This is a genomic window from Allobosea sp. RAF48, assembly GCF_052114025.1.
Taxonomy (GTDB): domain Bacteria; phylum Pseudomonadota; class Alphaproteobacteria; order Rhizobiales; family Beijerinckiaceae; genus Allobosea.
Map to the genome: position 1 here is coordinate 1 of NZ_JBFRDZ010000013.1, position 55,183 is coordinate 55,183.

Consider the following 55,183-nt stretch of genomic DNA (forward strand, 5'->3'; position numbering starts at 1 on the left):
AGGTCGAGCCGCGCCGTCAAAGCGCCGAGTTCGGACAGGACGGCAGGCGGTTGCGGCCCGGCTTCACCCATCGGGATGCCCTGAAAGGCGCGCTGGACCCAGACCATGCGCTGCTGGCCCTCAGCATCCGCCACGTTCTGCCAGAAGCGGTTGCCTTCGGTGGGAAGCAGGCGGGGCAGCGGCAGGGTCGGATCGGCGGCGAGCGCATGGCTGATCGCAGCGCATTGCTGCTCGACCAGGGCGGGCTCGCCCTGCGGGCGCATCGCCTTGACGATGACGTCGCCATCGCCCGTCCGGCCACGGAAGTTGAGGTCGTATTCGCCGCCGAGCTGCCGCAGCCCGCCATCGATGCCGAACTGTTCGGCGACCCCACGCAACCAGACGTGTTCCATCTTGTCTCCCCCGCCGCGGAGCCTGCGCCGTGCTCCGCGCTCATTCTTTCAGGCACGGTCGAATCGGCCGGCACCATCATCCATAGCCACAAAGCCGGCCGCTTTGGTCCTGCAAAGTTTGCGCGGCTGAGCCCGCCGGGATGCGTGGCGCGCCGATCTCATGGGGAATCACGCCGTCATCCCGGGCTTGACCCGGAATCCATGCCGGAGCCCATCTGATCAAGGCTCAGGCATGGATCCCGGATCTTCGCTTCGCTTCGTCCGGGATGACGCGCGTTTTCGTGTAGAGCACTCCGATTGGCGCGAAGATGCGCGTCAGACCTCCGCCGCCATGGTGCCGGCCAGCCAGCGCTGCTTCGCCCGCTCGATCGCCTCGCGCACCGTATCGGGCGCGGTACCGCCATAGCTGCGGCGGCTGCGGACGGAATGCTCCGGCGCCAGAACTTCGAAGACCGCGGCGTTGATGCGGGGATCGACCGAGCGCATGGCGTCGAGATCGAGCGCCTGCAAGGTGCAGCCCTTGGCCTCGGCGAGCGCGACGATGCGGGCGGTGATGTGGTGGGCGTCGCGGAATGGCACGCCGGCTTCGCGCACCAACCAGTCTGCGAGGTCGGTCGCGGTCGGAAAGCCGCGGTCGAGGAAGGCGCACATGTTCTCGGGCCGCACGGTCAGGTCGCGGACCATGCCGGTGGTGGCGGCGACGCAGAGCTCGACGGTCTCCAGCGCGTCGAACATCGGCTCCTTATCCTCCTGCATGTCCTTCATGAAGGTCATCGGCAGGCCCTTCACCATCACCAGCATGGCGGTGAGCGAGCCGACGACACGGCCGGTCTTGCCGCGCACCAGCTCGGCAGCGTCGGGATTGCGCTTCTGCGGCATGATGGAGGAACCGGTGGTGAAGGCGTCGGACAGCGCGATGAAGCGGAAGCCGTCGCTGCACCAGAGCGTGATCTCTTCGTTCAGGCGCGAGAGATGCACGGCCAGCATCGAGCAGCAGAACAGGAGCTCGCAGATATGGTCGCGCGCGCCGACCGAATCCATCGAGTTCTCGGTCGGCCGGGCGAAGCCGAGCTCGGCCGCGGTGAACTGCCGGTCGATCGGGAAGGCGGTACCGGCGAGCGCCGCGGCGCCGAGCGGCGAGACATTGGTGCGCTGGCGCGCGCCGGCCAGCCGCTCGCGGTCGCGTCCGAACATCTCGACATAGGCCATCAGGTGGTGGCCGAAAGTCACGGGCTGGGCGACCTGGAGATGGGTAAAGCCGGGCATGATCGTTCCGGCGTGCTCGCTGGCACGCTCGATCAGTGCGCGCTGTAGTTCCTGGATCACGCCGTCGAGGCCGTCGATGGCGTCGCGCATCCAGAGGCGGACGTCGGTGACGGCCTGGTCGTTGCGGCTGCGGGCGGTGTGCAGGCGACCCGCCGGCTCGCCGATGATCTCCTTGAGGCGTGCTTCCACATTCATGTGGATGTCCTCGAGGTCGATGCTGAACGTGAGTTCGCCGCGGTCGATCTCGCCGCGGATCTGGTCGAGCCCGGCCTGAATGCGCTCATTGTCGGCGGCGGCGATGATGCCCTGGCGGGCGAGCATGGCGGCATGGGTCTTGGAGGCCGCGATGTCCTGACGGTAGAGCCGGTAGTCGAAGCCGATCGAGGGATTGATCTTGCGCATCACATCGGCCGGAGCCGTCGTGAAGCGCCCGCCCCACATCTTGTTGGCACCGGGGTTCTGGTCGGACATGATGGGCTCTCCGGGAGCGGCTGCGACGTCGTCGCCAACGGATAGCAATCGCGATTTGGACTGTAAATTCCAAAATCGACCTTGACGTCTAAATCATGCTCATCATACTCGCAGCAGGTGCGGCGGAACGGCCGCTGCGGGATGGGCAGCATGAAGATCGAAGAATTCACCCTGGAACGGATCCAGTCGCTCTATGAGAACACCGTCGAGTTCAATCTCTCCGACAGCGGCGTCCATCCCTATTCGCTGAACGAGCTGCTCAGCGCCGAGCAGCGCGCCAAGCTGATGGAGGTCGAGCTTGGCTATGGCTGGACCAATGGCGCGGTCGAGCTGCGCGAGGACATCGCCAAACTCTATCGCAACCGAACCTTGGACGAGGTGATCGTCACCAACGGCTCGGCCGAGGCCAATTTCCTGATGGTGATGTCGCTGATCGAGCCGGGCGACGAGATTGTCGTCTTCGTGCCGAACTACCTGCAGATCTGGGGCTGGGCGCGGGCAATCGGCGCCACCGTCAAGGAAGTGAAGCTGCGCGAGGAGCTGGGCTGGACGCCCGATCTCGACGAGGTCCGCAGGGCGATCACGCCGCGTACCAAGCTGATGACCATCTGCAATCCGAACAATCCGACGGGCAGCCTGCTCTCGCGGGAGACGATGGACGAGCTTGTCGCGATCGCACGCGAGCAGGGCTGCTATCTCCACGCCGATGAGGTCTACAAGGGCGCGGAACTCGAAGTCGACGAGCCGCCGAGCTTCGCCGATCTCTATGAGAAGGCGATCATCACCAGCGGCCTTTCCAAGGCGATGGCGCTGCCGGGCCTGCGGATCGGCTGGCTCGTCGGCCCTGCCGCCGACATCTACACCGCCTGGCAGAACAAGGACTACACCTCGATCACGACGAGCGCGCTGAGCGAGCAGATCGCCCGTATCGTCGTCCAGCCGGCGAAGCGCGCCGAGATCCTGCAGCGCAGCAAGACCATCCTGCGGGAGAACCTCGCGCTGCTCACGAACTGGGTGAAGGCGAATGAGGAATTCTTCTCCTTCGTGCCGCCCAAGGCCGGCGGCATGGCCTTCATCAAGTACAGCCACTCGATGAACTCGACGGAGCTCGTGCACCGGCTCCGCGAGGAGCGCGGCATCATGCTGCTGCCGGGCGATGTCTACGGGCTCGACGGCTATATCCGCATCGGCATCGGTGCGCCGGGCGAGCATCTCTCGGCCGGGCTGGAGCGACTGAGCGACTATCTGAAGTCGCAGCCACGCTGACGCCTGCCTGGGGGAAGCATGACGCCGGAACTCGCTCCTTACCTGCCGATCTGCGACGCGGTCGCGCTGCTGTTCCGGCCGCATGCCGAGGTCGTGCTGCACGATTTGGGGTCGCAGAGCGTCGTGCATATCGCCGGCAATTTCTCGCAGCGCGTGCTCGGCGAGCCCTCGCTGCTCGACGAGATCGGCTTCGACCCCGACGAGACGATCATCGGTCCCTATGAGAAGGTGAACTGGGACGGGCGGCGGCTGAAATCGATCAGCATCGTGCTTTCGGCGGGGGGGAAGCCGGTCGGCGTGCTCTGCATCAATGTCGACGTGTCGCATTTCCACGCGCTGATGCAGACGCTCCAGGCCTTCGCCACCGTCCCGGCCGGCGCGGAAAAGCCGCAGGCTCTGTTCAAGGAGGACTGGCACGAGCGGATCAACGAGTTCGTGCAGCAATGGACTCAAAGTCGTGGTCTCGCCGTGACCAGCCTCAGCCGGGCCGAGAAGCGCGAGCTGGTGGCCGACCTTGCCGCGAATGGGGCGTTCGGCGGGCGCAATGCCGCCGCCTATATCTCGCGCATCCTCGGGCTCGCCCGCGCGACCGTCTACAACTACCTCAACCAGGCCAACGAGACCCCGGATGCTTGATCTGACGCGGGCGGAGATCGAGGCCGCCGTCGATCTCGACCGGGCCTTCATCGCGCTGGAGGAGGGGTTCAAGGCGGCTGCGGCCGGCCAGGTGCAGATGCCGCCGGTCGGCTATCTCGGCTTCCCCGCGCATAACGGCGACTGCCATATCAAGTTCGGCCATATCGCCGGTGATGCCATCTTCGTCGTGAAGATCGCGACGGGGTTCTACGACAATCCGGCCAAGGGCCTGCCGACGACGAGCGGCATGATGATCGCGCTCTCGGCCGAGACCGGCGCGGTCGTCGCGATCCTGCGCGACGAGGGCTGGCTCACCGATTTGAGGACGGCGCTGGCCGGCGCCATCGCGACGCGGGCCGGGATGCGGGCGGATGCACGCAGGATCGGGATCGTGGGCGCCGGCACGCAGGCGCGCTTCCAGATCCGCGCCGCCGCGCATCTGCTGCGCGAGCGCGAGCCGCGCTTCGCATGCTGGGCGCGCTCGCCGGAGAAGCTGGAGGCGCTACAGCGCGATCTGGAACGGGAGGGCATCGCCATCGAGCCGGTGGCCGAGCTGGAGGCGCTGTGTGCGCGCTCGGATGCGCTGATCACGGTGACGCCGGCTGCCGCGCCGATCATCCGAGACGACTGGATCAAGCCGGGAACGCATATCACTGCGCTCGGTGCCGATGCGCCGGGCAAGCAGGAGTTGGACTCCGCGCTGGTGGCGCTCGCTGACACAAGGATCGCGGATTCGCTGGAGCAGAGCCTCGACCATGGCGAGTTCGCCGCTGCCGCAGCCGTGGGGCTGATCGATGCGGGCGATTGCGTCGAGCTGGGGGCCGTTCTGGCCGGGGACGTGCCGGCGCGCCGCGCGGACGACGACATCACCATCGCCGACCTGACCGGTATCGCGGTGCAGGACGTCGCGATTGCGCGGGTGGTGCTGGACGGGATCGGGCGTCGATAGCGCCAGCCTTCGACGGGAAGGGCGTCCTTCTCGGGCTTGCCCCGAGAATCTTTGGAAAGCGAGGTGTCGGAGCCTCCTTCGGCACGAGATGCTCGGGTCAAGCCCGAGCATGACGGCGAGTGGAAGGCACTTCAGCCCTTGCACCGCGCGAGAAACCGATCCATCCGCGCCAGCCCGTCGCGCAGCACCTCGGTCGGCACGCCGATGCCGATGCGGATGTGGTTCTCGATGCCGAACCAGCTTCCGGCGACGACGAAGACGCTCTCCTCCTCGCGCAGCTTCTGCGAGAAGACTTCGGAGGGCATGTCGAGCGGATAGCGCAGGAAGGCCATGCCGCCGGCCTGCGGGCGCCGCCAGGACCATTCGTTATGCTGCGCCATCCATTGCGCAACGAGATCGGCATTGCTGCGCAGCAAATCGCGGCCGCGTGCAAGCAGGCGCCCGCGTGTTTCCGGACGCATGACCTCTTCCGCAAGGATCTGGCTGAGGATGCCGCTGCCGATCGTGGTGTAGTCCTGTCGCTCGGCCGCAGCCGCTACGACCTCCGCGGGAGCGACGATCCAGCCCAGACGCAGGCCCGGGCAGGCGAAGGACTTAGACAGGCTCGAGGTGACGAGCACCTTGGGGTAGCTGCCCCAGAGCGTCTGCGTCTCCGCGCCGTCGATCTCGCCGCCGCGGTAGATCTCGTCGACGATGAGCCAGGCGTCGTTACGCTCGGCGGCCTTGATGAGAACGGCGCGGCTCGCAGCAGAAAGCACGCTGCCGGTCGGGTTGGCCGGGTTGGTCACGGCGATGGCCTTGGCGCCGGCAGCGACGGCGGCGAGCTGCTCTGCGTCGATCTGCCAGTCGCTCTCGCCGGAAAGCTCCAGCCGGCGGATGTCGAAGCCGAGCGCGCGGCCGAGGCCGTCGATCTGCATGAAGTTAGGCAGGGCGAAGACCAGCGCGTCGGCGGGTTCGAACAGCGCCATCAACGCGATCATCGTCGCCTCGGAGGAGCCGTTGGTCACCAGCACATTGGCGGCGGTGGCGCCCGGATACCAGGAGGCGATGTTGCTGCGCAGGTCCGGCCGGCCGTCGGTCCAGCCATAGCCGAGGGGCTGCTTGAGCAGGTCGCGCGCTGCCTGTTCGCCCAGAATATCCTCGATCGCCCAGGGATGGACGCCGCTTTCGGTCAGATTGATCTCGACGTCGTTCTCGAAGAGCGTCTGGTTCCGCTCCATCTGGAAAATGTCGAACTTCACGGGAGCCTCCGGCAATGCCGCATCGAACCCTGCCATCGCAGGGCAGTGCGTTTGCTCGATCTGTGAGGCCGGGCGGCCGAGGGGTCAAGTCAAATTTAGACAATCAGTCCAATTTGGACTTGTTGTTTATTCAATCCGTGTTGCGGCGTCGGTTGCGTCGAAGCCGGGTTCGATACCCTAGCCTGTGCGCAGCTCGTTGTTTTTGTGGGTGATGCCGTTCTTGCGGCGGGTGTTCAGGGCATGGCCGCAATTCCGCCTGCCTTGCGGGGAACCTCGCCGCCCCCATATCCGTTGCGCCGCCATGCTCGAATCGATGATGCCCGCCCAGAACTTCCGCTTTCCCGGTGTCCTGAACTCTCAGGAGCTTCTCGTCGCAGAAGCCGTGCTCGCCAGAGCCTGGGCTGCGCTGGACTATGACGCGCGCACGGACGCGGAGCTTGAAGCGGAAGCGCGGGATCGCCTCGGGCGCATCATCCTGCAAGCGATGTCGCGCGGGTCGGATTCGATTTCTGATCTCTCGGCTGCGGCGGTCGCCGAGTTCAAGGCGACCAAGCCGGCGATGCGCGTCGAGATCGCCGGCCGGCAGGACGGCTGAGGCTCGCGCAGAAGGAACTGCGCGATCGCCGCATCGGACGATCGCGCAGGACGAGGCGCTTCAGCGCACCGTGACGTCGAAGCCGAAATACTTCTCGCCCAGTGCCTTGATCGTGCCGTCGGCATTGGCCTCGGCGATCGCCTTGTCGAACTTCGCCTTCAGCTCGGTGTCGCTCTTGCGCAGGCCGATGGCGCTGCCCTTGCCGACGATGCCGCCCTGGAAGCGCGGGCCGACCACGACCATGTCCTCGTTGCCGGCCTTCTTGGCGGCGGTGGAGAGATAGGCCATCGAAGCCATGATCAGGTCGACGCGGCCGGCGGCCAGGTCGAGGTCGTGCTGCTCGGTGGTCTTGTACTCGCGAATCTCGACGAGGCCCTTCAGGTACTTTTCGAGGAAGGCGCCGTTGATGGTCGAGGTCTGCACGCCGATGATCTTGCCCTTGAGCAGGGGCTTCAGCTTCTCGATCTCGGCAAGGGCACCGGGCTCGTCGGTGGTCAGGTGGAAGATCTTGCCGGTGTCCGGCAGATCGGCGAGCGGGCTGCCCTTGATGACGGCGAAGGTCTGGCCGGTCGAGCCGTAGGGGTTCGAGAAGAGGATCGCCTCCTCGCGCTTCGGGGTGACCGACATGCCGGCCATGATCGCGTCGAACTTGCCGGCGTTGAGGGCGGGGATCATGCCGTCGAAGGCCTGGGCCTCGATCGAGCAGTCGAGATTGGCCCGCTTGCACAGGTCCTTGTACAGGTCGATCTCGAAGCCGGCGAGGGTGCCGTTGGCCTCGGTCCAGTTCCACGGGCGGAAGGCGCCTTCGGTGGCAATGCGCACCTTCTGCGGCGCCTGGGCGAGGACGGGGGCGGCGAATGCGGCAGCGCCGAGCGCGGCGAGCGCAAAGAGCTTGGTGATGGTCTTCATGGTCTCTTCCCTGATGATGCGGCCGCGAGCGGCGCGCGGTTAATATCAGCCCGCCAGGAACTGGCGGAAGCGTTCGGAACGGCTGGCGGTGAAGACCTGCTGCGGCGGGCCCTCCTCCTCGATGACGCCCTTGTGCAGGAACACGACCTTGCTGGAAACGTCGCGGGCGAAGCCCATCTCATGCGTCACGACCAGCATGGTGCGGCCCTCTTCCGCAAGAGAGCGCATCACGCGCAGCACTTCGCCGACGAGCTCGGGGTCGAGCGCCGAAGTCGGCTCGTCGAAGAGCATGACCTTGGGGCGCTGGGCGAGCGCGCGGGCGATCGCGGCGCGCTGCTGCTGGCCGCCGGAGAGATGCGCCGGATAGTGGTTGCGCTTGTCGGCGATGCCGACGCGGGCGAGCAGCGCCTCGGCCTCGGCGATGCATTCGGCGCGCGGGCGCCCCTGCACATGGATGGGCGCCTCGATGACGTTCTCCAGAATGGTCATATGCGACCAGAGATTGAAATTCTGGAAGACCATGCCGAGCTCGCTGCGGATCCGGTCGACCTGGCGCGGATCGGCAGGCTTGGTGCCGTTCGGCGTCTGCTGCAAGCGGATAGTCTCGCCGGCGACCGTGATGTCGCCTGAGTCCGGTATCTCCAGCATGTTGATGCAGCGGAGCATGGTCGATTTGCCCGAGCCCGAGGAGCCCAGGATCGAGACGACGTCGCCCTCGCGGGCTTCGAGGGAGATGCCCTTGAGCACTTCGAGCGAGCCGAAGGTCTTGCGCAGATTGGTCAGCGAGACCGCGACGGGGCGTTCTGGGACGGCGCTCATGCGGAAGCTCCGGATTTCAGGGTCGCGGGTGCGCCGGGGGCGGGGCGCAGATGTGGCGTCAGCCGATATTCGGCGTATTGGACGAGCCGCGTCACGACGAAGTTGATGACGAGGTAGATCGCGCCGGCGACGATGAAGACCTCGATGGCGCGGTAGGTTTCCGAGATCAGCTTGGCGGCGAGCCCGGTGATCTCCATCAGCGTGATGATCGAGGCGAGCGAGGTCGCCTTGATCATCAGGATGAGTTCGTTGCCGTAGCCCGGCAGGGCCTGGCGGATGGCGAGCGGCAGCACGATGCGGCGGAACATCAGAAGGCGCGTCATGCCGGCGGCGCGGGCGGCTTCGATCTGCCCGGCCGGCACGGCTTGGAGCCCGCCGCGGAAGATCTCGCTGGCATAGGCGGCGGTGTTGAGCGAGAGCGCCAGCAGCGCGCACCAATAGGGGTCGCGCAGCAAGGGCCAGGCGAAGCTCATGCGGACTTCGCGGAACTGGCTTAGCCCGTAATAGATGATGAAGATCTGCACGAGCAGCGGCGTCGAGCGGAAGATGAAGACGTAGAAGCGCGCGAACCACTCCAGCGGCGCGATGCCGGACATGCGCAGCAGCGCGAGCAGCAGCGCCAGCACCGAGCCGCAGGCGACCGAGGAGAGCGCGAGCTTCAGCGTCAGCGGGATGCCTGCGACCAGCGTCAGCAGCGTCTCATACATGAAGGCGAAATCCATCACGCCCTCCTGAGGCCGCGCGTGAAGCGCGTTTCCGCCGCGCGCAGGCCCCAGCCCGACACCGAGGAGATGACGAGATAGAGGATCGCGGCGATGAAGAAAAAGGTGAAGGGCTGGCGGGTCGAGCCGGCGCCGATCTGGGCCTGGCGCAGGATCTCGACCAGGCCGGTGACCGAGATCAGCGCGGTTTCCTTCAGCACGAGCTGCCAGACATTGCCGAGGCCGGGCAGGGCATAGCGCAGCACGAGCGGGGCGATGACGCGCCTGAGTCTCAAAAACGGGCTCATGCCGCAGGCGATGGCAGCCTCGATCTCGCCGCGCGAGACGGCGCGATAGGCGCCGCGGAAGACCTCTGTGTGATAGGCGCCGGAGACGAAGCCGATGGCGAGCGCGCCGGCAAGGAAGCCGGGCAGGCTGATGAAGCCGGTCGCTCCGAAGAGCCGGCCGAGCGGGGTGAGCACCGCGCTCGAGCCGAAATAGAAGAGGTAGATGACCAGAAGGTCGGGGATGCCGCGCAGCACGGTGGTGTAGCCATCGGCAAGCCGGCGCGTGATCGGGCCGCCGGAGAGCTTGGCCCAGGCGCCCAGCGCCCCGATGACGGCGCCGAGCGCAAAGCCGCAGATCGCGACGGCGATCGTCATGCCTGTTGCCGCCAGCAGGGCGGGGCCCCAGCCATTGGCGCCGAAGCCGATGATCTCGAAGAAGCCAGGCTGGTTCATCGGCCCCTGCTTTCGACAAAAAGAAATCCGCCGGATGGGAGGGGCGGGAAGCCCCGCCCATCCGAGCGGTGTGACGATGCGCTTGATTCCCGCAGCGGAGCGAATACGCAAGTCATCGAGCGGCTTTGCTCACATGCATCGCGCGCTTCCGCCGGGAAGAGCGTCAATGTGCCGCCATGTCGAGCGGGGGTTCGACATCGTCGGTGATCGGGTTGGCGAAGGGGTTCTTGGCGCGGAACGCCGCGAAATCGTCCTTCGCCGCCTTGAGCAGGGCGGGATCGTTCAGCACGTCGGCGGCGACGCCGGCCATCGCCTTGGCCGCCAGCGCCAGGCCCTTGTGCGCCGCAGGGGCCAGGCCCTGGGCGACGAGCTGCCAGGAATGGCCGGGCGTGCCGATGGCGTAGCAGGCGGTGCGGCATTGCACGGTCGGGACGACCCAGCTCACCGTGCCGACATCGGTTGAGCCGACCGAGGTGTCGTTGCCGGCGCCGAGCGGATAGATGTCGTCGCTCAGCGCCTCGCCTTCCTTCGGCTTGAGGTCGAAGCGGCCATAGGCCGCGGCGATGTCCTCGGCGCTCAGGGTCTTCTGGAACTTGGCGGCGAAAGCCTGGTCGGCGGCGTCGAAGCCCGGGCCGCCGAGCGCCTCGAGATTGGCCTGCATCGCCTCTTCGAGCGGGCGGTTGCCGATCAGGTTGGCGTCGCCGGAGAGCTGCTTGACGGAGACGGTGGTCTCGCTCATCAGCGCGGCGCCCTCGGCGATCTTCTTCACGCGGGCGACGAGATCCCACATCTCACTGAGGGTGGCGGCGCGGATCAGCTGGCGCGTCGTCGCGGTGGCCTGGACGACGTTGGGGGCGATGCCGCCAGCGTTGATGATGGCGTAGTGGACGCGTGCCGTCGAAGGCATATGCTCGCGCATGTAGTTGACGCCGATATGCATCAGCTCGACGGCATCGAGCGCCGAGCGGCCGAGATGGGGCGCGGCGGCGGCGTGCGAGGCGCGGCCGCTGAAGGTGAACTCGATCTCGACGCAGGCGAGCGAGAAGGGCCGGTTGACGCCGTTGAACGAGGCCGGGTGCCAGCACAGTGCGATATCGACGTCGTCGAAGGCGCCGGCGCGGACCATGAAGCCCTTGGCCGAGCCGCCTTCCTCCGCCGGGCAGCCATAATAGCGCACCCGGCCCTTGATGCCGTTGGCGGCGAGGTAGTCCTTCACCGCGGTGGCGGCGAGGAGGGAGGCCGAACCCAGCATGTTGTGGCCGCAGCCATGGCCGTTGCCGCCCTTCTCGACCGGCGTCTCGCTCGCGACGCCGGCTTCCTGGCTCAGGCCCGGCAGCGCGTCGAATTCACCCAGGATCGCGATGACCGGGCCGTCTTCGCCGGCCTCGCCGACCACGGCGGTGGGCAGGCCGGCGACGCCGGTGGTGACGCGGAAGCCCTCGCGCTCCAGCATGGCCTGATGCTCGGCCGCAGAGCGGACTTCCTGATAGTTCAGCTCGGGCATGTGCCAGATGCGGTCGGAGAGCTCGAAATAGGCCGGGGCCTTGTCGTCGATCAGACGCCAGACGTCCTTGCTGTTGCTCATGGAAGGCTTCCTCCTGCGCGGGCTCTATTGCCCAAATTCGCGCCAGCTTCTGGCATGGCGCATGGGCGGCTCACAAGCGGCCCGGTGACGGGGTTTCCCTGCGTTTTCGGTAGGGCAGGCGGCTTTTAGCGCCGCCGCCGTTCGATGCTCGCCCGGCGCGTTGGCCGAAAATTCCTATAAAATCTTTATATCCGCGCCTCCGTCCTTCTCTCGAACGGCTATGGCCTCGGCGCGATATTGGCCCCGAACGGCCGGTCCCCCCAATGGAACCGGTGCTCGCTGCCGGACGGATGGTCCGGCAGCCACGACCATCGGGGTTATTCGATGATGGACACCATCGTACTCGCCATCGGGCTCGTCTTCTTCGGGCTCTGCTTCGCCTATGTCGCTGCCTGCGACGCGCTCTAGGGGAGGCCGGAATGCTTCTGGATTACGTCCTGGGCGGAGCGGTGACGCTGTTCCTGCTCGCCTACCTCACCTACGCGCTGATCCGCCCCGAGCGGTTCTGACGGCGGCGGCCCCTCAGATTCGGAACCTCGTCCATGACCCTCAACGGATGGATCCAGATCCTGCTCTTCTGCGGGATCATCATTGCTCTGGCCAGGCCGCTTGGCGGCTACATGACGCGCGTCTTCGCCGGCGAGCGCACATTGCTTTCGCCGGTCCTGCACCCGGTCGAGCGGCTGCTCTACGGCGCCGCCGGCACGCATGAGAAGGAGGAGCAGCACTGGACGAGCTATGTCACCGCGATGCTGCTGTTCAACCTCGCCGGCTTCCTCGTGCTCTACGCGATGCAGCGGCTGCAGGGCGCGCTGCCCTTCAACCCGGCGGAGATGGGCGCGGTGCCGGCCGATCTCGCCTTCAACACGGCTGCGAGCTTCGTCTCGAATACTAATTGGCAGAACTATGCCGGCGAAAGCACGATGTCCTACTTCACCCAGATGGCGGGGCTGGCCGTGCAGAACTTCGTCTCGGCGGCGACGGGCATCGCCATCGCCGTCGCGGTGATCCGCGCCTTCGCGCGCCGTTCGGCCCGCACGCTCGGCAATTTCTGGGCCGATCTCGTTCGCGCGACGCTTTATGTCCTGCTGCCGATCTGCGTGATCGGGACGCTCGTCCTCGTCTGGCAGGGCGTGCCACAGAACCTCAACCCCTACACCGTCGCGACGACGCTCGAAGGCGCACAGCAGACGATCGCGCAGGGGCCGGTCGCCTCGCAGATGATGATCAAGCATCTCGGCACCAATGGCGGCGGCTTCTTCAATGCCAATGCGGCGCACCCCTTCGAGAACCCGACCGCCTTCACCAACCTGATCCACTTGGTCGCGATCTTCGCGATCGGCGCGGCTCTGACTAATGTCTTCGGCCGCATGGTCGGCAACGAGAAGCAGGGCTGGGCGATCTTTACCGTGATGGGCCTCCTGTTCGTGGCCGGCGTCATCGTCTGCTACTGGGCCGAGGCCGCCGGCAACCCGCTCGTCCAGGCGCTCGGCCTCGATGGCGGCAACATGGAAGGCAAGGAGACGCGCTTCGGCATCGTGCTCTCGGCGCTGTTCGCGGTCGTCACCACGGCTGCATCCTGCGGCGCCGTCAACGCGATGCATGACAGCCTGATGCCGCTGGGCGGGCTGATCCCGCTGATCAACATGATGCTCGGCGAGATCATCATCGGCGGCGTCGGGGCCGGCTTCTACGGCATCATCCTCTTCGTCGTCATCGCCGTCTTCGTCGCCGGGCTGATGGTCGGGCGCACGCCGGAATATCTCGGCAAGAAGATCGAAGCGAAGGAGGTCAAGATGGCGATGCTCGCCGTGCTCTGCCTGCCGCTCGCCATGCTCGGCTTCACCGCCGTCGCCGTCGTGCTGCCGGATGCCGTCGCCTCGATCGCCAATGCCGGCCCGCACGGCTTCTCCGAGGTGCTCTATGCCTATACCTCGGCGGCGGCGAACAACGGCTCGGCCTTCGGCGGGCTCTCCGGCAACACGGTCTGGTACAATCTGACCATCGGCGTCGCCATGCTGATGGGGCGCTTCCTCGTCATCATCCCGGCGCTGGCGCTGGCAGGCTCCGTCGCGGCCAAGAAGACCGTGCCGGAATCGGCGGGCACCTTCCCGACGCATGGGCCGCTCTTCATCGGCCTGCTCATCGGCGTGATCGTCATCGTCGGCGGCCTGACCTTCTTCCCGGCGCTCGCGCTCGGCCCGATCGTCGAGCACCTGGCGATGCTCGCCGGCCAGAGCTTCTGAGGAACTGGTCATGCGCACCGAAACGGGACCTCGCCCTTCGACCCTCATCTGCGGAGCGACGATCGCGGTCCTGTTGATCGCCATCGTCCTCCACGCCCTTTCTTTCCTGCTTGCCGCGGTCTGACCCGAAAAGGGTCCCGCTCGCAGGCCACGACGGAGCTTTCGTCATGAGTCATCCAAGGTCCGGCAGCATCCTCGATGCCCGCATTCTCGTCCCGGCGCTCGGCGGCGCCCTCCGCAAACTCGATCCGCGCAGCCTTGCCAAGAACCCGGTGATGTTCGTCGTCGCCGTCGTCTCGGCGCTGACCACGATCCTGCTGCTGCGCGACTGGATCACCGGGGCGACCCATCTGGGCTTCTCCTTCCAGATCGTGCTCTGGCTCTGGTTCACCGTGCTGTTCGCCAATTTCGCCGAGGCCGTCGCCGAAGGGCGTGGCAAGGCGCAGGCGGATTCGCTGCGCCGGACGCGCGCGGAGACGCAGGCCAAGCTGCTCAGCGGTACCGATCGCAGCAAATACACGCTGGTCCCCGGGCCGAGCCTGAAGCTCAACGACGTCGTGCTGGTCGAGGCCGGCGACATCATCCCCTCAGACGGCGAGGTGATCGAAGGCATCGCCTCGGTCAACGAGGCCGCGATCACCGGTGAATCGGCGCCGGTCATCCGCGAATCCGGCGGCGACCGCTCGGCCGTCACCGGCGGCACGCAGGTGCTGTCGGACTGGATCCGCGTGCGCATCACCGCGACGGCGGGCTCGACCTTCATCGATCGCATGATCGCGCTGGTCGAAGGCGCCGAGCGGCAGAAGACGCCGAACGAGATCGCGCTCAACATCCTGCTCGCCGGCATGACGCTGATCTTCGTGCTGGCGACCGCGACGATCCCGAGCTTCGCCAGCTATGCCGGCGGCGCGATCCCTGTGATCGTCCTCGTCGCGCTGTTCGTGACGCTGATCCCGACCACCATCGGCGCGCTGCTCTCGGCCATCGGCATCGCCGGCATGGACCGGCTGGTGCGCTTCAACGTGCTCGCCATGTCCGGCCGCGCCGTCGAGGCGGCGGGTGACGTCGACACGCTGCTTCTCGACAAGACCGGCACGATCACGCTCGGCAACCGCCAGGCGACGGCCTTCAAGCCGGTCCGTGGCGTCAGCGAGCATGATCTTGCGGACTCCGCGCAACTCGCCTCGCTTGCCGACGAGACGCCGGAAGGCCGCTCCATCGTCGTGCTCGCCAAGGAGCAGCACGGCATCCGGGCGCGCGATCTCGTCGGGCTCAACGCCCATTTCGTGCCCTTCACCGCGCAGAGCCGGATGAGCGGCGTCGACCATGACGGCTCCAGCATCCGCAAGGGCGCCGTCGATGCGGTGCTCGCCCATGTCCGCGCGACCGGTGGCGAGGCCGAGGCGGCGCGCGAGGTGCAGTCCATCGCGGAGGAGATCGCCAAGACGGGCGGCACGCCGCTCGCCGTGGCGCGCGACGGCAAGCTGCTCGGGGTCATCCAGCTCAAGGACATCGTCAAGGGCGGCATCCGCGAGCGCTTCGCGGAGCTGCGGCGCATGGGCATCCGCACCGTGATGATCACCGGCGACAACCCGATGACCGCCGCCGCCATCGCGGCCGAGGCCGGCGTAGACGACTTCCTCGCCCAGGCGACCCCTGAAAACAAGCTCGCGCTGATCCGCGAGGAGCAGGGCAAGGGCAAGCTCGTCGCGATGTGCGGCGACGGCACCAACGACGCGCCGGCTCTGGCGCAGGCCGATGTCGGCGTCGCCATGAACACCGGCACGGTGGCGGCGCGCGAGGCCGGCAACATGGTCGATCTCGACAGCGACCCGACCAAGCTCATCGAGATCGTCGAGATCGGCAAGCAGCTCTTGATGACGCGCGGCGCGCTGACGACCTTCTCGATCGCCAACGACATCGCGAAATACTTCGCCATCATCCCGGCGATGTTCATCGCCTTCTATCCGCAGCTCGGCGCGCTGAACTTCATGCAGCTGGCCACGCCGCAGAGCGCGATCCTCTCCGCGATCATCTTCAACGCGCTGATCATCGTCGCGCTGATCCCGCTCGCGCTGCGCGGCGTGAAGTACCGCGCGGTCGGCGCGGGGGCGCTGCTCTCGCGCAACCTGTTGGTCTACGGCCTGGGCGGCATCATCGTCCCGTTCATCGGCATCAAGGCAATCGACATGGCCGTCACGGCCGTCGGCCTGATCTGAAGGAATTCAGCCATGCTTCGTCATATCCGCCCCGCGATCGTGATGATCGTCGCGCTTACCGCCATCACCGGTCTCGCCTATCCGCTGGCGATGACCGGGCTCGCCCAGGCGCTGTTCCCGCGCCAGGCGAATGGCAGCCTGATCGAGAAGGGCGGCAAGGTGATCGGCTCCGAGCTGATCGGCCAGTCCTTCACCGGTGAGCGCTATTTCCATGGCCGGCCGTCGGCGACGGTCGGCGCCGACCCGACCGACAGCAGCAAGACCGTTGATGCGCCCTACAATGCAGCCGGCTCCGGCGGCTCCAATCTCGGCCCGACCAATCCCAAGCTGATCGAGCGCATCAAGGGCGATGTCGCCACGCTGAAGCAGGAGAACCCGCAGGCCGCGGTTCCGATGGAGCTCGTGACGACCTCGGCCAGCGGGCTCGATCCGCATGTCTCGCCGGAAGCGGCCTATTTCCAGGTGCCGCGCATCGCCAAGGCGCGCGGCCTGAGCGAGGCCGATCTGCGCAGCCTGGTCGCGGACCATGTCGAGGGACGCCAGCTCGGCATCCTCGGCGCGCCCGTGGTCAACGTGCTGAAACTCAATCTGGCGCTCGATGCGGCGACCGTGAAATGACGCAGGAGCACGCTGTGTTCCCGATGGAAGAGCGCTGTCGTTCCGGACAAGCGGCGTAAGCCGCGCCGATCCGGAATCCATCGAAGGGCGCTGCGCTCTCCGATGGCTTCCGGGTCTCCCTTCGGTCGCCCGGAACGACGGCGCGTTTCCCTCGAAAAACAACGTGCTCTAAGAATGCGGCGAGCGGAACGGGTCTGCCGCCACAACGTTCAAGGACCAAATTCCAGCCATGCCGGACGAGCTTCGTACCGAGCCGCCAAGACCGTCGCCGGACGCGCTGCTGGAGCAGGTCCGCGGCGAAACGCGCGGGAGGCTGAAGATCTTCCTCGGCGCCGCCCCCGGTGTCGGCAAGACCTACGAAATGCTGCTCGCGGGCCGGGCGCGCCGCGCGGAGGGCGTCGATGTCGTCATCGGTGTTGTCGAGACGCACGGCCGGCGCGAGACCGAGGCGCTGATCGAAGGCTACGAGACGATACCGCGGGCGCAGGTCGCCTATCGCGGCCAGAGCGTCGATGAGATGGACCTCGACGCAGTGCTGGCGCGGCGGCCAGAGCTTGTCCTCGTTGACGAGCTCGCCCACACCAATGCGCCGGGGAGCCGCCATCCGAAGCGCTATCTCGACGTACTCGAGCTGATCGAGCGTGGCATCGACGTCTACACCACGCTCAACATCCAGCATGTCGAGAGCCTCAACGACGTCGTCGCGCAGATCACCCGCATTCGCGTGCGCGAAACGGTGCCCGATTCCATCATCGACCGGGCCGATGCGATCGAGATCATCGACCTCACGCCCGAGGACCTGATCAAGCGGCTGAACGAAGGCAAGGTCTATCTGCCGGAGACCGCCAGGCGAGCTGTCTCCAACTACTTCTCGCCCGGCAACCTGACGGCGCTGCGGGAGCTTGCGCTGCGGCGCACGGCGCAGCGGGTCGACGAGCAACTGCTCAGCCATATGCAGGCCCATGCGATCCCGGGGCCCTGGGCGGCCAGCGACCGGCTGATCGTCTGCATCGACGGCAGCCCGCGCGCCGCCTCGCTGGTGCGCCATGCCCGGCGTCTCGCCGAGAAGCTGAAGGCGTCATGGACGGCGTTGCATATCGAGGCGCCCGGGCGCGCGCGGCCCTCTGAGGCAGAGAAGGACCGGCTTTCCGCCGCCATGCGGCTCGCGGAGCAGCTCGGCGGCGAGGCGGTGATCCTGCCGGGCGAGACCGTGCCTGACGAGGTGCTGCGCTATGCCGCCTCGAAGAATGTCAGCCATATCGTCATCGGCTCGTCGAGCGCTCCGCGCTGGCGCGAGCTCCTCTTCGGATCGGTGGCGCAGGCGCTGATCCGCGAGGCCGGAGACATCAATATCCATGTGATTCCCGGGCAGGAAGCCGGGGCTGGTGAGGTTCGTGCTGCCGGCTCCACCGGCGAGCACCGCTTCGAGCCCGGTGCCTATCTGGCGGGCATGGCCTTCGTGGCCGTGGCCGTAGGGCTCGGCATGTTGCTGCATCTCGTGCTCGACGTGCGCAACATCGCGCTCGTCTTCCTGATGGCCGTGCTCACCTCGGCAGTGACGGCCGGACTCTGGCCGGCGCTGTTCACCTCCGTGATCGGCGCGCTGGCGTTCAACTTCTTTTTCCTGCCGCCGCTTTACACGCTCGTGATCGGCGATCCCGAAAGCGTGCTCGCCTTCTTTTTCTTCCTTCTGGTCGCGCTGATCGCCAGCAATCTCACGGCCCGCGTCCAGCGCCAGGCCGCGGCGGCGCGCCAGCGGGCGCGTGCCACCGAGGACCTCTATCTGTTTTCGCGCAAGCTCGCCGGGACGGGCACGCTCGACGACGTGCTCTGGGCGAGCGCCTACCAGATCGCGGCGATGCTGCGCGTGCGCGTCGTGATCCTGTTGCCGGAAGAAGCCAGCATCGCCGTTCGGGCCGGTTACCCACCCGACGATACGCTCGACGATGCCGATATCGCGGCGGCGCACTGGGCCTGGGAGCACGACCGCCCGGCGGGACGCGGCGCCGACACGCTGCCGGGTGCGAAGCGGCTCTATTTGCCGCTGCGGACCGGGCGCGGCGCCATCGGCGTGATCGGGCTCGATTCCGACCGGCCGGGCGCGCTGCTGACGCCCGAGCAGCAGCGTCTCTTCGATGCGCTGGCCGATCAGGCCGCGATCGCGATCGAGCGCGTCCAGCTTGCGGCGGATGTCGACAAGGCGAAGCTCGCGGCGGAGGCGGACCGGCTGCGCTCGGCGCTGCTGACCTCGATCTCGCATGATCTCAAGACGCCGCTCGCCGGCATCATGGGCGCGGCCGGCACTCTGCGCGACTACGGCAAGGCGATCCCCGAGGCGGATCGCTCCGAGCTTCTGGCGACTGTCGTCGAGGAGTCGGAACGGCTCAACCGCTTCATTGCCAATCTGCTGGACATGACGCGGATCGAGGCCGGCGCGATGGAGCCGAACTATGCTCTGCTGGACGTCGGCGACGTCGTCGGCGCAGCGCTGCGGCGCGCGGAAAGCATCACGCGCGGCCATGCGATCGACCTGTCGCTCGCCCCCCATCTGCCGATGCTGCGGCTCGACCCTGTGCTGTTCGACCAGGTGCTGTTCAACCTCATCGACAACGCCGCGAAATATGCGCCGACGGGCACCACGATCGGCGTCCATGCCCGTGGGGATGGCGATGCAGTGGTTCTGGACATTCTTGACGAAGGGCCGGGCCTGCCGCCTGCCGATCTCGAACGGATCTTCGACAGCTTCTACCGGGTCGGGAAGGGCGATCAGGTCCGCGCCGGCACCGGGCTTGGCCTTGCGATCTGCCGCGGCTTCGTCGAGGCGATGGGCGGCACGATCACCGCCGCCAACCGCAGCGATCGGCAGGGCGCGGTGTTCGCGATCCGCATGCCGATCCCGCCCGAGGCACACCAGATGAAGGTATTGCCATGACAACGATGGCCGTCCGGGTGCTCGTCGTCGACGACGAGCCGCCGATCCGCAAACTGCTGCGCGTCGGGCTTGGCACCGAGGGATACACGATCAGCGAGGCCGGCAACGCCAAGGACGCCATTGCCCGGATCGACGCCGAGGAGCCCGACCTGGTGCTGCTCGATCTCGGCCTGCCGGACATGACCGGGCAGGAGCTGCTGCGGCTCTGGCGCAGCGAGGGGCGCACGCTGCCCATCGTCATCCTGTCGAGCCGCACCGACGAGGCCGGCATCGTCCAGGCGCTTGAGGCGGGGGCGGATGACTATGTCACCAAGCCGTTCGGGATGCGCGAGCTCGCGGCGCGGCTGCGCGTTGCGCTGCGTCACAAGCTGCACCAGCAGGGCGAGAGGCCGGTCTTCCGTACCGGGGAGCTCTCGGTCGATCTCGTTCGCCGCATCGTCCAGGTCGGCGGCACCGAGGTGAAGCTGTCGCCGAAGGAATACGACATCCTGCGCGCGCTGGTGCAGCATGCCGGCAAGGTGCTGACGCATCGCCATCTGCTGAAGGAGGTCTGGGGCGGCAACGAGGATGTGCAGTATCTGCGCGTCTATATCCGGCAGCTGCGCCAGAAGATCGAGCCGGTGCCCGAGCAGCCCCACTACATCACGACCGAGCCCGGCGTCGGCTATCGGCTGCGCGAGAGCGACTGACGGCCATGGATATTTCCGAACTGATCGCCCCCGGCTCCGTGCTGACCGGGCTCAAGGTCGCGTCGAAGGAGCAATGCCTCGATCTGCTCGCCCGGCATGCGGCCGGGGCGGCGGGCGTGGCGGATGACGTCATTGCTGCCGCGCTAAAGCGCCGGGAAGCGTTGGGCTCGACCGGCATCGGCGGCGGTATCGCCATGCCGCATGCGCCGATCGCTGGCCTTTCCGTGCCTTTCGGTCTGCTCGCCTGCCTGGCCAAGCCGATCGATTTCGAGTCGGTCGATGGCGAGCCGGTCGATATCGTCTGCCTGATCCTGACGCCGGAGTCGGGGCAGGGCCAGCATCTCAACGCGCTCGCTTGCGTCGCCCGGCGCCTGCAGCGGCAGGACATTCGCGAAGCGATCCGCCGGGGGCGCCGTCCGGAGGATGTTCATGCCGCGCTGGGGAATGGCTGAGGTGCTGGGCAGTCGAGGTGACCGAGCGTGACTGCGAACGCTGTTCAGATTGAACCGATTCTATTCTATAAATTTGTTTGAATGAGTGAATTCTGCGTCGCTTTATCGATGATTGTGAGCGATTTCGCGCTTTCTCTCGTAATGAATTTCTGCAATAGCTCTGGCGATATATTCACCAGATCATAGCGCCATGCCCTGTCATATCTCCCGAAACGTCTCTCTCGCCGCCCTGGCCTTCGTGGTCGGTTCCTTTATCGCTGCGCCTTCGCTCATGGCGCAGGGAGAGTCGCCGCCTCAGCGCCCCGCCGCCCGGCCTCCGGCGAAACCCGCCCAGCCGGTCGCGCAGAACCAGGCTGCTGCGAGCGTCAGCCAACCCGCAGCGCAGACCGCGACGCTGCCGAACGGCGCGAGCGCGATCAACGAGACCTATGGTGACTGGTCGGTCGACTGCCGCATCGCCAATGGCCAGCGGCTCTGCGTGCTGCTGCAGTCGCAGGGCAACAGCCAGACCGGACAGCGCGTCTTCGCCATCGAGCTGCGCACGCCTAAGGACGGGCGCGCCGAGGGCACGATCCTGTTTCCGTTCGGCATGAAGCTGGAGAACGGAGCCGTCCTGCGCCTCGACGACAGGGATCTGGGCCAAGGACTGCGCTTCTCGACCTGCATGGCGCAGGGCTGCCTGCTGCCGATCTCCTTCCCGACGGTTGCGACCGACGCGATGAGGGCGGGCAAGACGCTGACGGTGGCGGCACTGAACCTGTCGAACAGCGAGCCGATTTCCTTCAACGTATCCCTGACCGGCTTCGCCGCCGCCTTCGACCGCATCGCGCAGGTCGACAGGTAGCCGGCAAGAAGGGCCGCGGCGCTGCCACGTCATTTGGCGATTTCAAGCGTCTCTGTGCTCTGCAATAGTCGAAGCCGCCAAAGTGGGTCGACAGAACACAGAAATTTGGCTCGTTCTGCCAGTGCTTCCGTGCATGATCGGCAGCACAGGGAGTTCGGGCCAAAACCATGACAACAGATGCGCGCCTGCCGTTTCTCGCCGAGCTTGAAAAGAAGATCCTCTGGTTGGCGTCGTGGACGATCCACAACGCCAACCATATCCGGCCGAATGAGGACGGCATGAAGGTCGGCGGGCATCAGGCTTCCTCCGCCTCGCTCGCCACGATCATGACGGCGCTCTACATGGCGGCGCTGAAGCCGCAGGACCGGGTGGCGGTGAAGCCGCATGCCTCGCCGATCTTCCACGCCATCAACTATCTGATGGGGCTGCAGACCCGCGAGAAGCTCGAGAATTTCCGCGGCTACAAGGGCGCGCAGAGCTATCCCTCCCGCACCAAGGACATCGACGATGTCGATTTCTCGACCGGCTCGGTCGGCCTGGGCGTCGCGCAGACGCTCTTTTCCTCGCTGACGCAGGATTACGTGAAGGCGCATGGCTGGGCCAAGGATCGTTCGGAAGGCCGTATGGTCTCGCTGATCGGCGATGCCGAGCTCGACGAGGGCAACATCTTCGAAGCCCTGATGGAGGGGTGGAAGCACGGCGTCCGCAATACCTGGTGGATCATCGACTACAACCGTCAGTCGCTCGACGCGGTGATCCGTGAAGGGCTCTACGACCGCTTCGAGACCATGTTCCGCAATTTCGGCTGGGACGTGGTCACGTTGAAATATGGCTCGCTGCAGCAGGCCGCCTTCAGGGAGAAGGGCGGCGAGCGGCTGAAGGCCTGGATCGATTCCTGCCCGAACCAGCTCTATTCGGCGCTGACCTTCCAGGGCGGCGCAGCCTGGCGCAAGCGGCTGATGGACGATCTCGGCGATCAGGGGCCGGTGACCAAGCTGATCGAGAAGCGATCCGATGCGGAACTCTCGAAGCTGATGTGCAATCTCGGCGGCCATGACCTGCCGTCGATCCTCGAAGCCTTCGAGTCGATCGACCATGACCGGCCGGTCTGCTTCCTCGCCTATACGGTGAAGGGTTTCGGTCTGCCGATCGCCGGGCACAAGGACAATCATGCCGGCTTGATGACCAAGGAGCAGCTCGACGGCTTCCGCAAGGCCAACAATATCCGCCCCGGCCATGAATGGGATCTGTTCGAGGGGCTCGGCCTGGCCGAGAACGAGATCAAGGGCTTCCTCGACAAGGTTCCGTTCTTCTCGGAGGGACGCCGGCGCTTCTCCGCCGCCAAACTGCCGGTTCCGGAAAGACTGGAGGCCGGCATCCAGCCGTCCATGTCGACCCAGATGGGCTTCGGCAAGGTGCTGGACGAACTGGCGAAAGCAGGCGGCCCGCTCGCCGACCGCATCGTCACGACCGCGCCGGACGTCACCGTCTCGACCAATCTCGGCCCCTGGGTGAACCGGCGCGGGCTTTTCGCCAGGGCGTCGATGGCCGACACCTTCAAGGACGAGCGCATCCCCTCGATGCAGAAATGGGAGTTCTCGCCCAAGGGCCAGCATATCGAGCTGGGCATCGCCGAGATGAATCTGTTCATCAACCTCTCGGCGCTCGGCCTCTCGCATTCGATCTTCGGCGAGCGGCTGATCCCGATCGGCACGCTCTACGACCCCTTCATCTCGCGCGGCCTCGATGCGCTGAATTATGCCTGCTACCAGGACGCCCGCTTCATGGTCGTGGCGACGCCGTCGGGCGTGACGCTGGCGCCGGAGGGCGGCGCGCACCAGTCGATCGCAACACCGCTGATCGGCATGAGCCAGGACGGGCTCTGCGCCTTCGAGCCGGCCTTCGTCGACGAGCTGGCGGTGATGATGCGCTGGTCGTTCGACTACATGCAGCGCGACGGCGAGGGCGATCCCGACGAGCGGACCTGGCTGCGCGACGAGACCGGCGGTTCGGTCTATCTGCGCCTGTCGACCCGGCAGGTCGAGCAGCCGAGCCGGGCCATGACGCCGGAACTTGAGCGCGACATCATCGACGGCGCTTACTGGCTCAGGAAACCGGGGCCGAACGCCTCGGTCGTCATCGCCTATACGGGCGCTGTCGCGCCGGAGGCGATCGAGGCCGTCGGGCTGCTGGGCGAGGACAGGCGCGACGTCGGGCTGCTCGCCATCACCTCGGCCGACCGGCTCAATGCCGGCTGGCAAGCGGCCGAACGGGCACGCCAGCGCGGCAACCACGCTGCGACAAGCCATATCGAGCGACTGCTCGGCGATCTGTCACGCGATTGCGGTATCGTGTCGGTGCTGGATGGTCATCCGGCGACGCTGGCCTGGCTCGGCAGCGTCCATGGCCACCGGCAGAAGGCGCTCGGCGTCGAGCATTTCGGCCAGACCGGTACGGTCGCCGATCTCTACCGGCATTTCGGCATCGATGCGAATGCGATCGTCCACGCCGCGAATGCCGCGTCGCCCGGGCGTCCGGTGCGCTATCTCAAGGCTTTGCCTTAAGCCGGTCCGTCATGGCCGGGCCTGACCCGACCATGACGCGTTTCGTCAGTAACCCGGCGTTGAGAAGGTATTGGCGAAGGGGTTGACGCCCGCGCCGATGCGGGGCGGCAGTGTGGCTTCGCCATAAAGCTCGCCGACGTTGGCATAGACCGGCGAGGTATAGGGAGCCTGGTTGGCGTAGCGGTTCAGCGAGCCGACCGGAACGACGTTTCCGGCATCGAAGTAGCTGCGCTTCTGGACCGTGACGCGCAGCGGCCCGCGGCGGTTCTGCGCCTCTGCGATCGTTGCGAGGACGGTCGATGCCGCCAGGGTGATGGCGAGAACGGTGGCAACACGCTTGAACGGCATCATGGCGGCAATCTCCGGGAGTGGATGCACCCACTCCATGTAAGCATCAGAAATCCGACGCAAAGAGTAGCACGCTGTCGTTAACAATTTTGTTAGAACGGCGGCGTTTTGCGAGAGCGTCAGGGCTGGTGGCGATTCGGCTTGGCGCGACGCTTGCCGGGCTCGGCAACGGCACGCGGGGGCTCTGCGCTGGCGGTCTTCATCCGCAGAGACGGCAAGCTGCCGTCGACATCGAGCCAGGATGCCTTGCGGCCGCTCGCGGAGAGGCGCGGAGGAGCGCAGGCCGGTTCGCGGTTGAGTTCGCTGCGGGCGAAGACCCTGCGCAATTCCGGGTCGACCGGGCCGGCGAGATCGAGCCGGTCGATGAGGCAAGCCAGCTGCCGGCGGTCGCTCGGCTTCGAACCGGCGCACCACCACCCGCTCATGGCGAAGCCAGCTTCGCCGGGAGGCGAGCGAAATGCGATGCAGGCGCGGCTTTGCGTGCCCTCGCCGAGCACGACGTCTGCCGTTTCCAGCGGACCGAAACGGGTCTCTGTCGGAGCGGGCGTGCTGCTGCGTTCGACGGCGAACCCTCGCTGGGCGGCGTCGTGCACCAAGGCAACCATGAAGGAGCGCGTTCCGGCGGCGGCGTCATCGCCCGTCGCCAGGCGCAGGACGAGATGCGGTTTCGGCTCGGCGAAGCCACCGAAGCTCAAAAGATCCTCGCGACGGCCGCCGTCCTGGCTGCGCCGCGCTTCCAGGGCGGGCGTTTCCCGGCCGAGTTCGGATGCCTCCAGGCTGAACATCGTGCTGGGACGGGGGATCGCGACCCAGTCTTCCGCAGCAGCCGGGGCGCGCTGCCGGCGCGGAGATGCCCCGGTCTGGGCCGATGGGCCTGTCGCCGGCAGGGCCAGACTGGCCAGCTGGGTCGGGGCCTCGTCCTTCGCGGAAAGGCCGGTGATCAGGGCTGCCGTCAGCCCGATGCCGCTCAGAGCCGCTGCGCTGCGCCAGGCGAGCGCTCCGGTCAGCCCGAGGCCGCGGCGCGGCAGAAGCTGGCGGGCGACACGCGTGCTCCAGCGGAAGCCGCCCTCGATGCGGTCGGCGCAGCCGATGAGGAAAGGGACGATGTCGATGCCGGCAAGACGCGCGGCGATGCTGCGAGAAAAAGCGACGCCTTGCAGGAGCATCGGCCTGAGCTGGTGGAGCCCCGCCTGCAACCTCGAAACCGCATCGCCCGAACGCAACCGCAATCCATCGCTCCCGCGCCGCGCAGGGGCGGCATCCTCCTTCAACTGCAGGTAAGCTCGCCTGCGAAGCGTCGCCGGCAGGTTACCGGCCGGCGCCGATCGCTCGGCAGCGTGAATCGCCGGTCAACGAGCAGGGTTAATGGCGCAGATTCAGGTTGGTCCTCGGGGGGAATTGACTTTTTCGCGCCGTGGGTGTTCTGACAGAGCTGCGGTGCAGCAATGCGCCGCTTGCGAAGTTTGCAGCCCTTCGGGATTGGCTCTGTGACTGTCCGTCTGACGACGACGAAACTCACGACCAAAACGACGACCGGGAAAGCCGGTACGTCGCGCTGACGCTTCGCCTCGGTTCCGGGTCCCATCTCCCCCCGGCGGGGGCAGATCGCCGAACCCGCCCGAAAGGGCGGGGCGGCCCCCAAAGGGAGATCCGAACCGCCCCCATCCGCAAAGGATCACATCATGAGCTTCAAGGTCGCAGTGGTCGGTGCAACCGGCAATGTAGGCCGCGAGATGCTGGACATTCTCGCCGAGCGCGCTTTCCCCGTCGGCGAGGTCGTGGCGCTGGCCTCGTCCCGCTCGATCGGCACCGAGGTTTCCTTCGGCGACCGGACGCTGAAGGTGAAGGCGCTCGAGCATTACGACTTCTCCGACACCGATATCTGCCTGATGTCGGCGGGCGGCGAGATTTCGAAGGTCTGGTCGCCGAAGATCGGCGCACAGGGCGCCGTCGTCATCGACAATTCTTCGGCCTGGCGCATGCATCCCGACGTGCCACTGATCGTGCCGGAGGTGAATGCCGCCGCCGCTGCCGGCTTCTCCAAGATGAACATCATCGCCAACCCGAACTGCTCGACCGCGCAGCTCGTCGTGGCTTTGAAGCCGCTGCATGACCGCTTCGGCATCAAGCGCGTCGTCGTGTCGACCTATCAGTCGGTGTCCGGCGCCGGCAAGGAGGGCATGGACGAGCTCTTCAACCAGACCCGCGCCGTGTTCTCGGCCGGTGAGGTCACCACCAAGAAGTTCCCAAAGCGCATCTCCTTCAACCTCATTCCGCAGATCGACGTCTTCATGGAGGACGGCTTCACCAAGGAAGAGTGGAAGATGATGGTCGAGACCAAGAAGATCCTCGACAAGAACATCAAGCTGACCGCGACCTGCGTGCGCGTGCCGGTCTTCATCGGCCACTCCGAGGCGGTCAACATCGAGTGTGAAAAGCCGATCACCGCCGACGAGGCGCGCGAGGTGCTGCGCACGGCGCCGGGCATCCTCGTGATCGATAAGCACGAGCCCGGCGGCTACATCACCCCGCATGAAGCGGCCGGCGAGGACGCGACCTACATCTCGCGCATCCGCGAGGACGCGACGGTCGAGAACGGCCTCGCCTTCTGGTGCGTCTCCGACAATCTGCGCAAGGGCGCGGCGCTCAACGCGATCCAGATCGCCGAGGTTCTGGTCAACCGCAAGCTGATCCAGCCGCGCAAGCAGGCCGCCTAAAGCAAACTGCGCAGCCGACCCTGTCCGAAAACCGGGCAGGGTCACACGCAATGTCCACGCGCATGGGCGGGCGACCGTCTTTGCGTGTGGATATGCAGGGCAAAAGGGCTAAGGCTTGAGCATTCCTTGCGCGCGAACCGAGCCCTTGCCCAACGCTCCCCTCCAGAAAACGCCGGCCGTCCCTCCACAGGAAGGCAGGCCGCTACGCATCGACAATTCCGCGCGTGGCATCGCGCTCGTGCTGCTCTCATCCATTTTCATGTGCAGCGGCGACATCGCCTCCAAATATCTCGCGACCACCTTGCCAGCGCTCCAAATCACCTGGATGCGCTATGGCACCTTTGCCGCGATCATGCTTGTGACCGTCTGCTTCACCGGTGGCTTCCGCAGGATGAGAACCCGCCGGCCTGGCCTGCAGGTGCTGCGGGCTTTGGGAGTGACGATCTCCTCGATCCTGTTCGTGGCCGGGCTGCACGATCTGCCGATGGCGGACGCGACCGCCACCTCCTTCGTTTCGCCGCTCTTCGTGACGGCGCTTTCGATTCCAATCCTGGCCGAAACCGTCGGCTGGCGGCGTTGGCTCGCCACGATCGTGGGACTGTTGGGCGTGATGGTCGTGGTGCGTCCCGGTGGCGCCGGCTTTCATGGCGCGTCGTTCTTCGTTCTCGGCTCGTCGTTCTTCTGGGCGTTTTCGCTGATCATGACTCGGATGATGAGCCGCACCGAGATCCCTGTGGTGACGCTGGCCTATTCCGCCACGATCGGCTTCATGCTGCTTTCGCTGGCCGTGCCGTTCAGTTGGCAGGCGCTCGATCTCAAGACGATCCTGATCGGCGCCTTCATCGGCGGCATCTCGACGATCGGGCATATCTTCCTGATTCAGGCCTTCCGCTATGCGGACGCTTCGCTGCTGGCGCCCTTCGCCTATTCGCAACTGCTCTGGGCCTCGATCTTCGGCTATCTGGTTTTCGCAGCGATCCCGGATATCTGGACCTATGTCGGCGCCAGTATCATCGCGGCTTCTGGGCTCTACACGGCCCATCGCGAGCGCATCCGCGCCAGGCAGGTCGCCGGCTGACGGCCGGTAACCAAGGATCGCGATAGCGCCGCCGCTTCGTCCTGGGATACGTGGCATCGCGGCAATGTTGCTATAGGGTGACGTTGCGCCACCCGGCGTTTTCTTCCCAGGAACGACCTATGCCGATCCATCTCGCACGCGCGGTTTTCGCCGCCAGCCTTTTCCTGCTGCCGGGGCTCGCAAGCGCCAAGACCTACTCGATTCCCGATCCCAAGCCCGTCGCGGTGATCACGATGCCGGACGACTGGGAATCCACCGAGATCGACAAAGGCGTCGAATCCACCTCCGATGACGAGGCCGTCTACATCTCCGTCGAAGTGACGGAGCTGAAGGATGCCGCACAGGCCATCGCTGAAGCGGTCACCTGGCTGAAGAGCAAGGGCGTCGTCGTCGATCCCGCGACGCAGGAGAAGAAGCCGTTCTCCAACAACGGCATGGAAGGCGTCCAGGTGCAGTGGACCGGCAAGGACGAGGATGGCCCCACACATGTCAGCCTGACCTTGCTGCAGGTGACCGAGACCAAAGGCCTTGTCGTGACCTACTGGGCCTCGCCCGAGGGCGAAAAGGAAAACCTCAAGGACCTGGCCTCGATCATCGATAGCCTGAAGGCGCTGAAATAGGGCGCCACGGTCAGCGCGCGGCCGGCTCGGCGCCGGCCGCGCGTCCATAGCGCGCCATGAACATCGCGATTGCCTCGCCGACGACGTGGCGGATCTCGTCCTCGGTCGGCGGGGTGCGGACGGCGTTGAACAGCCGCGGCCGCGTCAGGGTCGACTGGCAGAGATCGAGGAACTGGAAGGCCGCGAGATAGGTGTCGTCGATCGCGAGCTTGCCTTCGGCCACCATGCGGTCGAGATAGCCCGCGATCAGCCGTGAGCCGAGCATCGGGCCGTTCTCGTAGAATTCGCGGCCGAGATCCGGCATGCGCTCGGCGACGCCGATGACGACGCGATGCGCGCTCACCGCCAGCTCGTCATTGATCACCCGCACGATACAGTAGCCGAAATTGCTCAAGGCCCGCACGGGATCGGAATCCTCGTTCAGGGCCTCGATCGCGCCGCGCTTCTGGGCTTCGCGCTCGCGCTGGATCAGGGCGACGAAGAGATGCTCCTTGTCCTCGAAATAGACGTAGAGCGTGCCCTTCGACACATTTGCTGCCGCGGCGATGTCGCTCATGCTGGCGGCGTCGAAGCCGCGCGAGGTGAACACTTGCAGCGCGCCGTCGAGGATCTGGCGGCGCTTGTCCGGATCCATACCGGCGATCCGGCGGTTGCGCGGGCCCGTCTTTACCGGGACTTCAGAGGTTTCCGTCATCATACTCTGGCCCGGCCTGCGGGCTCTGCATGGCAGCTGCGAAAAAAGAATCGAACCAATCGGTTCGATTTGACTTGATATGCATCATCTCTCGCGCTATTTCAAGCGCAATCGAACCGAGCGGTTCGAATTGACACGCAGGACGCATCATGTCTGCAGAAACCGCATCCGAACCGCGGCGTGACCGGCTGAAGCTCGTAGACGCACAGGCCGAGACCGCCCAGCCGGCCGAGCCGGCCACCGCCCGCGAGGCGCGCGAAGCGCCGGCCAGGGAGGCTCCGCCAACACCCGCAGCCGACAAAGCCAAGGGTGGCAAGAGCCCGCTGAAGCGCGGCATCATGATGGTCGCGGCGACTGCCGTCGTTGGCGCCGGCCTGTGGTACGGCATCGACTGGTGGCGCAATGGCCGCTTCATCGTTTCGACCGATGACGCCTATGTCAGTGCGGAGATGGCGACGATCTCTGCCAAGCTCGCGGCGAACATCGCGACCGTTTCCGTGACGCAGAACCAGGAGGTCAAGGCCGGCCAGCCGCTCGTGGCGCTGGACGATGGCGACTGGCGGATCGCGCTCGACAGCGCACGGGCCAAGAGCGCCACGGCGCGCGCTACGCTGGCGCGCATCGACAGCCAGATCGAGGCCGGTCGCGCCGCGCTCTTGCAGGCGCAGGCGCAGCAGGTGTCGGCCGAGGCGGCGGTGACGCGCACCACGGCCGATTTCGAGCGCGCCAACAGCCTCGCCGCCAAGTCCTATGGCTCGCAGGCAACGCTCGATGCGGCGACGGCTGCGCGCGACCAGGCGGTCGCTTCGGTGGCGAGCGCCAAGGCCGGCGTCGTGCAGGCGCAGGCCAATATCAAGGTGCTGGAGGCGCAGAGGGTCGAGGCTGCCCGCCAGATCGACGAGCTCAAGGTTGCCGAGCAGAAGGCCGAGCGTGACCTTTCCTTCACCAAGATCGCCGCGCCGATCGACGGCGTCGTCGCCAACACCAATCTGCAGCTCGGCGACCTCGTCAGCGCCGGCAAGCGCCTGATGTCGATCGTTCCGCTTGATCAGGTCTATGTCGATGCCAACTTCAAGGAGACCCAGGTCGGGCCGCTGAAGGTCGGCGACAAGGCAAGCATCACGGTCGATGCCCTGCCGGGCAAGGTCTTCCACGGCACGGTCAGCGGCATCGCCGGCGGCACGGGCTCGGTCTTCACGCTGCTGCCCCCGGACAACGCGACCGGCAATTTCACCAAGATCGTGCAGCGCGTGCCGGTACGCATCGTGCTCGACAAGGAATCGACTGGTCAGCATGTGCTGCGGCCGGGCATGTCGGTCATCGTCTCGATCGATCCGCGTCCCGCCAGCCAGCGCTGACCCTCAATCGAGGAGGCCACCATGGCCACCGCGACCGTAAATGTGCCGGCGGGAGCGCCGCCGGCATCGGACGCCATCCCCTTACGCCGGATCTTCGCCTTCCTGGCGATGGTCTTCGGCATGTTCATGGCGATCCTCGACATCCAGATCGTCTCGGCCTCGCTGGCGGAGATCCAGGCGGGCCTGTCGGCATCGGCCGATGAGATCGCCTGGGTGCAGACGGCCTATCTGATCGCGGAAGTGATCATGATCCCGCTTTCCGGCTATCTCAGCCGGGCGCTGTCCACGCGCGTCTTCTTCTCGATCGCGGCGGCGGGCTTCACCATATCCAGCGTGCTCTGCGCCCAAGCGTCCTCGATCAACGAGATGATCCTGTGGCGGGCCGTCCAGGGCTTCATCGGCGGCGGCATGATCCCCGGCGTCTTCGCTGCGGCCTTCACCATCTTTCCGCCGTCGAAGCGCCCGGTGGTCTCGCCGCTGATCGGCCTCGTGGCCACGCTGGCGCCGACGATCGGCCCGACGGTCGGCGGCTATCTCAGCCACGCCTTCTCCTGGCACTGGCTCTTCCTCGTCAACGTCGTGCCGGGCATCGGCGTGACGATAGCGGCCTGGACGCTGATCGACTTCGACAAGCCGCAATACGACCTGATCAAGCGCTTCGACTGGCTCGGGCTCGCCGGCATGGCAGCCTTCCTCGGCAGTCTCGAATATGTGCTGGAGGAGGGGACGCGGCTCGACTGGTTCCAGAGCCATGAGATCGTGTTCTTCTCGGTCGTGATGGTGTTCGGTGCCGTGCTGTTCTTCTGGCGGGCGCTGACGCGCGACGACCCGCTCGTCGATCTCTACGCCTTCAGGAATCGCAACTTCGCGTTCGGCTCCCTGTTCTCCTTCTGCATGGGCATCGGCCTCTACGGGCTGACTTATCTCTACCCGGTCTATCTCGGGCGCATCCGTGGCTATGACGCGTTGATGATCGGCGAGACCATGTTCGTCACCGGCCTCGCCATGTTCCTGACAGCGCCGATCGCCGGGCGGCTCTCGGCCAAGCTCGATCCGCGCGTCCTGATGATGATCGGCTTTGCGGGGTTCGCGCTTGGAACCTGGTGGGCCTCGTTCATCACCGCGGACTGGGACTTCCGTGAGCTTCTGGTCCCGCAGATCCTGCGCGGCTGCTCGCTGATGCTGTGCATGGTGCCGATCAACAACATCGCGCTGGGGTCGCTGCCGCCGCAGCAGCTCAAGAACGCTTCCGGCCTCTACAACCTGACCCGCAATCTCGGCGGCGCCGTCGGGCTCGCGGTGATCAACACGCTGCTGAACACGCGCACGGACCTGCACATCACGCGGCTGCATGAGATGGTCGTGGCCGGGCGCGGTGTTGCGGAGGAGGCGCTCGCCAATACGGCGCTGCGCTTCGGCGACTATGGCGACGCAGCGCAGAAGATGGCGCTGGCCCTCATCAACCAGCGCGTCCACAAGCAGGCGCTGATCATGGCCTTCAGCGACGTCTTCCTCGGCCTGACCTTGATCTTCGCCAGTCTCGTCGTGCTGTCGCTCTTCCTGCGCAAGCCGCCCAAGGCCGCTGCCGGGGGCGGCGGCGGCCACTGAAAACAAGGCTGCGCGCGGGATGGCCCGCCGCGTGTCGTCCCCTCCTCACGCCTCCTCAATGGCGGTCATGCCCGCGATTTCGTGATCGCCAAGCTGTGGGCGCTGCCGGATGCCGCAGCCACGAAGATTGACAACCGGTGCCGATATTGGCAAATATGTGAGTAATATCAGTAGTTTAGAGGATTTCTAAACTGTGCGGCCGGGCAACCGGCGTGGTGGAAGGCGTTATCGATGAGCGTTCTGACGAACAAGGATCAGGATCACAAGCCGGTGGCGGGCGACCATATTCCGTGGCCGCAGAAAAACCCCGCCTCGTGCCCGATCAGCTCGGTGAAGGCTCGTTTGCGCACCGCCGGCCTGCGCCCGACGCGCCAGCGCATGGCTCTGGGCTGGCTGCTCTTCGCCAAGGGCGACCGCCATGTCAGCGCCGAGATGCTCTATGAGGAGGCGCTGCGCGCCCGCGAGCCCTTGTCGCTGGCGACCGTCTACAACACGCTGCGCCAGTTCTCGGAAGCGGGCCTGCTGCGCCAGGTCTCGGTCTCCGGGCCGAAGACCTTCTTCGATACCAACGTGTCGGAGCATCATCATTTCTATAACGAGGACGACGAGACGGTTACGGATATCCCCGGCTCGACCATCCATGTCTCCGGCCTGCCGGAGGCGCCGGAAGGCATGGTGGTCTCCTCGGTCGAGGTGATCGTGCGGCTGCGCCGCGCCGATGGCGAAGAGATCGAAACCAAGCGCGTGGTGGGCCATCACGCGTGATCGTCTGTTCCTGCAACGTTATTTCCTGCCGTCAGATCAAAGGGACTGTCGCTCCCGACGGCAGCGGTCCGCGGACGGCGGGCGAGGCCTATGACTGCCTCGGCTGCAGCCCGGACTGCGGGCGCTGCGCCCGTGAAGTGCGGACCCTTCTGGCGGAGGCGCGCGCCGCCTGCGCGACGCAATGCAGCAGCTGCGCCAGCCGCGAGATCGAATGTGCGGTGCAGGTCACCGTCGAGCGCATGCTTGAAGGCATCGCGGTCGTCGAGGATGCCGCCGCGGCCTGAGCCGGAACGGCTTTCGTTTTGCCGCTCGCATTCGGCGCGCCGCAAAAGCGGATTTACCTCTTCCCTTCCGAGCTTGCCCTGTCTACATTAGTATTATTCTAATGTAATTTATTGGGGTGCTCCGCCATGAAGGGCGACAAGAAAGTCATCGAATATCTCAACAAGGGGCTGCGCTCGGAGCTCACCGCCATCAACCAGTACTGGCTGCATTACCGGATGCTCGACAATTGGGGGCTGAAGGAAATGGCCAAGACCTGGAAGAAGGAATCGATCGAGGAGATGGTCCATGCCGACCGTTTCGTCGACCGCATCCTCTTCCTCGAAGGTTTCCCGAACCTGCAGACGCTCGACCAGCTGCGCATCGGCGAGAACGTCAAGGAAGTCATCGAGTGCGATCTCAAGGCCGAGGTCGAGGCGCGCGCCCTCTATCAGGAAGCGGCGAGATACTGCCGTGACGTCGGTGACTACCCGTCCGAGGATCTGTTCAAGGCCCTGATGAAGGATGAGGAAGGCCATATCGACTTCCTCGAAACGCAGCTCGACTTGATCGGGCGCGTCGGCCTCGAACTCTACACCCAGAAGCATATCGGCGGCCTCGAAGGCGACGATCACGATCACTGAGAATGGCTCGGGGAGTGCGTCCTCGGCGGCGCTCCCCGATTTCACGCCGTCAGGCTGCTAGAGCATTTTCGCGTTTCTCCGAACCGCGGAAATGCACGAAGTCTTTATTCTTCGCATTTTCTTCACGCGGACCGATATCCACTTCGTTCGAAAATGCTCTGGTGAATGCCAAAAGAAAAGGCCCGCCATTGGCGGGCCTTTGACGTTTGGAGCGATCTGATTCGGATCAGATGAAGCTGACGTTCGCAGCTTCCGGGCCCTTGCGGCCGGCGCGGATCGAGAAGCGCACGCGCTGTCCGTCGACCGGCGGCTGCAGGCCGCTGCGGCTCAGCGACGAGACGTGCAGGAAGACGTCCGGGCCGCCCTTGTCGGGGGCGATGAAGCCGAAGCCGCGATCCGAATTGAAGAACTTCACGGCGCCGTCGAAGGGGCCTTCGACCGGGCCGCTGTCGCGGTCCTGGAAGCCGCCGCCGCCGCGCGGGCCGCGGTCACCGCCGCCGAAGCCGCCGCGGTCGCCGCCGAAGCCGCGATCACGATCGCCGCCATATCCGCCCCGATCCCGATCGCCGTAGCCACCACCGAAATCGTCACGCGGCGGGCGCGGCGAGAAGGCGCGCGGAGCCGGAGCGGTCTGAGTCGCGGTAGAGGCATCGATCTCGTGGATCGCGACGACCTGGAGGCCGCGGCGTCCCTCGCCGAGATCGGCGACGATGGTGGCGCCGGGCAGCAGGTCCTGCTGATCGAGCGGGCCGATCGCCGAGACGTGCAGAAAGACATCGCCCGAACCATCGGCGGGCGATGCGAAACCGAACCCCTTCTCGGGGTCGAACCACTTAACCTTGGCTTCGATATTTTCGTGCGTGACGAAAGGCTGGGCAGCAGGAGGCTTGCGACGATCGAACATGGAGCTTCAAGTATGAGTGACCGGGAGCACGCAACTTAGCTCATGCCGGGCGCGCCGTCATCGGGGTACGTGCGAAATTATCGCACGACGATATCCGTGGTTGTAGTGCTTTTTTTCGTGGCGTCCCCAGGCTGTTGAGAGCCGAGTGTCATGTCTTTTCTGCATGGGATTTTGCGGTAGAGGCTCAAATCTTAGTCAGACCCGGCAAAAATGCCGCAGCTCGATGCCTTGCATTCGCCCGAATCCGGCACGATCTGGGGAACGCGTTAGGGAAGATACGCTCCTGGTCGGCAGTGCGCGCTTCGCGCTGTTCAGGAGATGACAATTGGCTCGTTCGAAACTCGCCGGCGTGAAGGCCGGCACGGGCGTGATCCGGCGGCTGTGGCCGACGGAGCGCTATTTGCTGCGGGAACATCTGCTTCGGCTCGATCCGGTGACACGCCATCAGCGGTTCGGCACGGCGGTCAATGATGCCTTTCTCGAGAATTATGCGACGACGACCTTCGGCGTGGGCGGACTCGTCTATGCCTATGTCGAAGACGGGATTGTTCGCGGTGCCGCCGAGCTGCGCGGCCTCGACGATATCGTCGCGCAGACAGGCGAGGCGGCTTTCAGCGTCGAGGGCGACTGGCGCCGGCGCGGTATCGGCACGGATCTTTTTCACCGGCTGATTACCGCGGCGCGCAACCGCAGCATCCGCACGCTCTACATGACCTGCCTGCCCGGGAACGCGGCGATGCGCCGGCTCGCCGCCAAGTTCGAGGCGGATCTCGTCGGCGGCTACGCGGATGTGGAAGGCGTGATCATGACCGGGGGGCCGACGCCCTTCACGATTCTCGACGAAGCGCTGGACAATGCCACGGGCTTTGCGACGCTCGCCCTGTCGATCCAGAAGAACTTCTGGCCGACGACCCTGCTTGCCCGCGCGCTCAGGCCGTAATTCGTCGCCGGCTTAAACCGCAGCGCAGGGCGGATCGAGGCGCTTCCGCCCGCGCTTCGTGTGCTGGCCGCAGACTACCTGCTGAGCGATAGCCCCGCACCGGACTTGGTCACCGCGCCATCGAGCGAGCTGCCGCCGCCGCGCAGGCGCGCCGCAACGGTGCCGCCCTGCTGGTAGAGATAGACCTCGCCGTCGCGATAGTCCCAGGCCGTGATCTTCTGCAGATCCCGATTCGCGCAGCCAGACGAGCTGGCGCGATAGAGATCGAGCGTCGGCGTGCTCGACAGTTGAATCCGGCAGGAGCCGCCGGTCGCCTCCCGTGCCGTCCAGCCGCCGACCATGCCGTCGCGGCTTGCGGCCGGGCGCGGCGCGGTGGCACTTGAGCCGAGCCCGGCGACCTGGTTGCTGCTGCCGCGCAGGCCGGGCGCCTGCTCCGGCTGACCCGTCGGCGGCAAAGGTTGGCCGCCGGGTGGCAGTGCCTGGCCCTGCGGCGCGCCGGCGCCGGGATTGAAGAACGGATCCTGCGGAGCGGGCAGGCCCCCTCCCGCCGGCGGCGGCGCGGACGCGGCCGGATAGCCGCCGGGCGGCGGCAGCGGCTCCGAGGTGATCGGCGCTGAGCTGACCGGAGGCGCCGAAGGCAGAACCGGCTGATCGTAGGATGGCGCGTTCATTACCGGGCCGGAGAAGCGCTGAGAGCCTGCGCAGGCCGTCAGAACCAGCAGAGGCAGAAGGGCAGCCGCGCGGGTGAGGGCGGCAGGCGTGGCAGTCATCGTCATCATGCGGCGCGGGTTCCGATCTCGGTCAGCCGAACTTTGCGTCATTAGCACAGGAACTCAATGAACGCGGCATGAGCATGATCTAGCGCAGGCCGGGCGCGATGCGAACCCGCGATACATGCTCTGGTTCCAACAGATGTGGGCAGGCATAGTCCGGACGATTCCCGGAGACCTCCCCCATGAAGCCGCTCAACCCCGCCGCGATCGCGCCGCCCTTCGCCCGCTACAGCCACGGCATGGAGGTGCCGGCGGGCAGGCGGCTCGTCTTCTGCTCGGGCCAGCTGGGGATCGCCGCCGATGGGAGCGTGCCCGAGGATGTCCGGGCTCAAGCCGACCTGTGCTTTGCCAATATCGCAGCGATTCTGGCCGAGGCTGGGATGACGCTCGCCGATACCGTGCGGGTCAATGCCTATGTCACCGACCGCGCCTACATGAAGGGCTATATGGAATCGCGCGACGCTCATGTCGGCACGCCGCCGCCCGCCTCGACCCTGATGATCGTCTCGGGCTTCACCCGGCCGGAGTTCAAGGTCGAGATCGAGGTGGTGGCGGCGGCTCACTGAGCGCCGCCACCAAAGGGCGTCAACCGGCCTTGCGCTTGTTCTGCCGGTTCTCGATCAGGTCGTCGACGACGGCGGGATCGGCCAGTGTCGAGGTATCGCCGAGCGCACCGAACTCGTCCTCGGCGATCTTGCGCAGGATGCGACGCATGATCTTGCCGGAGCGGGTCTTGGGCAGTCCGGGCGCGAACTGGATCAGGTCCGGCGAGGCGATCGGGCCGATCTCGTTGCGGACATAGGCAACGAGTTCCTTGCGCAGCGTGTCGCTGGGCTGTTCGCCGGCCATCAGGGTGACATAGGCGTAGATGCCCTGGCCCTTGATGTCGTGCGGATAGCCGACGACTGCGGCCTCGGAGACCGAGGGGTGCGCGACGAGGGCCGATTCGACCTCCGCCGTGCCCATGCGGTGACCGGAGACGTTGATGACGTCGTCGACGCGGCCGGTGATCCAGTAATAGCCGTCTGCGTCGCGCCGGCAGCCGTCGCCGGTGAAATACTTGTTCGCATAGGTGGCGAAATAGGTGTCCATGAAGCGCTGATGGTCGCCATAGACCGTGCGCATCTGGCCCGGCCAGCTGTCGGCGATAACGAGGTTGCCCTCACAGGCACCCTCCTGCACCTGGCCCGCGGCATCGACGATCTCGGGCTTGATGCCGAAGAAGGGCCGGGTGGCCGAGCCGGGCTTGAGCTTGGTCGCGCCCGGCAGCGGCGTGATCAGGATGCCGCCGGTCTCGGTCTGCCACCAGGTATCGACGATCGGGCAGCGGCGATCGCCGACGACACGGTGATACCACTCCCAGGCTTCCGGATTGATCGGCTCGCCGACCGAGCCGAGCAGGCGCAGCGAGGCGCGGCTGGTCTTCTTCACCGGATCCTCGCCGGCGCCCATCAGCGAGCGGATCGCGGTCGGTGCGGTGTAGAAGGTGTTGACCTTGTGCTTGTCGATCACCTCCCAGAAGCGGGAGATCGACGGATAGGTCGGGATGCCCTCGAACATCAGCGTCGTAGCGCCGTTCGCGAGCGGGCCGTAGAGGATGTAGCTGTGGCCGGTCACCCAACCGACATCGGCGGTGCACCAGTAGATATCGCCATCATGGTAGTCGAAGACATATTGGTGCGTGATCGCGGCGTAGACCAGATAGCCGGCCGTGGTGTGCAGCACGCCCTTCGGCTTGCCGGTCGAGCCCGAGGTGTAGAGCAGGAAGAGCGGGTCCTCCGCATTCATCTCGGCAGCCGGGCAGTCGCCGGAAACCTTGGCTGCCTCGTCGTGATACCAGACGTCGCGGCCCGCCTTCATAGAGACATTGCCGCCGGTGCGCTTGACGACGATGACGGTGCCGATGCCGCCCTTCACCTTGTCGTCGGCGAGGTCCACGTTCTTCTTGAGCGGGACCGAGCGGCCGCCGCGCAGGCCTTCATCGGCGGTGATGACGATCTTGGAATCGGAATCCTCGATGCGGCTCGCCAGCGAGTCGGGCGAAAAGCCGCCGAAGACCACCGAGTGGATGGCGCCGATGCGCGCGCAGGCGAGCATGGCGTAGGCTGCCTCGGGGATCATCGGCAGGTAGATGGTGACGCGGTCACCCTTCTTGACGCCATGCTCCTTGAGGACGTTCGCGAACTTGCAGACCTCGGCGTGGAGCTGGCCGTAGGTGATCGTCTTGGACTCGGCGGGGTTGTCGCCCTCCCAGATGATCGCGGTCTGGTCAGCGCGTGTGGCGAGATGCCGGTCGACGCAGTTATGGGCGACATTGGTGGTGCCGTCCTCGAACCATTTGATCGAGACCTTGCCCGGCTCGTAGCTGGTGTTCTTGACTTTGGTGTAGGGCTTGAACCAGTCGATCCGCTTGCCGTGCTCGCCCCAGAATTTCTCCGGATCCGCGACCGAGGCCGCATACATCTCCTGATAGCGAGCGTTGTTGACCCAGGCCTTCTCGGACCAGCCGGCGGGCACGTCGTAGATCGTCTCGGACATTCGGGTGTCTCCCCAGACTTGGAACGTCTGTGTTGCGTTGGTCCCACCGCTCTGGCGAGCGGTTGGGACATCGCTTCCTTTGAATTCCCCGCATCATAGGATGCGCGCACGGCGCGGCAACCCATTGTGCGTCGCACTTTCGTGGCAGGGGCAGGCGCTGGAAGCATGGTTGGGGGCCAAATTGTCCCCGGAGCGCCTCATCACATGGTAGGGTGCGGGCGCGGGAGGGCTCCATGGCGCGCAATGTCTGCATCTTCTCGGATGGGACGGGGCAGGCCGGCGGTGCGAACCCGATCAACTGGACGAGCATCTACCGCCTGTTCATGGCGACGCGGGAGGTCGATCCCGCCCGTCAGATCTGCTTCTACGATCCCGGGTTGGGCTCGAACCCGGACGAGGGCGAGATTCGCGGGCCGCTTCGGCGCTTCAAGGACCTGCTGGCCCAGGCGACCGGCTACGGCATCACCGACAACATCATCGATTGCTACGCCGCTCTGCTCTGCGCCTACAGGCCGGGCGACCGCGTCTTCCTGTTCGGCTTCAGCCGCGGCGCCTACACCGTGCGCAGCCTCGGCGGGGTGCTTGCGCTCTGCGGTGTGCCGGGCGGCTTCATCAATGTGCTGCGCTGGGACGGCTTCACCGACGCGGTTCAGGCGCGCGAGGTGCGGGAGCTCGCGGCCAGCGCGGTGAAGGATGTCTACATGATCCGCGACCGCGCGGCGCGGATCGAGGCCGCTGCGGCGTTCCGGCAACGCCACGCTACCCAGCCGGCGCCTCCGTTCTTCGTCGGCGTCTGGGATACCGTGCGCGCGCTTGGCCTGCCGGCTATCGGCAGCCTGCCGGGGCGCCACAAATTCCACGACGCGATCCTCAACCGGCAGGTCGCCCATGGTCGCCAGGCGCTCGCCATCGACGAGAACCGGCAGGTCTTCGCGCCCGAGCTCTGGGACGAGACGCAGGCGCCGCCGGGACAGATCAGGCAAGTCTGGTTTGCCGGCGTGCATACCGACATCGGCGGCGGCTATGGTCTGCAGATGGGGCTGACCGACCTGGCACTCGGCTGGATGGTCGCGGAAGCGCGGGCCGCCACGCCTCCGCTCATCGTCGAGCCGGGGCTGGTCGCAGAACTCAGGCCCGATGCGCTCGGCCTCCAGCATGACGAGCGCAAGACCTCATGGCTGCCCTGGAGCGAGGGCACGCGGGGGAGCTTCGTGCTGCACCGGTTCCAGCCGCAGCCGGCGCGGATGGCTGATGCCGTCGAGCCACGCCTGAAAGCTCCGGCGGTGCCGATCCTCGACGAGAGGCTGCCTTATCGGCCGCGCGCGCTGGCTAAATATCCGCCCTTCGCCGCCTACTACCGCGGCCCAGAACCTATCTGATGAGCCCTCATCCTTCGAGACGCCGCGTTCCGCGGCTCCTCGGGATGAGGGCTATGAATTTTCTGATGGGGATCAGAGGCCGCCCATCTTGCAGACGAGGTCCCATTCCTCGTCCGTCACCGGCTGGACCGAGAGGCGGAAGGAGGTGACCAGCGACATCTTGGCGAGCTTCGGCTCAGCCTTGACGGCAGCGAGCGAGACCGGCTTCGGCAGCGGCTTCACCGCCTTGAAGTCGACCAGGACCCAAGGCGGGCCGGCCGCTTCCCAGGGGTAGGCTTCCTTGATGACCTCGACGATGCCGACGACCTCGAGACCTTCGTTGGAGTGATAGAAGAACACCTGATCGCCCTTCTTCATCGCCATCAGGTTGAGCTTGGCGGTGTGGTTCTTCACCCCGTCCCAATGCGTGCCCTTGGCGCCGGCCTTGACCTGGTCGTCCCAGGACCAGACCGAGGGTTCGGATTTGATCAGCCAGTGAGCCATCAGGCTTCGTCCTCCTTGAGCGGCACCGGCGGCTGCGAGGCCGCCTCGCCCTGTTCGTTCCAGAACCGCACCATCTCGCGCGTCAGGGCGGCGTAATCCTTGGGGTCGAGCTCGACGCGGACCTCGCCCTCGCCGAAGGGCAGGATCAGCACGAAGCGATGGGTGCCCTCGGCCTTGCGCCGGCGATGCTGAAGCACGGGGCCTGCAATCCGCCCGGCCAGCGGGACGGGTTGGCCTTCGGCAATGAGCTCGGACCCCGTCGTCTTCTTGACCTCGGCGATGCCGCGCGCGACGCGCTTGGTGAGATCGGACCAGTCGTTTGCCATGCCCGTTCCCCCTATCGTTCGGCCCGGATCGGCCGGGCGAGCAGGGCGGCCACGGCCTCCCGCACGCCGATGCGCCCGGCGATGATCTCGCAGACCGCTTCCGCGATCGGCGTCTCGACGTTCCGCGACCGGGCCATCTCGACCAGGATCGGAGCGGTGAAGGCGCCTTCGGTGAGCTTGCCGCCGGCGGCCTCGGCGGGCTTGCGGCCCTGTCCGAGCGCCAGACCATAGGCAAAGTTGCGCGATTGCGGCGAGGCGCAGCTCAACACGACGTCGCCGAGGCCCGACAGCCCCATCAGGGTTTCCGCTTCGCCGCCATAGGCCTCGCCGAAGCGACGCAGCTCCGCGAAGCCGCGCGCGACCAGCGCCGCGCGCGCGCTTTCGCCATAGCCGAGGCCGATGGCGATGCCGGCGGCGATGGCGAGCACGTTCTTGGCCGCCCCGCCGATCTCGACGCCGAGCGGATCGCTGGAGTGATAGATGCGGAAGGCCGGCGAGCTCAGCGCCTCGGCCAGGGCCTGCGCCAGCTCCGGTTCTGCCGCCGCGAGCGTCACCGCCGTCGGCAGGCCACGGCCGATATCGGCGGCAAAGCTAGGGCCGGACAGGATCGCGGTGCGGGCGCCGGGCAGCACGCTTTCGATGATCTCGGTCGGAAACAGGCCGCTCGCCTGCTCGATGCCTTTTGCGGCCGAGATGATCGGCACGCCCGCTGGCAGGTGCTCAGCCAGATTCTGGCAGGCCGAACGCAAATTCTGGGTGGGTACGGCGATGATCAGCGCGTCGCAATCCGCGAGGTCGTGGAGAGCGGCCGTGGCGCGGATCGATTCTGGCAGCGCGATATCGGGCAGCCGGGGCGCCTGGCGGCTGCGCTCGATGGCTGCGACGGTGTCCGGATCGCGGGCCCAGAGCCGGACATTGCGGCCGGCGCGGGTCGCGGCGAGCGCCAGCGCCGCGCCATAAGAGCCGGCGCCGACAACGCCGATGGTCGCGTAGGGCGCCGCGGGTTTCATGCGGCGGTCTTGGGCTTGGCCGAGAGCTCGTCGAGCGGCCAGCGGGGACGCGCGGCGACGGTCATGTCATCGACGAGGCCAAGCCTGAGCCGCTCGAGCCCGGCCCAGGCGATCATCGCGCCATTGTCGCCGCAGAGCGCCTGCGGCGGGGCGACCATCGGCAGGCCGGCTTCGGTGGCGAGGCGTGTCAGGCCGCTGCGGATCGCCTGATTGGCTGCGACGCCGCCTGCGACGACGAGCGTCGAGGGCGTGATGCCGGCTTCGCGGCAGGCGCGCAGGCCGGCGCGGGTGCGGTCCACCATGACGTCGACGATGGCTGCCTGGAAGGAGGCGCAGAGATCGGCGACGTCGCGATCGGAGAGCGGGGCGATGCGCTCGGCGACGAGGCGCACGGCGGTCTTGAGGCCGGAGAGCGAGAAGTCCGGATTGGCGCGCCCCTGCATCGGCCGCGGGAAATCGAAGCGCTCGGGATCGCCCTTCAGCGCCTCGCGCTCGACCGAGGGGCCGCCGGGGTATGGCAAAGCGAGCATCTTGGCGATCTTGTCGAAGGCCTCGCCCACGGCATCGTCGATGGTGCCGCCGAGCTTGAGATAGTCCCCGACGCCGCGCACGGCCAACAGCTGGGTGTGGCCACCCGAGACGAGCAGCAGCAGGTAGGGGAAGGCAAGGTTGTCGGTGAGGCGGGCGGTCAGCGCATGCGCCTCGAGATGGTTGATCGCGATGAAGGGCTTGCCGGTCGCGAGCGCGATCGCCTTGCCGGCGGTGAGCCCGACCATGACGCCGCCGACGAGGCCGGGCCCAGCCGCCGCCGCGATAGCGTCGATGTCCCCGGGCTTCATGCCGGCCGTCGCGAAGGCGCGCGCGATGATGCGGTCGATCGCCTCGACATGGGCGCGCGCCGCGATCTCCGGGACGACGCCGCCATAGGCCGCATGGGCGGCGATCTGGCTCAGCACCTCGTTCGACAGGATCTTGCTCTCGCCCGAGCGCTCGACGGAGACGATCGCGGCCGCTGTTTCGTCGCAGGTCGTCTCGATCCCAAGGACACGCATGATCGTTCGATTAACCTCACGGAACGGAAGAACGGGATGAGGGACCATGTCCGGCAGTTCCTCGCCGGCCATTCCTTCGTATAGTGCGGGGTAGGGTGCAAGGCCAAGGGGCGCGGTTGCGACCTTTGCGGCAGAGACAAGAACGGAGACGGCATGCAAGGCATCATTGTTCCGCCTCAATGCGGACCGAACGCGGGAAGCTGCATGGTTTGCGCACCGTCCTGTGGTCGTTGCCCTTCTTGTCAGGAGCTGTGAATGCGCGTTTTCGTCTTCCGTCCCCGTCCTGATGCCGAACGGACCGCGCGCGCCATTGCCGATCATGGTTTCGAGCCTGTGCTCGCGCCGCTCTTCGACGTGGTCCGGCTGCCCGGAGCAGCGCCGGAGGCTGCTTTCGATGCGATCGTGCTGACGAGCGGCAATGCCGTCCCGGCGCTCACCGAAGGACCGGCCGGCTGGCGTGACCTGCCGGTCTTCGCGGTCGGTGCGCGAACGGCGGCCAAGGTCCGTGAAGCCGGGCTAGAGGATGCGCGCAGCGCAGACGGCGACCGCAACGACCTGATCGAACTGATCAAGCGGACGCTGCCGGCCCCGGCGAAGCTCCTGATGATCGTGGGGCGCGATCGCAAGGAGGACGTGCCGGACCGGCTCAAGGCGGCCGGCTACGCGGTGACGCTCTGGACCGCCTATGCGGCCGAGCCGGTGACCGTCCTGCCCGAGGATACGCAGGCCGCGTTGCGGCATGGTCAGCCGGGCGATGCGGCCCTGCATTATTCGGCACGCGGCGCACGCACCTTCATCACGCTCGCGCAAGCGGCTGGTGTTTCGGACGCGGCGCTCGAACTCACCCATGTCGTGCTCTCGGCCGATGTCGCGGCGCCGCTGATCGCGGCGGGCGCCAGCACGGTGCTCGTCGCCGAGCATCCGGAGGAGGCAGGGATGCTCGCCGCGCTGGAGCAGGTCTCCGCGCGGGCAGGCGCATCCGATCCCGCCCGGCCGGAGCCGCGCGGCAGCCTCAAGCGTACGCCGCCGACCATCGAGCTCAAGGCCGAGGCGGAAGCGCCCGCAGCGGCGCCTGATAACGCGCATGCAGACGCCCATCCTCCGGAAGCGATTGCGCCGACGGAGGCGCTGCCGCAGGAATTCAGGCCGCCGCCCGTCGAGCCGCAGCGAGATGCCGGCGAGCGCCAGCCGCCGGCGGGAACGCCCTGGCTGCACTTGATCGCAGCCGGGCTTGTCGGCGGAATCATCGGAGCCGGGGGCGTGTTCCTGGCGCTGAACCGGGTCAGCCCGGCAGCGACCGGCGAGCAGATCGCCGAGCTGCGCAACCGGATCGATACCGTGCAGACCGGCGTGGCCGCGGCTGACCGGAAGGCGATGGCTGCGTCCGAGGCGGTGACGAAGACCGGATCGGAGGTGCAGGCGCTGGCTGGGAAGCTGGGCTCTCTCGGCAATCAACAGGCGCCCGATACGAGCGCCTTCGCTGCCCAGGTCCAGCGCACCGAGGCTGCGACAGCGGCGCTCGGGCAGCGGCTCGACCAGATCACCGGCCGCGTGGGCGCGGTCGAAGCACAGGCGAAGAGCGCGGCCGCCCTCGGCCCGGAGGCTACGGCCGCGGCGCGGATCGTGCTCGCCGAGCGGGTGCAGCGGGCGCTTGCGGCCGGGCGCTCCTTCGCGAGCGATGTCGCGGCGCTGACCAAGAGCGGTGTTGCTCAGGCCGATGTCGCTGCGTTGGCGGCGGTCGCAGCGTCGGGAGCCCCGACGCGCGACGCGCTGCTGGCGGGCTTCCGCAAGCATGGTGCGATGTTCCAGCGCGAGGTCACGCCGCAATCCGACAGCTGGTCGGACAAGCTCATCGGGCTCGCCAGCCGGATCGTCACGGTCCGCCCGGTCGGCGACAACGGCTCGAACGACCCCGCGACATTGCCGATCCGGCTGGAGGCTGCCATCGCGGCCGGGGACATGCCGAAGGCGGCTGCGCTGTGGGGACAGTTGCCCGAGCCGGCGCGCCGTGCCAGTGCGGATTTCGGCGCCGATCTGCAGAAGCGGGCCGCGGCGGATGCGGCGATCGCCAAGATCGCGCAGGATGCAGTCGCGGCGCTCGGCGCCGCCGGCTGACGGAGGATAGAGGGTCCATGGTTCGCGTTCTCATCTATCTCGCGGTCTTCGCCTGCCTTGCCTTCGGTGCGGTCTGGCTCGCGGATCGCCCCGGCGAGGTCTCGGTGCTCTGGCAGGGCTACCGGATCGAGACCAGCGTCGCGATCGCCGCCGTCGGCGTCGTGGCGCTCGCCTTCATCGTGCTGCTGGCGTGGGCGGTGCTGCGCTTCGTCTTCGGCCTGCCCTCGGCCTTCAGCCTGTCCTCGCGCGCCCGGCGCCGGGCTCGCGGCTTCGAGGCCGTCTCGCGCGGCATGGTCGCGATTGGCGCGGGCGATCCCGTCGCGGCCGGGCGCTATACCGGCGAAGCGCGCCGCTTCGTGCCGAACGAGCCGCTGACATTGTTGCTCGAAGCGCAGACGGCGCAGCTTTCAGGCGACCGCGCCCAGGCGGAGGCTGCCTTCAAGGCCATGCTCGACAAGCCGGAGACGCGGGTGCTCGGCCTGCGCGGTCTCTTCGTCGAGGCCAAGCGTCGCGGCGACATGGCGGCGGCCCGCGCGTTTGCCGACGATGCGGTGCGGCGCTCGCCCTCGCTCGCATGGGCCAATGATGCGCTGCTCGATTTCCACACCAACGCCGGCGACTGGCAGGCGGCGCGAACGGCCGTCGAGCGCCGCGCCGCGCTGCGGCTCGCCGACAAGGCGGAAGCGCGGCGCCAGCGCGCCGTCCTGCTCGCCGCCGAAGCGCTGCAGGAGAGGGACCGTGAGCCGGAGAAGGCGCTTGCCGCCGCTCTCGAGGCGGTGAAGCTCGCGCCGTCACTGACGCCCGCGGCCGCGCTTGCCGGGCGGATGTTGTCCGAGCGCGGCGATGTCCGCAAGGCGTCCAAGCTGCTGGAAGCAGCTTGGCGTGAAGCGCCGCATCCCGATATCGCCGCCGCCTATCTCGATGCGCGGCCGGGCGACAGCGCGCTCGATCGGCTTAACCGCGCGACCACCTTGTCGAAGCTGCGGCCGGCCGACCCAGAAAGCGTGCTGGCGCTGGCTGGGGCTGCGATCCAGGCGCGCGAATTCCAGAAGGCGCGCGAGATCTTGAAGCCGCTGCTCGCCGGCGGAGCCTCGGTGCGGGCCTGTCTGCTGATGGCCGAGCTGGAGGAAGCCGAGCACGGTGCCGCTGGCCGAGTGCGCGAATGGCTGGCACGGGCGACGCGGGCACCGCATGATGCGGCCTGGGTCGCGGACGGGCTGGTCTCCGACCACTGGATGCCGGTCTCGCCGATCACGGGCCGGCTCGACGCCTTCGTCTGGACGGTGCCGCCAGCGACGCTGGGGAGCCCGCCTCAGGCGCTCGATGACGTATTGGTCGATCTCGACGACTCGACCAAGCTGATCGAGATCAAGCCGTTGTCGGCAACGACGATCGAGCCGGCGGTGGTAGCTCCCCCGGCCGCGCCCGCGCCGAAGGAAGAACCGAAGCCGGAGCCGGCCGCGCCGGTCGCGCAGCCCGCTCCCAAGGAGGAGCCGAAACCGGTGGAGACGGTGACCGAGGTCGCGAGGCCGGCCGAAGCCAGGTCCGCAGAGGCCGCCAAGCCGGCTGTGTCTGCGCGGGAGGCCGCGCCGCCCAAGCCGGTGATCTTCCCGGTCTCGCATGCGCCGGACGATCCGGGGCCGGACGACGAGCCACCGCCAGAGCCGAAAAAGAGCGGCTTTCGCCTGTTCGGCTGAGGGCGGCCGCCGGCAACATTCTCGGGCGAAGCGCAGGCCCGGGAATCTCTTTCAGCGCGAGGAACAGGAAGCCCGTGTCATGAGATGCTCGGGTCACGCCCGCGCATGACGGGGGAGCATTGCGGAAAAGGCGTGCGGTCCCGCTGCATGCAACGTATAGCGGCGCAATGACCTCCGTTTCCGATCCGAATGCCAGCGTGACCCTGCAGGTCGGTCCCGAACAGGCCGGCCAACGCCTCGACAAGGCGCTTGCCCTGCTGGCCGGCGAGATTTCGCGTGCGCGGCTGCAGCAGGTCATCAAGGAGGGCGGCGTCCGCCTCAACGGCGCCGTCGCCAGCGACGGGAGCCGCAAGGTCGTCGAAGGCGACGAACTCGCCCTCGTGATGCCCGAGGCCAAGCCGGCGGAGCCGATCGGGCAGGATATCCCGCTCAACGTCGTCTATGAGGACGAGCATCTCATCGTCATCGACAAGCCGGCGGGGCTGGTCGTCCATCCGGCGGGCGGCCATGAGGATGGTACGCTCGTCAATGCGCTGATCGCCCATTGCGGCGAGAGCCTCTCCGGCATCGGCGGCGTCCGGCGTCCCGGCATCGTTCACCGGCTCGACAAGGATACCAGCGGACTGCTCGTCGTCGCCAAGAACGACCAGGCGCATCAGAAGCTCGCCAAGCAGTTCGCCGACCATGGCCGCACGGGCCCGCTGCAGCGCGCCTATCTCGCCATCGTCTGGGGCGTGCCGCGGCTGCACCAGGGCACGATCGATGCGCCGATCGAGCGATCGAACCGCAATCGCGAGAAGATGATGGTGGTCAAGGAAGGGCGGGGCCGCGAGGCGATCACGCATATCGAATTGATCGAGCGTTACCCGCCTCTGCTCAAGGGGCTCGACGAAACCGAGCCGCTGGCGAGCCTGATCGAGTGCCGGTTGGAGACCGGGCGCACGCATCAAATCCGCGTGCATATGAGCCATATCGGCCACCCGTTGCTCGGCGACCAGCTCTATGGCTCGGGATTTGTCACCAAGGCAGTGCGGTTGCCGGCGGAGGCACAGGCGGCGCTCGCCGCGCTGGGGCGCCAGGCACTGCATGCCGCCATTCTCGGATTCGCGCATCCCGCCACGGGCGAGGAAATGCTGTTCGAATCCGAGCCGCCTGCGGCTTTTGCGAATCTGCAAACCGCCCTCGCGACGCTGTGAGTCAATCTGGCTTCTCTGCCACCTTTCCGCCAGACTGAGTTCGCATATACTAGGGTTGTCGGATGCGGATGGCCAAGGGGGCGCCGCACGCGATCAGTCCAGCCGAACTCCACAGCAGTTGCTGCGTTGGATCTATTCGCATCATCCGAAACCTGCGCGAAGGTTGATCGCGCGGTGGGCCTGCCGCACAGCGGGAGCCTTGATGAGGAGACACGCGCATGGCGAGTGCTTCGCTGCCTGTCCTGTCCGCCGAAGGCGGGCTGTCACGTTATCTCGACGAAATCCGCAAGTTCCCGATGCTGGAACCGAGCGAGGAATACATGCTGGCCAAGCGCTGGCGTGAGCATGGCGACCGCGATGCGGCGCACAAGCTCGTTACCTCGCATCTTCGCCTCGTCGCCAAGATTGCCATGGGCTATCGCGGCTACGGCCTGCCGATCGGCGAAGTCGTGTCCGAAGGCAATGTCGGCCTGATGCAGGCGGTCAAGCGCTTCGAGCCTGACAAGGGATTCCGCCTTGCCACCTATGCGATGTGGTGGATCAAGGCCTCAATTCAAGAGTACATCCTGCGCTCGTGGTCGCTCGTGAAGATGGGCACCACGGCCAACCAGAAGAAGCTGTTCTTCAACCTGCGCAAGGCCAAGAGCAAGATCTCGGCGCTGGGTGAGGGCGATCTGCGCCCCGATCAGGTCAAGCAGATCGCGACCAAGCTCGGCGTCAACGAGCAGGACGTGGTCGAGATGAACCGCCGGCTCGGCGGCGACGCCTCGCTCAACACGCCGCTGCGCGAGGACGGCGAGGGCGAGTGGCAGGACTGGCTGGTCGATGATTCCGAGAGCCAGGAGCGCCGCCTCGCCGATTCGGAGGAGAGCAGCAACCGCCATACTGCTCTGCGCGAGGCGCTGGAGGTGCTGAATCCGCGCGAGCGCCGGATATTCGAGGCGCGTCGTCTCGCGGAGGATCCGATCACGCTGGAGCAGCTCTCCGAGGAGTTCGGCGTTTCGCGCGAGCGCGTCCGCCAGATCGAGGTGCGCGCCTTCGAGAAGGTGCAGGAGGCGGTCAAGAAGGCCATCAGCCGCATTGAGGCGCCGAGCGCGGCCCTGCCGGCGGCCTGAGCCGGCGCTGCAGCGCAGATAAGTTCAAGGGGCGCCGCGGCGCCCCTTTTTCATGTGTTTAGTAGAGAGAGGGCAGCGGCTGGAGCGGCAGCCGGAAGGGCCCGATGAAAACCCGGCCTTCGCGCAGCGACACGGGCGGCAGCGGGGTGAGGCCGGGTGTCGCCGCGGGATCGGCACCGCGCCCGCCGAGAAGACCGCCGAGGCCGCCGAGGAGGCTGCCGATGCGAATACCGCCGATCTGTTCGATGCCGGCTGCTGCCAGCCGGAGATCGCCGGAGACACGGCGCATCGGATCGAGCTGCAACTGGCCGCTGCCATCGACGCGGGCCTTGCCCTTGGTCGAGACGAGGCGGGTCAGCTCGAAGGCGCCGTTGGCGCCGCGCCAGCTTTCCAGAGCGTCGGGATTGAAGCCTTTGCGGAAGGCTTCCGCCTGCGTCAGCGTGGCTTCCAGCGCGATCTCGCCGGTATCGGTGTTGCGGAGCAGCATGTCGATCGGCGGCAGGACCGTACCCTTGGCCGTGAGGGCGATGTCGACGGCCTGGTCGGTGGCCGGCCGCGCCGGGTTGCGGCGAAGGTGGGCCTCGAGGGACTTGCTGCTCCAGGTTTCCGGATTCAGGCCGGGCGCCGTCTGAACGGCCGTAAGATCGCTGGCGACGAGGGCGAAGCGCTCGGGATTGCGCCAGGCGAGGCTGGCATCGAGGTTGGTCCAGGTCAGAGCGACCGAGCGGCCTTCGGGCAGGGTGACCTTGGCGGGGCCGGTGAGCTCGACAATCACGAGACTGGGCGAATAGATCTGGCCGACGGCGACGGCAGGGCCGGTCTCGACGCGAACGGCGTCTCCCCAGCGCGTCGAGGTCAGTGCGAGCGCATTGCAGCGCAGCTCGATTCTGAAGGGATAGCCGCCGATCGTGCGGTCGCTGCAGGTCCAGGTGCGGCCGCGCTCGGCCTCGCGCGCCAGGGCGGCATCGATCTCGGCCGCGGCGCGCCCGCGTGCATAGAACCAGAAGACGGACCAGGCCGCCGCCAGGATAACGAGCAGAAGCGTGGGACCGTAGAGCCAGAAGCGGCTCTGGCGGCGCGTCGGAAGGGTATCGGTCATGCGGCAGGCGTTCCTTGCGCGGAGGCGGGCGGATTGTTAGCTCGCCGAAGGAGCCGGCGCCAGAGCGGGAAGGCCCTTGCGCTGGACGGCGCGGGACAGCAAGCAGCTTGGCGCGGCCAAATTATGGGATGGCGATGACGACCGAATTCGGTGCGACCGATCTCTGGGTCTTCGGCTACGGCTCGCTGATCTGGCGGCCTGGCTTTCCCTTCGCGGAGAGCGTGCAGGCCCGGCTGCACGGCTATCACCGCTCGCTCTGCGTCTTCTCGCATGTCCATCGTGGCACGCCGGAGCGGCCGGGGCTGGTCCTCGGGCTCGATCGCGGCGGCGTCTGCCGGGGCCTCGCCTTCCGGGTCGCTGCGGCACAGGCGAAGGAGACGGTGGACTATCTGCGGGCGCGCGAGCAGGCGACGGCTGTTTATCTCGAGCGCCATGTTCCGCTCAGGCTGGAGGATGGCCGGCAGGCACGCGGGCTGGTCTATGTCGCTGACCGCAAGCATCTGCAATATGCCGGCAAGCTGCCGCCCGCGCAGCTGCTCAAGCTCGTTCGGGAGGGAAAGGGCCAGTCCGGCGAGAACCCGGACTATGTGCTGCAGACGCATGAGCATCTGCGCAAGATGGGCATCTACGATCCGGTCCTGGCCTGCCTCGCGCAGGAGCTGGCGCCCGGTCTCGGCGCGCCGCATCCGCCGTTGGGGGCCGGCTGATCAGGCTTCCGGGCTGGCCTCCGGCATCAGGTCGAGCAGCGCGGCCCGGCGGCTCAGGCCATCCTCGGCGAGAAGATGCACGTGAATCTCGGCAGCGCCTGCGGCGCCGATCGCGCGCTGCCAGCGGCTCAGGGCCGCCTCGACACCGAAAGGGCCGGAATCCCGCGCCGCGATGATGCGCCGATCGGGAGAGACCGCGAGCAGCACGGCATCGGTGAAGCCGAGCGCATGCATGTCATCGACGGCGAAGACCGAGGCGACATAACGCCGGCCGGACCGGCCGCGCCAGGCGGTGAAGCGGCGCTCGCTGAGGCTCGCGGTACTGCGCAGCGGCATCTCGCGGGCGACGAGGGGCTCGTCGAAAAGATCGGGAGTATAGCGATAGGCGAGAGCGGCCATGTCCGTTCCTCCGCAATAGGAACAAAATGGGAACGACATGGAGATAAGTCAAGCGTCGGAGCCGGCAGCTCCCGGGGCGGCGTAAAGTTCTGCTGTCAGGGTTTGTCAGGAGCCTGCGCCGCGAGCGGGTCGAGGCCGAGCGCGGCGAGTTCCGCCCGCCCCTGCGCCAGCAGCCTGTCGCAGGCTGTTTCGATCCGTTCCTGCAGCTCATGCTGAAAGGCGAGCTTGCCGAGACCCGGCATGATCGGTGGCAGGATCTCGATGCGGATCGTGCCGGGTCGGCGCAGGAATTTGCGGCGCGGCCAGTAGAGGCCGGTATTGAGTGCGACGGGAACGCAGGGGACGCCGAGCTCGGCGTAGAGATGGGCGGCGCCGAACTTGTAGGCCGGTGGGGCGCCGGGGGGGCGGCGCGTGCCTTCCGGGAAGATCAGCAGCTGACGGCCGTTCTGACCGAGCTCGACCTTGGCGCGCCGCGTGACGTCGGACAGGGCGCGGGCGCGGGCACCGCGGTTGACGGGAATCATGCGCAGCTGGTTCAGCGCCCAGCCGAAGAGCGGGATCCAGGTCAGCTCGCGCTTCAGGATGAAAACCGGGTTCTGGAAGATCGTGACGAGTGTGAAGGTCTCGACGAAGGACTGATGCTTCGCCGCCACCATCAGGCCGCCCTGCGGAATGTTCTCGATGCCGGTGACCTCGTAGCGCGTGCCGGCGACCACGCGCAGCAGCCAGAGCGAGGACCGCGACCAGGCGATGGCCGCGGCCAGCAGAATCCGCCTCGGCAAAAACAGCGCCGGCAGAATGATGAAGATCAGCCAGAGGACAAGATTGGCATAGAAGAGTGTGTTGAAGGCGAGGGAGCGCAGGACGAGCATGCTGCGCAATGAGCCTGAGACGCGGCGCCGGTCAAGCGCTTGCGCTATTTCGGGGCTCAGCCCTCGTGGCGGGAATGGCCCGGCAGCCGCGACCGCTTCTCGGCCGCGGGGCCCAGAAGCTCGGCCGGCTTCGACGAGACAGGCTTGCGGCCGCCGGTGATCACCGAGAGCCGCGAATTCTCGGGATCGCTTTCGACGAGACTGCGCAGGCGTGCGACGAGATATTTCACGTATTCCGGCGCGAGGACCTTGATCGTCGCCCAGCGATACCACCAGCCTGTCGTGTCGAGATGCTCGGTGACGACCGGGTGGGGGATCAGCGTGACGCCCGGCATGGCATGGGCGAATTCTGCGACCGTGCGCGGCATGTGGTAGTTCGAGGTCACGACCATCAGCGAGCGAAAGCCGTGCTCGCGGACCCAGCGCCGCGCCTCGATGGCGTTGCCGATGGTGTTGCGGGCGCGGTAGTCGAGATCGACGCAGCAATTGAGCAGGTCGCGCGAGGCGGGGTTGAGCTTGGCCAGTTCCTCGCGGCTGGTCTTCTCGTTGACGCCGCTGATCAGGAGCCGTGAGCCGCGATCGGCCCCAAGCAGTCCGATGGCGTCGCCGATACGCTGGGCGCCGCCGGTGACCACGACGATCGCGTCCGTACGCGGGGAAGTCGCCGGTTCCTGCGCGTCGATGGCCGAGGCGAAACGCACATAGCCGAGGCCGAGCAGCGCGACGCAGGTCCCCGCCAGCGCAGCGACGGTCAGAGCCAGGATGCGGCGCAGCGAGGGCCGCACAGCCTGCCCGGAGCCCCGGATCGCTGAATCCGGCGGCTCGATCCCGAGATCGTCCTTCGTGCTGCCGATCATGGCCATGATATCGTTGGCATAACCCGGCATTCGGGCATAACGGCGGCGGCAGGATGCCGGCTTTCGCCGCAGGAGTGAAGGATCCGTTGACGTCCGGCTGTCGCCCCGCGCGCGCTCATGACAGCATCCGCAGATAGTGACGGACGGTGAAGCGCGAGACGAGACCGGCGATGGCGGCGACCACCATTGCGACCAGAAGCACCGCGGCATAGCCGGCCCAGCCTATTTCGAAGGCGCCGAACAGAGCCTGCAACTGCTCGGCCTCCGGCGCCGTGCGCCAGCGCGAGACGATGAAGCCGATGAGGGCGATGGCGAGGATCGCGGCGAAGCCGCCGAAAGCCCCGCCCTTGAGACCCAGCCTGATGAAGCGGCTCTGGAATTCGCGGGCGATGAAGCCGTCATCGGCGCCGACGAAATGCAGCACCTCGACGCTGTCGCGGCTGCCCGCCATCGCGCCACGTGTGGCGAAAGCGACGGCGAGCGCGGCCGCTGTCAGGACGAGCAGAACGATCGCGAAGCCGGAGGCGACGATGGTGCCGGCCATGGCTGAGAGCCGCCGGACCCAGAGCCGGTGATCATCGAGGATCGCCGTCGGCACCTCGCGGCGCAGCGCCGGCCCGAAGCTCGCCAGATCCGGGCTGGCGCCGCTCTTGAGCTTGAGCACGATCAGGCGCGGAATCGGCAGCTCGACGAGGTCGAGGCCGGTGCCGAGCCAGGGTTCGAGCAGCTTGTCCGATTCGGCCTTCGGCACGGCGCGCACGCTGTCGATGCCGTCGAGCGCCTGCGCCATCGCCACGGCGCGCGCGACATCGCCGTCGATGCTGCGATGCGAATCGGGACGGATCTGGATGGTCATCTCGTTGGAGATGGCCCCCCGCCACTGATCGGAAGCGCGCGCGGCGAGCACGGCGGCGCCGGCGCTGAGCGCGGCGAGGAAGGTCAGGATCGCGATCACCGCCATCAGCGCGCGGCCGGCAACGGTGTCGACAGGCACGAGCGGCAGGTCGCGCCGCAGATTGGGCGGCAGCGTCCTTTCCTCGCGCTCCGGTTCGTGATGGCTGAGCTCAGGCATCGACATGCAGATGCCCGTCGGCCAGCACGAGGCGCGGCGCGTCGTAGATCTCCATCAGATTGAGATCATGCGTGGCGATGATCACGGCGGTGCCGAGCGTCTGCAGCTCCATGAACAGCCGCAACAGCCGCCGACCGAGGCCGGGATCGACATTGCCGGTCGGCTCGTCGGCGAGCAGCAGTTCCGGCCGGCCGATCAGGGCGCGGGCGATCGCGGCGCGCTGCTTTTCGCCACCGGAGAGGACCGGTGGCACGGCATGCATGCGTTCGCCGAGCCCGACCCAGCGCAGCAATTCGACGACCTCGGCGCGATAGCTCGCCTCCTCCTTGCCGAGAACGCGCAAGGGCAGGGCGACATTCTCGTAGACGGTGAGATGATCGAGCAGGCGGAAATCCTGAAAGACCACGCCCATGCGGCGGCGA

The 55,183-nt window shown here is 66.8% G+C and carries 53 protein-coding genes and 1 pseudogene (1 of these 54 cut by a window edge); 30 read left to right on the forward strand and 24 right to left on the reverse strand.

Annotated elements, in window-relative coordinates:
* Both AB4Z10_RS21425 and argH read right to left on the reverse strand, forming a co-directional pair.
* Positions 1–392: pseudogene (locus tag AB4Z10_RS21425) on the reverse strand (hypothetical protein); the annotation flags it as partial.
* Between the two features lie 315 nt (positions 393–707).
* On the reverse strand, positions 708–2,129 hold the full coding sequence (argH, locus tag AB4Z10_RS21430) for an argininosuccinate lyase (RefSeq protein ID WP_441472419.1): 1,422 nt from the start codon (positions 2,127–2,129) through the stop codon (positions 708–710).
* A 150-nt stretch (positions 2,130–2,279) separates the two neighbouring features.
* Here argH and AB4Z10_RS21435 point away from each other — a divergent pair, with 150 nt between their 5' ends.
* Genes AB4Z10_RS21435 through AB4Z10_RS21445 form a run of 3 tightly spaced genes read left to right on the forward strand, consistent with a single transcriptional unit; the run spans position 2,280 to position 4,980 of the window.
* Positions 2,280–3,395, forward strand: coding sequence for an aminotransferase class I/II-fold pyridoxal phosphate-dependent enzyme (locus AB4Z10_RS21435; protein ID WP_441472420.1), 1,116 nt, complete (start codon positions 2,280–2,282; stop codon positions 3,393–3,395).
* A gap of 18 nt (positions 3,396–3,413) precedes the next feature.
* Positions 3,414–4,031 (forward strand): helix-turn-helix transcriptional regulator, encoded by a 618-nt coding sequence (locus AB4Z10_RS21440; RefSeq protein ID WP_441472421.1) that lies wholly within the window; start codon positions 3,414–3,416, stop codon positions 4,029–4,031.
* A complete protein-coding gene (locus AB4Z10_RS21445; protein ID WP_441472422.1) occupies positions 4,024–4,980 on the forward strand; it encodes an ornithine cyclodeaminase family protein in 957 nt (318 codons plus the stop codon). Before AB4Z10_RS21440 ends, AB4Z10_RS21445 begins: the two co-directional genes overlap by 8 nt.
* A gap of 131 nt (positions 4,981–5,111) precedes the next feature.
* On the opposite strand, the gene AB4Z10_RS21450 is transcribed toward AB4Z10_RS21445, so the two are convergent.
* Positions 5,112–6,221: an aminotransferase class I/II-fold pyridoxal phosphate-dependent enzyme gene (locus AB4Z10_RS21450; protein ID WP_441472423.1), complete on the reverse strand. Its 1,110-nt coding sequence runs from the start codon at positions 6,219–6,221 to the stop codon at positions 5,112–5,114.
* 316 nt (positions 6,222–6,537) lie between these two features.
* Here AB4Z10_RS21450 and AB4Z10_RS21455 point away from each other — a divergent pair, with 316 nt between their 5' ends.
* Entirely contained in the window at positions 6,538–6,816 is a 279-nt protein-coding gene (locus AB4Z10_RS21455) for a hypothetical protein (protein ID WP_441472424.1), read from the forward strand.
* Between the two features lie 60 nt (positions 6,817–6,876).
* Here AB4Z10_RS21455 and AB4Z10_RS21460 read toward each other — a convergent pair whose 3' ends face one another.
* From AB4Z10_RS21460 to AB4Z10_RS21480, 5 genes are all read right to left on the reverse strand, one after another.
* Positions 6,877–7,725: a transporter substrate-binding domain-containing protein gene (locus AB4Z10_RS21460; RefSeq protein ID WP_441472425.1), complete on the reverse strand. Its 849-nt coding sequence runs from the start codon at positions 7,723–7,725 to the stop codon at positions 6,877–6,879.
* A gap of 45 nt (positions 7,726–7,770) precedes the next feature.
* Positions 7,771–8,544, reverse strand: coding sequence for an ABC transporter ATP-binding protein (locus tag AB4Z10_RS21465; protein WP_441472426.1), 774 nt, complete (start codon positions 8,542–8,544; stop codon positions 7,771–7,773).
* Complete coding sequence (locus AB4Z10_RS21470; protein WP_441472427.1) at positions 8,541–9,266, reverse strand: ABC transporter permease; 726 nt, start codon at positions 9,264–9,266, stop codon at positions 8,541–8,543. The genes AB4Z10_RS21465 and AB4Z10_RS21470 overlap by 4 nt, the downstream gene beginning before the upstream one ends.
* Positions 9,266–9,985 carry an ABC transporter permease gene (locus tag AB4Z10_RS21475; protein ID WP_441472428.1) on the reverse strand — a complete coding sequence of 240 codons (720 nt, stop codon included), beginning with the start codon at positions 9,983–9,985 and terminating at the stop codon, positions 9,266–9,268. The genes AB4Z10_RS21470 and AB4Z10_RS21475 overlap by 1 nt, the downstream gene beginning before the upstream one ends.
* 163 nt (positions 9,986–10,148) lie before the next feature.
* A complete protein-coding gene (locus AB4Z10_RS21480; protein WP_441472429.1) occupies positions 10,149–11,570 on the reverse strand; it encodes an amidohydrolase in 1,422 nt (473 codons plus the stop codon).
* 237 nt (positions 11,571–11,807) lie between these two features.
* On the opposite strand from AB4Z10_RS21480, the gene AB4Z10_RS21485 reads away from it, so the two are divergent.
* The 10 genes from AB4Z10_RS21485 (at position 11,808) to AB4Z10_RS21530 (ending at position 24,134) form a co-directional block, all read left to right on the forward strand.
* Positions 11,808–11,978, forward strand: coding sequence for a hypothetical protein (locus AB4Z10_RS21485; protein WP_441472430.1), 171 nt, complete (start codon positions 11,808–11,810; stop codon positions 11,976–11,978).
* 11 nt (positions 11,979–11,989) lie between these two features.
* Positions 11,990–12,079, forward strand: coding sequence for a K(+)-transporting ATPase subunit F (locus tag AB4Z10_RS21490; protein ID WP_441472431.1), 90 nt, complete (start codon positions 11,990–11,992; stop codon positions 12,077–12,079).
* 33 nt (positions 12,080–12,112) lie between these two features.
* The gene (kdpA, locus tag AB4Z10_RS21495; RefSeq protein ID WP_441472432.1) at positions 12,113–13,816 is read left to right on the forward strand and encodes a potassium-transporting ATPase subunit KdpA; all 1,704 of its coding nucleotides are present in this window, start codon (positions 12,113–12,115) and stop codon (positions 13,814–13,816) included.
* A 167-nt stretch (positions 13,817–13,983) separates the two neighbouring features.
* Positions 13,984–16,035 (forward strand): potassium-transporting ATPase subunit KdpB, encoded by a 2,052-nt coding sequence (gene kdpB, locus AB4Z10_RS21500; protein WP_441472433.1) that lies wholly within the window; start codon positions 13,984–13,986, stop codon positions 16,033–16,035.
* Positions 16,036–16,047: 12 nt separating this feature from the next.
* On the forward strand, positions 16,048–16,653 hold the full coding sequence (locus AB4Z10_RS21505) for a K(+)-transporting ATPase subunit C (protein ID WP_441472434.1): 606 nt from the start codon (positions 16,048–16,050) through the stop codon (positions 16,651–16,653).
* 229 nt (positions 16,654–16,882) lie between these two features.
* A complete protein-coding gene (locus tag AB4Z10_RS21510) occupies positions 16,883–19,585 on the forward strand; it encodes a DUF4118 domain-containing protein (RefSeq protein ID WP_441472435.1) in 2,703 nt (900 codons plus the stop codon).
* Positions 19,582–20,274, forward strand: a complete 693-nt coding sequence (locus tag AB4Z10_RS21515) for a response regulator transcription factor (RefSeq protein ID WP_441472436.1) — start codon at positions 19,582–19,584, stop codon at positions 20,272–20,274. The genes AB4Z10_RS21510 and AB4Z10_RS21515 overlap by 4 nt, the downstream gene beginning before the upstream one ends.
* Positions 20,275–20,279: 5 nt before the next feature.
* Positions 20,280–20,726, forward strand: a complete 447-nt coding sequence (locus tag AB4Z10_RS21520; protein ID WP_441472437.1) for a PTS sugar transporter subunit IIA — start codon at positions 20,280–20,282, stop codon at positions 20,724–20,726.
* A 190-nt stretch (positions 20,727–20,916) separates the two neighbouring features.
* The gene (locus AB4Z10_RS21525; protein ID WP_441472438.1) at positions 20,917–21,570 is read left to right on the forward strand and encodes an invasion associated locus B family protein; all 654 of its coding nucleotides are present in this window, start codon (positions 20,917–20,919) and stop codon (positions 21,568–21,570) included.
* Positions 21,571–21,737: 167 nt separating this feature from the next.
* The gene (locus AB4Z10_RS21530; RefSeq protein WP_441472439.1) at positions 21,738–24,134 is read left to right on the forward strand and encodes a transketolase-like TK C-terminal-containing protein; all 2,397 of its coding nucleotides are present in this window, start codon (positions 21,738–21,740) and stop codon (positions 24,132–24,134) included.
* Between the two features lie 45 nt (positions 24,135–24,179).
* Here the strand turns inward: AB4Z10_RS21530 and AB4Z10_RS21535 are convergent, their stop codons facing one another.
* Both AB4Z10_RS21535 and AB4Z10_RS21540 read right to left on the reverse strand, forming a co-directional pair.
* Complete coding sequence (locus AB4Z10_RS21535; protein WP_441472440.1) at positions 24,180–24,485, reverse strand: hypothetical protein; 306 nt, start codon at positions 24,483–24,485, stop codon at positions 24,180–24,182.
* A 116-nt stretch (positions 24,486–24,601) separates the two neighbouring features.
* Positions 24,602–25,711 (reverse strand): hypothetical protein, encoded by a 1,110-nt coding sequence (locus AB4Z10_RS21540; RefSeq protein WP_441472441.1) that lies wholly within the window; start codon positions 25,709–25,711, stop codon positions 24,602–24,604.
* Positions 25,712–26,164: 453 nt separating this feature from the next.
* Here AB4Z10_RS21540 and AB4Z10_RS21545 point away from each other — a divergent pair, with 453 nt between their 5' ends.
* The 3 genes from AB4Z10_RS21545 (at position 26,165) to AB4Z10_RS21555 (ending at position 28,897) form a co-directional block, all read left to right on the forward strand.
* Complete coding sequence (locus AB4Z10_RS21545) at positions 26,165–27,199, forward strand: aspartate-semialdehyde dehydrogenase (protein ID WP_441472442.1); 1,035 nt, start codon at positions 26,165–26,167, stop codon at positions 27,197–27,199.
* 145 nt (positions 27,200–27,344) lie between these two features.
* A complete protein-coding gene (locus tag AB4Z10_RS21550; protein WP_441472443.1) occupies positions 27,345–28,277 on the forward strand; it encodes a DMT family transporter in 933 nt (310 codons plus the stop codon).
* Positions 28,278–28,396: 119 nt separating this feature from the next.
* Complete coding sequence (locus AB4Z10_RS21555) at positions 28,397–28,897, forward strand: histidine kinase (RefSeq protein WP_441472444.1); 501 nt, start codon at positions 28,397–28,399, stop codon at positions 28,895–28,897.
* Positions 28,898–28,907: 10 nt separating this feature from the next.
* On the opposite strand, the gene AB4Z10_RS21560 is transcribed toward AB4Z10_RS21555, so the two are convergent.
* Positions 28,908–29,531 carry a TetR/AcrR family transcriptional regulator gene (locus AB4Z10_RS21560; protein ID WP_441472445.1) on the reverse strand — a complete coding sequence of 208 codons (624 nt, stop codon included), beginning with the start codon at positions 29,529–29,531 and terminating at the stop codon, positions 28,908–28,910.
* Between the two features lie 209 nt (positions 29,532–29,740).
* On the opposite strand from AB4Z10_RS21560, the gene AB4Z10_RS21565 reads away from it, so the two are divergent.
* The 5 genes from AB4Z10_RS21565 (at position 29,741) to bfr (ending at position 34,227) form a co-directional block, all read left to right on the forward strand.
* Positions 29,741–30,949 carry an HlyD family secretion protein gene (locus tag AB4Z10_RS21565; protein ID WP_441472446.1) on the forward strand — a complete coding sequence of 403 codons (1,209 nt, stop codon included), beginning with the start codon at positions 29,741–29,743 and terminating at the stop codon, positions 30,947–30,949.
* 21 nt (positions 30,950–30,970) lie between these two features.
* Entirely contained in the window at positions 30,971–32,557 is a 1,587-nt protein-coding gene (locus tag AB4Z10_RS21570; RefSeq protein ID WP_441472447.1) for a DHA2 family efflux MFS transporter permease subunit, read from the forward strand.
* A 231-nt stretch (positions 32,558–32,788) separates the two neighbouring features.
* The gene (gene irrA / locus AB4Z10_RS21575) at positions 32,789–33,322 is read left to right on the forward strand and encodes an iron response transcriptional regulator IrrA (protein ID WP_441472448.1); all 534 of its coding nucleotides are present in this window, start codon (positions 32,789–32,791) and stop codon (positions 33,320–33,322) included.
* Complete coding sequence (locus tag AB4Z10_RS21580; protein ID WP_441472449.1) at positions 33,319–33,606, forward strand: (2Fe-2S)-binding protein; 288 nt, start codon at positions 33,319–33,321, stop codon at positions 33,604–33,606. Before irrA ends, AB4Z10_RS21580 begins: the two co-directional genes overlap by 4 nt.
* 126 nt (positions 33,607–33,732) lie before the next feature.
* Positions 33,733–34,227 carry a bacterioferritin gene (bfr, locus tag AB4Z10_RS21585; RefSeq protein ID WP_441472450.1) on the forward strand — a complete coding sequence of 165 codons (495 nt, stop codon included), beginning with the start codon at positions 33,733–33,735 and terminating at the stop codon, positions 34,225–34,227.
* Positions 34,228–34,453: 226 nt separating this feature from the next.
* Here the strand turns inward: bfr and AB4Z10_RS21590 are convergent, their stop codons facing one another.
* Positions 34,454–35,131, reverse strand: a complete 678-nt coding sequence (locus tag AB4Z10_RS21590; protein WP_441472451.1) for a cold-shock protein — start codon at positions 35,129–35,131, stop codon at positions 34,454–34,456.
* Between the two features lie 325 nt (positions 35,132–35,456).
* Between AB4Z10_RS21590 and AB4Z10_RS21595 the strand changes: the two genes are divergently transcribed.
* Complete coding sequence (locus AB4Z10_RS21595) at positions 35,457–36,071, forward strand: GNAT family N-acetyltransferase (protein ID WP_441472452.1); 615 nt, start codon at positions 35,457–35,459, stop codon at positions 36,069–36,071.
* Positions 36,072–36,145: 74 nt separating this feature from the next.
* Here AB4Z10_RS21595 and AB4Z10_RS21600 read toward each other — a convergent pair whose 3' ends face one another.
* Positions 36,146–36,850, reverse strand: coding sequence for an AprI/Inh family metalloprotease inhibitor (locus tag AB4Z10_RS21600; protein WP_441472453.1), 705 nt, complete (start codon positions 36,848–36,850; stop codon positions 36,146–36,148).
* A 176-nt stretch (positions 36,851–37,026) separates the two neighbouring features.
* Here AB4Z10_RS21600 and AB4Z10_RS21605 point away from each other — a divergent pair, with 176 nt between their 5' ends.
* On the forward strand, positions 37,027–37,410 hold the full coding sequence (locus tag AB4Z10_RS21605; protein ID WP_441472454.1) for a RidA family protein: 384 nt from the start codon (positions 37,027–37,029) through the stop codon (positions 37,408–37,410).
* A 19-nt stretch (positions 37,411–37,429) separates the two neighbouring features.
* Here AB4Z10_RS21605 and acs read toward each other — a convergent pair whose 3' ends face one another.
* Positions 37,430–39,382, reverse strand: a complete 1,953-nt coding sequence (gene acs, locus AB4Z10_RS21610; RefSeq protein WP_441472455.1) for an acetate--CoA ligase — start codon at positions 39,380–39,382, stop codon at positions 37,430–37,432.
* Between the two features lie 233 nt (positions 39,383–39,615).
* On the opposite strand from acs, the gene AB4Z10_RS21615 reads away from it, so the two are divergent.
* On the forward strand, positions 39,616–40,761 hold the full coding sequence (locus AB4Z10_RS21615) for a DUF2235 domain-containing protein (protein ID WP_441472456.1): 1,146 nt from the start codon (positions 39,616–39,618) through the stop codon (positions 40,759–40,761).
* Positions 40,762–40,833: 72 nt separating this feature from the next.
* Here AB4Z10_RS21615 and AB4Z10_RS21620 read toward each other — a convergent pair whose 3' ends face one another.
* From AB4Z10_RS21620 to tsaD, 4 genes are read right to left on the reverse strand one after another with little or no spacing between them, the layout of a single operon-like run.
* Positions 40,834–41,244 (reverse strand): EVE domain-containing protein, encoded by a 411-nt coding sequence (locus AB4Z10_RS21620; protein ID WP_441472457.1) that lies wholly within the window; start codon positions 41,242–41,244, stop codon positions 40,834–40,836.
* Positions 41,244–41,570 carry a hypothetical protein gene (locus AB4Z10_RS21625; RefSeq protein ID WP_441472458.1) on the reverse strand — a complete coding sequence of 109 codons (327 nt, stop codon included), beginning with the start codon at positions 41,568–41,570 and terminating at the stop codon, positions 41,244–41,246. Before AB4Z10_RS21625 ends, AB4Z10_RS21620 begins: the two co-directional genes overlap by 1 nt.
* Positions 41,571–41,581: 11 nt before the next feature.
* Positions 41,582–42,580 (reverse strand): NAD(P)H-dependent glycerol-3-phosphate dehydrogenase, encoded by a 999-nt coding sequence (locus tag AB4Z10_RS21630; protein WP_441472459.1) that lies wholly within the window; start codon positions 42,578–42,580, stop codon positions 41,582–41,584.
* A complete protein-coding gene (gene tsaD / locus AB4Z10_RS21635) occupies positions 42,577–43,632 on the reverse strand; it encodes a tRNA (adenosine(37)-N6)-threonylcarbamoyltransferase complex transferase subunit TsaD (RefSeq protein WP_441472460.1) in 1,056 nt (351 codons plus the stop codon). Before tsaD ends, AB4Z10_RS21630 begins: the two co-directional genes overlap by 4 nt.
* A 255-nt stretch (positions 43,633–43,887) precedes the next feature.
* Between tsaD and AB4Z10_RS21640 the strand changes: the two genes are divergently transcribed.
* From AB4Z10_RS21640 to rpoH, 4 genes are all read left to right on the forward strand, one after another.
* Positions 43,888–45,747 (forward strand): uroporphyrinogen-III synthase, encoded by a 1,860-nt coding sequence (locus AB4Z10_RS21640; protein WP_441472461.1) that lies wholly within the window; start codon positions 43,888–43,890, stop codon positions 45,745–45,747.
* A 17-nt stretch (positions 45,748–45,764) separates the two neighbouring features.
* On the forward strand, positions 45,765–47,444 hold the full coding sequence (locus AB4Z10_RS21645) for a heme biosynthesis protein HemY (RefSeq protein WP_441472462.1): 1,680 nt from the start codon (positions 45,765–45,767) through the stop codon (positions 47,442–47,444).
* Between the two features lie 167 nt (positions 47,445–47,611).
* Positions 47,612–48,640 carry an RluA family pseudouridine synthase gene (locus AB4Z10_RS21650; protein ID WP_441472463.1) on the forward strand — a complete coding sequence of 343 codons (1,029 nt, stop codon included), beginning with the start codon at positions 47,612–47,614 and terminating at the stop codon, positions 48,638–48,640.
* Between the two features lie 218 nt (positions 48,641–48,858).
* Positions 48,859–49,755 carry an RNA polymerase sigma factor RpoH gene (rpoH, locus tag AB4Z10_RS21655; RefSeq protein ID WP_441472464.1) on the forward strand — a complete coding sequence of 299 codons (897 nt, stop codon included), beginning with the start codon at positions 48,859–48,861 and terminating at the stop codon, positions 49,753–49,755.
* A gap of 58 nt (positions 49,756–49,813) precedes the next feature.
* Here rpoH and AB4Z10_RS21660 read toward each other — a convergent pair whose 3' ends face one another.
* On the reverse strand, positions 49,814–50,854 hold the full coding sequence (locus tag AB4Z10_RS21660) for a DUF2125 domain-containing protein (RefSeq protein WP_441472465.1): 1,041 nt from the start codon (positions 50,852–50,854) through the stop codon (positions 49,814–49,816).
* 134 nt (positions 50,855–50,988) lie between these two features.
* Between AB4Z10_RS21660 and AB4Z10_RS21665 the strand changes: the two genes are divergently transcribed.
* The gene (locus AB4Z10_RS21665; RefSeq protein ID WP_441472466.1) at positions 50,989–51,561 is read left to right on the forward strand and encodes a gamma-glutamylcyclotransferase; all 573 of its coding nucleotides are present in this window, start codon (positions 50,989–50,991) and stop codon (positions 51,559–51,561) included.
* On the opposite strand, the gene AB4Z10_RS21670 is transcribed toward AB4Z10_RS21665, so the two are convergent.
* The 5 genes from AB4Z10_RS21670 to ftsE all read right to left on the reverse strand — a co-directional run.
* On the reverse strand, positions 51,562–51,960 hold the full coding sequence (locus AB4Z10_RS21670) for a hypothetical protein (RefSeq protein WP_441472467.1): 399 nt from the start codon (positions 51,958–51,960) through the stop codon (positions 51,562–51,564).
* 95 nt (positions 51,961–52,055) lie between these two features.
* Entirely contained in the window at positions 52,056–52,832 is a 777-nt protein-coding gene (locus AB4Z10_RS21675; protein ID WP_441472468.1) for a lysophospholipid acyltransferase family protein, read from the reverse strand.
* A gap of 56 nt (positions 52,833–52,888) precedes the next feature.
* Positions 52,889–53,689, reverse strand: coding sequence for a YdcF family protein (locus tag AB4Z10_RS21680; RefSeq protein WP_441472469.1), 801 nt, complete (start codon positions 53,687–53,689; stop codon positions 52,889–52,891).
* A 115-nt stretch (positions 53,690–53,804) separates the two neighbouring features.
* Positions 53,805–54,767: a cell division protein FtsX gene (locus AB4Z10_RS21685; protein WP_441472470.1), complete on the reverse strand. Its 963-nt coding sequence runs from the start codon at positions 54,765–54,767 to the stop codon at positions 53,805–53,807.
* On the reverse strand, positions 54,754–55,183 hold the 3' portion of the coding sequence (gene ftsE, locus AB4Z10_RS21690; protein ID WP_441472471.1) for a cell division ATP-binding protein FtsE. Its footprint extends 230 nt past the window's final position; 430 of the gene's 660 nt are visible here — the last part of the coding sequence; its start codon lies off the right edge, out of view — the gene reads right to left on this strand; the stop codon is at positions 54,754–54,756. Before ftsE ends, AB4Z10_RS21685 begins: the two co-directional genes overlap by 14 nt.

Excerpts from the sequence above, each read along its gene's own strand:
- AB4Z10_RS21440 (WP_441472421.1), top strand. The coding sequence starts at position 3,414 with ATGACGCCGGAACTCGCTCCTTACCTGCCGATCTGCGACGCGGTCGCG.
- AB4Z10_RS21490 (WP_441472431.1), top strand. The coding sequence starts at position 11,990 with ATGCTTCTGGATTACGTCCTGGGCGGAGCGGTGACGCTGTTCCTGCTC.
- AB4Z10_RS21525 (WP_441472438.1), top strand. The coding sequence starts at position 20,917 with ATGCCCTGTCATATCTCCCGAAACGTCTCTCTCGCCGCCCTGGCCTTC.
- AB4Z10_RS21570 (WP_441472447.1), top strand. The coding sequence starts at position 30,971 with ATGGCCACCGCGACCGTAAATGTGCCGGCGGGAGCGCCGCCGGCATCG.
- irrA (WP_441472448.1), top strand. The coding sequence starts at position 32,789 with ATGAGCGTTCTGACGAACAAGGATCAGGATCACAAGCCGGTGGCGGGC.
- AB4Z10_RS21555 (WP_441472444.1), top strand. The coding sequence starts at position 28,397 with ATGCCGATCCATCTCGCACGCGCGGTTTTCGCCGCCAGCCTTTTCCTG.
- AB4Z10_RS21475 (WP_441472428.1), bottom strand. The coding sequence starts at position 9,985 with ATGAACCAGCCTGGCTTCTTCGAGATCATCGGCTTCGGCGCCAATGGC.
- argH (WP_441472419.1), bottom strand. The coding sequence starts at position 2,129 with ATGTCCGACCAGAACCCCGGTGCCAACAAGATGTGGGGCGGGCGCTTC.
- AB4Z10_RS21535 (WP_441472440.1), bottom strand. The coding sequence starts at position 24,485 with ATGATGCCGTTCAAGCGTGTTGCCACCGTTCTCGCCATCACCCTGGCG.
- AB4Z10_RS21675 (WP_441472468.1), bottom strand. The coding sequence starts at position 52,832 with ATGCTCGTCCTGCGCTCCCTCGCCTTCAACACACTCTTCTATGCCAAT.
- AB4Z10_RS21520 (WP_441472437.1), top strand. The coding sequence starts at position 20,280 with ATGGATATTTCCGAACTGATCGCCCCCGGCTCCGTGCTGACCGGGCTC.
- AB4Z10_RS21455 (WP_441472424.1), top strand. The coding sequence starts at position 6,538 with ATGCCCGCCCAGAACTTCCGCTTTCCCGGTGTCCTGAACTCTCAGGAG.
- tsaD (WP_441472460.1), bottom strand. The coding sequence starts at position 43,632 with ATGCGTGTCCTTGGGATCGAGACGACCTGCGACGAAACAGCGGCCGCG.
- AB4Z10_RS21435 (WP_441472420.1), top strand. The coding sequence starts at position 2,280 with ATGAAGATCGAAGAATTCACCCTGGAACGGATCCAGTCGCTCTATGAG.
- AB4Z10_RS21480 (WP_441472429.1), bottom strand. The coding sequence starts at position 11,570 with ATGAGCAACAGCAAGGACGTCTGGCGTCTGATCGACGACAAGGCCCCG.
- bfr (WP_441472450.1), top strand. The coding sequence starts at position 33,733 with ATGAAGGGCGACAAGAAAGTCATCGAATATCTCAACAAGGGGCTGCGC.
- AB4Z10_RS21680 (WP_441472469.1), bottom strand. The coding sequence starts at position 53,689 with ATGATCGGCAGCACGAAGGACGATCTCGGGATCGAGCCGCCGGATTCA.
- AB4Z10_RS21605 (WP_441472454.1), top strand. The coding sequence starts at position 37,027 with ATGAAGCCGCTCAACCCCGCCGCGATCGCGCCGCCCTTCGCCCGCTAC.
- AB4Z10_RS21510 (WP_441472435.1), top strand. The coding sequence starts at position 16,883 with ATGCCGGACGAGCTTCGTACCGAGCCGCCAAGACCGTCGCCGGACGCG.
- AB4Z10_RS21600 (WP_441472453.1), bottom strand. The coding sequence starts at position 36,850 with ATGATGACGATGACTGCCACGCCTGCCGCCCTCACCCGCGCGGCTGCC.
- AB4Z10_RS21685 (WP_441472470.1), bottom strand. The coding sequence starts at position 54,767 with ATGTCGATGCCTGAGCTCAGCCATCACGAACCGGAGCGCGAGGAAAGG.
- AB4Z10_RS21590 (WP_441472451.1), bottom strand. The coding sequence starts at position 35,131 with ATGTTCGATCGTCGCAAGCCTCCTGCTGCCCAGCCTTTCGTCACGCAC.
- AB4Z10_RS21460 (WP_441472425.1), bottom strand. The coding sequence starts at position 7,725 with ATGAAGACCATCACCAAGCTCTTTGCGCTCGCCGCGCTCGGCGCTGCC.
- AB4Z10_RS21505 (WP_441472434.1), top strand. The coding sequence starts at position 16,048 with ATGCTTCGTCATATCCGCCCCGCGATCGTGATGATCGTCGCGCTTACC.
- AB4Z10_RS21615 (WP_441472456.1), top strand. The coding sequence starts at position 39,616 with ATGGCGCGCAATGTCTGCATCTTCTCGGATGGGACGGGGCAGGCCGGC.
- AB4Z10_RS21625 (WP_441472458.1), bottom strand. The coding sequence starts at position 41,570 with ATGGCAAACGACTGGTCCGATCTCACCAAGCGCGTCGCGCGCGGCATC.
- AB4Z10_RS21660 (WP_441472465.1), bottom strand. The coding sequence starts at position 50,854 with ATGACCGATACCCTTCCGACGCGCCGCCAGAGCCGCTTCTGGCTCTAC.
- AB4Z10_RS21670 (WP_441472467.1), bottom strand. The coding sequence starts at position 51,960 with ATGGCCGCTCTCGCCTATCGCTATACTCCCGATCTTTTCGACGAGCCC.
- AB4Z10_RS21560 (WP_441472445.1), bottom strand. The coding sequence starts at position 29,531 with ATGGATCCGGACAAGCGCCGCCAGATCCTCGACGGCGCGCTGCAAGTG.
- AB4Z10_RS21640 (WP_441472461.1), top strand. The coding sequence starts at position 43,888 with ATGCGCGTTTTCGTCTTCCGTCCCCGTCCTGATGCCGAACGGACCGCG.
- AB4Z10_RS21445 (WP_441472422.1), top strand. The coding sequence starts at position 4,024 with ATGCTTGATCTGACGCGGGCGGAGATCGAGGCCGCCGTCGATCTCGAC.
- rpoH (WP_441472464.1), top strand. The coding sequence starts at position 48,859 with ATGGCGAGTGCTTCGCTGCCTGTCCTGTCCGCCGAAGGCGGGCTGTCA.
- AB4Z10_RS21630 (WP_441472459.1), bottom strand. The coding sequence starts at position 42,580 with ATGAAACCCGCGGCGCCCTACGCGACCATCGGCGTTGTCGGCGCCGGC.
- kdpA (WP_441472432.1), top strand. The coding sequence starts at position 12,113 with ATGACCCTCAACGGATGGATCCAGATCCTGCTCTTCTGCGGGATCATC.
- AB4Z10_RS21645 (WP_441472462.1), top strand. The coding sequence starts at position 45,765 with ATGGTTCGCGTTCTCATCTATCTCGCGGTCTTCGCCTGCCTTGCCTTC.
- AB4Z10_RS21565 (WP_441472446.1), top strand. The coding sequence starts at position 29,741 with ATGTCTGCAGAAACCGCATCCGAACCGCGGCGTGACCGGCTGAAGCTC.
- AB4Z10_RS21470 (WP_441472427.1), bottom strand. The coding sequence starts at position 9,266 with ATGGATTTCGCCTTCATGTATGAGACGCTGCTGACGCTGGTCGCAGGC.
- acs (WP_441472455.1), bottom strand. The coding sequence starts at position 39,382 with ATGTCCGAGACGATCTACGACGTGCCCGCCGGCTGGTCCGAGAAGGCC.
- AB4Z10_RS21465 (WP_441472426.1), bottom strand. The coding sequence starts at position 8,544 with ATGAGCGCCGTCCCAGAACGCCCCGTCGCGGTCTCGCTGACCAATCTG.
- AB4Z10_RS21620 (WP_441472457.1), bottom strand. The coding sequence starts at position 41,244 with ATGGCTCACTGGCTGATCAAATCCGAACCCTCGGTCTGGTCCTGGGAC.
- AB4Z10_RS21545 (WP_441472442.1), top strand. The coding sequence starts at position 26,165 with ATGAGCTTCAAGGTCGCAGTGGTCGGTGCAACCGGCAATGTAGGCCGC.
- AB4Z10_RS21530 (WP_441472439.1), top strand. The coding sequence starts at position 21,738 with ATGACAACAGATGCGCGCCTGCCGTTTCTCGCCGAGCTTGAAAAGAAG.
- AB4Z10_RS21650 (WP_441472463.1), top strand. The coding sequence starts at position 47,612 with ATGACCTCCGTTTCCGATCCGAATGCCAGCGTGACCCTGCAGGTCGGT.
- AB4Z10_RS21515 (WP_441472436.1), top strand. The coding sequence starts at position 19,582 with ATGACAACGATGGCCGTCCGGGTGCTCGTCGTCGACGACGAGCCGCCG.
- AB4Z10_RS21665 (WP_441472466.1), top strand. The coding sequence starts at position 50,989 with ATGACGACCGAATTCGGTGCGACCGATCTCTGGGTCTTCGGCTACGGC.
- kdpB (WP_441472433.1), top strand. The coding sequence starts at position 13,984 with ATGAGTCATCCAAGGTCCGGCAGCATCCTCGATGCCCGCATTCTCGTC.